Consider the following 49,508-nt stretch of genomic DNA (forward strand, 5'->3'; position numbering starts at 1 on the left):
GAGTGGGGTCCGGGTGGCGAAAACGTAAGAAATACTCGTCGAATTGATTGTTTTTTGATCATTTGGCGAGTTTAAAAGTTGCGCTAGGTGGTATGCCGGGGAAATACATGGCTACTTCAGACCATCCCTAAGGGATACAGGCTGAGCAATGGAACGGAAATCAACTCATCAGGAATTTGTCGACCTTGCAGTGCAGCTCATGGAGGCCTAGTCCATCGGAGCAGAACCACAGATAGTCTGTGGCCACCCCCTATTGTCCTGCCCCCTCCACCAGCCCAATCTCCTTATCGGTGAGCCCATAAAGCGTGTACACCAACTGATCAATCTGCTTGTCGGTGTTGTGTATCTGGCGCTGCAGCTGGGCAGCGTCCTGCGGAAGTTTTGCGGCTACGAATAGCTTTTGCTGAGTAAGCATCTTGTCTACCAATGTTACTAGCTTGTCATGGGTAGTTTGGTCGATTTTGTTAGTTGGCTCGATGACTCGAATAGGGAATCGACGTGCATCTTTAATGAGTATTTTTTGAAACCGCATCTTGAATTCATCGAGAAATTTTTTGCTGTGATAGAAAGTCATTAACTTACTATTAATGATTCCAAGCAGATACTTCAAATTAAATCCCTGCTTTGCTAGAAGATTGAAAGCGTTTTGGGTGTTATAGAGTTCATCTTCAGTGATAGATGCCCAAATACGTTTGCTCGTCCAATCAATGATCTGCTTTACTAAAATCCGTTGTTCCGAGAAAAAGCGCTGCTGTCGAGCGGCACCAAGCCATGGCCCATAATTAATCCATTGCTCTCCATTCCACTTAACCCAATATCGCCCTACATCATTCCCAGCTAGCAGCGGCTTAAACGTACTCCCTTTCTTACTTGCCGCATGAAATACTCGACCTTTGATCTGATCTTCGGTATGCCCCTTGTATTTATCGTATGGAGTAAGACCCAAGCAAAAATCAGCGCACATTTCCAATGGTACTGTTCGGCTCTCAATTTTTTGCAAAACATTGTTTTCATTAAGCCCGGTATTAAGCGACCACATATAGTCATGAGGCATGGACCATTGTTTATGCGGAACTGAAACACAGGCATGTGAGGTCGAAGGATCAATCACAGATACCCGCTCATATCCTGCATAGTTGATTACCTGAATCGGAGGGGGGATTTTATTTTTCTCTTGGAATACAAAAATTGCGGTATCCACTTTCACATCCCCAGCTGCCACGCCAAACGACTCATTGGGCAAGCGCACTACGCTGGAAACTTGATAGTTATCAACAATCATTTTTCTTAGAGTGCGGTAAGACTCTTGAGTTAACAGCGCAGTAGGAACAATCATGGAGTGAGCGAATTTTTTCTGCTTGCAAATGCCCAATGTTTTCTCAATAAAAGCCGCAAACAGGTTAATCCTGCTATTCGAACAGGAATAGTTCTCAAATAAATACCGCACGTAAATTTCTGGGAGGCTTTTTATATCCACATAGGGCGGATTGCCAATTACCGCATCAAATCCACCAGCTTGGAAAACCTGCGGGAACGCGGCCTGCCAATCGAACACGTTGATACGCTGCACCGCCTCATCGTCGAGTTCTAATTGCATATTATTAAAATCGGGTGAAATAAGGGAGTTCCCGCACTGGATATTAAGATCCAAATCAGGTAGCACTCGATCGTGAAAGAGTTTCATCTGGCTGTTCAATGATTCGCCAGATTCGCCTTCCAGTACTTTCAACAATAATGAAAGCTTGGTAACTTCCACTGCCTGCGTATCGATGTCCACACCATAGATGTGTTCTAGAAGTAAGCGTTTTTTTTCCGCAGTGGTAAGCCTCCAGTTTCCACTAGTAGAGGGACGGATGCGCGCAGCCTTACCTTTACTGTGTTTTACCGTGCCTTCCTCAACATAACGCGCCAGATACCAATCGAGCAGGTATTGATACGCGCCGATAAGAAAAGAGCCTGAACCACAAGCGGGGTCCACGATACGGATGCCCTCGGCCTGCTTGCTAGTCTTTCCTTCCAATAATTTACCGACCGTATGTTGGACGATGTATTGAACTATGTAAGCAGGGGTATAAAACACGCCACCGGCTTTTTTGACTTCTGGTTTGTCCTCGACTACAGCACGACTGCCTGCGGTCAAACGGATTATTTTGCCAAGGAATTGTTCGTATACGCTACCCAGGATGTCCGCACCAAGTACGGAAAACTCGTAGGGACAATCCGGGTAGTAGAGGTTTTTAAAAATTTCTTTGAGCGGCTTGTCATCTATGCTCAGATGTGGCGTGAATTTGTCTGGTGCACCGGCACGTCCCTTTTCTTCAGTGAAATGAAACAGTCCCGAGTTGTAGCGATCATCCGCCTCGCGGAATAGCTTTGTGAGCCGAGCGTAAGTATCTTTACCGTTAACGAGTGCTTGCAACCGACCATAGGGCTCGATACCTCGATCCTCACAAATCCGCAGGAAAATAATGCGGTCTATGGTTTGTTGTACAGCAAAGTTTAGTTCGCGCTGATTTAGATTTGTATTGCGCAGTGCGATATTCCGCGCCAGCAGTACACGCCAGCCTTCAATTTCTTCCAGAAACGCACGGTCTACTTCAGTGGTACCACGCTTGCCTTTGGCGGTACCTGCGTACTTATCGAAAGAACCTTTGAGTACAGCATCCTTGGAAAATATTTCAGCGATCTCACCCCATCTTTCCGCATAGTCACGGAAGGTGCAATAGAACAATCGAGATTTGCTAGCTTTGTCGCTTTTGTTAGGCTTCTGGCGGCAATCATATACAGCAAACTCTTCGAAGTTAGTGACGATGGATAGTGGTAGTTTGGCCGACCAGCCATAGCGGCGCAATTGAAATGCTGGTTCAGCAGCTTCTTTGACATTAACCGAAGGTTTTTTTGCTTCGAGGAAAAACTTGCGCGCACCGCCAACGCGAAAGCTGTAATCCGGCGCGCGAGTAGAGAGACCAACCTTAATCGTGTCTTCGTGAATGACATCTCGATAGGCCTCTGCATAGCCCAAGCTGTTATCCATGTCCCAGCCGAGTGCTTTGAAAAGAGGATCAATGAAGTCGCGCCTAACCTGAGTCTCGTTGTACTGCCCATTGATGTATGCGTCGAAGTTGCGTTCGAAATTTTCTATCAAGGTTAGAATAGTCGATGGGGCGAGCATTTTTCATCCTTCTAAATACATTCATGGGGTCACAAGACCACATAAAATCATAGTACAGTACTGGGGTAGGGGCTACATACATAAAGCCGCCGAACACCGCACTCCTTTATTTACCATTTTATTAAAAAATCATGCTTAATAACTTCTAATATGCCCGATAAAACTGGACTCAGAACTAAATCAACCTGAGTTGCATCGCATGCCCCCTTTGACCAGATCCTTCCTTTACTGACAAGGCGGGTAACTTTCATGCCCCTCCCCTGCCTTCCTGGCTACAACGATAATTGTAGCGATATAGTGGCCGTTGGGAAGAGTTATACACCAACGCGCTGTTGACTTGCGTTGATCTGCTTGACACATTTTGGTCTGCCGTAGATTTTTCGCTTACGAATGGTCGTTTTTAGCCGATTAGGCCTTTCCCAAGGACATCAATGGGCCCAGGCTGTGTGAAAACGCATGCGCCGTTTTGAAGTCTGCGTTGCTACGTAAAATCTGCTCGCGATTGGTCAATCAGCAGATCAGGAATTTGCATAGGAGCGCGATTCTCGTTCCAGTCCTGACTGTCAAATCTGCTCAAAAACGTTTTTACACAGCGTGGGTAGGTTGCTGCCCTAAGCGACAGGCTGCAATCGCCAATAAGGGTCATTCGCAGTCTACGAAACCGTAGGCGATAAAAGTGATGGGTTAAGCGGTCTCTCATCGAGTTCCGCTAACCTGACTAGGACCTAGAATTGGTCTGCGCCCATGATACAATCACCATATTTCTCGCGCATCAACAGACCTAAGTCTTCAGTATCACGTAAAGCCTCAATTTCTGCGCGAGTGATTACAATTACTGCTAAACCATCTCGGTCATACACGCTTCGAAGATGGGCATGAGCTGCTGTGCGATCTTGCGCATCGCCGGTTATTCCATTTGCAGCGACCAAAATACCAAAGTCTACGCGGAATTTTCTGAGCTTTCCTGTAAAGACAGTTAACGTTGCAGAGTTTACAGGTGCCTGCCAGTTCTTACACTCAATAATTAGATGGGTTGGAAGAAAAGGCAAACCATCTCGCAGACGATGGTTGTATAAAAGTATATCGATCTCAAGCGAGCCAGCATTATCGAGAATATTTCTCTTTATCACCCCAACTCCTTCAAGTTGACATAGCGTTTCCGCGACAACTTCTTCTAAAGCGGCACCCTTCTCCGCAGTATTTCCCGCGTCGCCAGCCACAAGCTTATCAGCAATATATACATGGTCGATTAAAGCCATTATCGCACTCCATGTACGATACGATTTCGAGTTTTTCTTATATATTCGCCAAGCTGCCCAGAACTAACTAGACGCTCAAAATCTTGAATCGTTAGCCAAAGCACATTTGGTGAAAGTTGCTGTTCGGGTCGGGGCGGAATCGAAGTAGTAACAACCAAGGCTAGCTCTAGGCGTGCTGACTGTATAAAGTCCCATAGTCGCTGATTAAGTAGGAGAGCATTTTCTAAACTAACATCCCCCTTAACTTCAATCACCACCGGATCCAGCAGTTCAGGGTCTAAATTACCAAGCCACGCAAGTAAATCAGGGCGAAATTTCGCGCCTGGAGTTGACTGAGGCTGGGAAATCGCACTTCCACCCGCTGCGATCACAGCATCAAATACTCTCTTTTCAACAAGAGAATCGAAAGGGCGTACTGGCTGGCGTACCTTGGCCAGCCGAGAAGACGTGTCGTTCTTCGAGCGTTTGGTGCCAGTGCTCACTGATGGCACGGGTGGCGATGCCAAAAATAGGTCTAGATGAAATTTTAGAGCTTCATTATTGGATAGGCTGGCCTTAACAATTGTGAATCGACTGTAATCAATTGGGATTGTGCGAGCTTTGGTCTGGATAAGAAAAACTGGTTTGCCAAGTCCGGCAGCCACTCCGGCTTCAAATGCACCCCGATAATCAGCACTAGTACCGTTTAGAATAACCACTACAAAATCGGCTGCCGCAATTCTATCAGTAGCATCTCTGCCCTCATAGGACTCGTCCTTGGCCCACTCCCAAAATACATCTCGCTCTGCAAGCAGCATAGGAAGAACATCAAGTTCAAGCCCGAATGGAGCGGAGATATAGCATCGCTTAGAACTTGATTTCGAGATATCAGACATGACATTACCGTAGGTATATTGAATATGGCTCAGCGCTAGCACCGCCTAGCACAAACCATATCCTTAAGAAAATAGAAAAACAAGAGACCTTTGCCTCCTCCCCCCGACCGATTACTCGTTATTGACTAAAGTTCAGACTGTGATTCAAGTACGCCCTGTACGATCTCACATTGAGATGTGCAACCTTGCGCCTGATCCAGAATATGACTAGATAGAATAGGGCGAGGCGTTTCTTTTTCATCAGCAGCGTTTACCAAGGGCTGATCGAGAGCAGTAATTCATTGACTGTCTGCTCATGGCCGTTTTTCGCCGGTCGCGACGGGCAGAAATCGGCCAAAAGCAGACATTAACGCCGGAGATAACTGGCGGTTAAAATAAGCTGGCAAAATCGACCATTCAGACGTTCATGTCGATCAATCCGCTAGTCCCTCTCATGCTCGGCCAGCCGGCATGAATGTCCCGCAAGTGGGGCTGTCAACGCCATCGCTCGCCATTCGCATAACCCCCTCGCCGCACGTTGGGCAAACCCGCCCCGCCATCTCGCATGGAGATCCGAGAATGAACTCGCCCCCCATAACCGGGAGCCATTTCTCGCAGCAACGCGGCTCGCGATGAAACGGCAACAGCCCCTGTCGCAGCGCATGCTCACAACGAGCGCGCCCTAGCTCGCCCCCCTACAAAATACCTGTACAGAAATAGCGCTACGCATTTCTACAGCACTCACAGGATTCTATCGGCCCAAAGATGGCCTTGGGCTGTATCGCCGCCAACAGTAGTCAGCCCGATAGCCAGGCCTCTATTTCTCGCGCCTGCCAGAAACCGGTGGTTACTGACCGTTCATCGGGATTGAATAATGTCATTACGACATCACCCCAATATAGTTGTACAAGACTTGTACAGGAATAATAATTTGTACAAGTTTAAGCCAGCTAGGAAATAACGCCGCTACTCGTTGCGTCGAACAAAAGAATACCTGCGCAGGATGCGGACCAAGGGCGAATACATACCCTTGCAGGTGCCCCTAATTGCTCCTCCCATTACGCAGGTACATCATGCCATCGCACACTCCCCGGCTCTCGACACGTACCAGTCTCTATGCCGGCTATGCCAGCCTGCTCGCGTTTATGTTGCTGATCGCCGCTATCTCGCTGTACGCCCTGGCTAACAGCAATAAGGACTTTTTTCTCTACGTTAATGGCGTTGATGCACGTACCCGCCTGGCCAACACACTGAACGACGCCGCCGCCCAGCGTGCCATTGCCCTGCGTAACATCGCCTTGAATAGCAATGTCACCGCGAGAGGACAGCAGCGGGGCGCGATTGCCGTCAACGAACAAATGGTGGCCAGCAGCCTCGCCGCGCTACGCCAGGCAATTGATAACCATGGTGATGTGTCGCCCAAAGCACGTGAACTGTTCTCAACCATCGAGCAGGTCGAGAGCCGCTACAAACCGGTAGCGCACACCATTGCCGAGCACCTGTTCAAGGGTGAAAACGACGAGGCCCTGCGCATGGTCAGCGAGCAGTGCACACCATTACTGGCCGAGCTGACCCAGGCAATTGGCGAATACCTGCGCTACACCAACCAGAAGGCAGACCTGCAGGTCAGCGAAAATGACGCAAACTATCTGTCACAACGCAACCTGCTGCTCGCCATTACTGCGCTGGCCGTCTTACTAGCAGCGGTACTGGGCTACGTCATCAGCCGCAACCTGCTGCGCGCGCTGGGTGCCGAACCGAGTGAACTTAACCAGCTTGCCCAACGGGTTGCCCAGGGCGATTTGCGCGCTAGCGAGCACACGTTTGAGCCACCACAAGCCAGCATCATGGCCGCCCTGCTGAGCATGCAGGAGAACCTGCGGGACATGGCCAAGGGCATAAACCGGTCCTCACAGAGCGTGGCCGAATCCAGCCAGGAGCTTAGCCAATCGAGCCTGAGAAACGCCGAAAGCGTGGCCATGGCACAGTGCGAGGTCGAGCAGATCGTCACCGCCGTTCACCAAATGGCCGCCACCGTGCAGGATGTCGCGCGCAATGCCGAATCCGCCGCCAGTGCCGCCAGCGAGGCCGATAGTGCGGCCCTGTACAGCCAGCAGAAGGCCAAAGATGCCGTCAACATGATCGGCGAGCTGGCCGAGACAATCGAACAGTCCAACATGGCCATGGGCCGGCTGAAGAATGAAACCGGCAATATCGGCGGCGTGCTTGAAGTGATCAAGTCGGTGGCCGACCAGACCAACCTGCTGGCCCTCAATGCAGCCATCGAAGCTGCCCGTGCTGGCGAGGCCGGACGCGGCTTCGCGGTGGTAGCCGACGAGGTGCGCAGCCTGGCACAGCGTACCCAGAAGGCCACCTCAGAGATTGAGGGGCTGATCGCCAGTCTGCAGAAAATTGCCGACGAGACCTCGCAGCATATGCAACGCTGCAAGCGCTCCAGCGCGCAGTCGGTGTCCGGCGTTTCCGAGGCTGGTGACGCGGTAAGCACGATCGTAACCATGATCGAGCGGATCAACGGCATGAACCACCAAATCGCCGCTGCCGCCGAGCAGCAGAGTACCGTTGCCGAGCAGATCAGCCGGGGCATCGTGACCGTCAGCGAAAGCGCCGAGCAATCCGCTGCAGCCTTCCGCAGCGCTCAGCAGGAAAGCGAAGGATTGGCACGCACCAGCGTGACATTGCGAGAGAACATCTCGCGCTTTCAGCTCTAGGGGCTGCGTCGAACCAAGCTGTAGACCATTTCAACCGGCAAGCGCTGGCGTGCTTTGCAATAGCCGCCGGCATGCGTGCTGCACGCGTGCGGACCCAGGTTTCACCCTCAGAAGAAGCGCGGTCAAATCAGCTGAACGCGCGCTGGCCGGTTATTAACGCTTCACACACACAAACAACGCATTCCCGGTCACGCCTTCCCAAGGCGTGATCCGCTCATAGTCATGCTCAAACACCTGCACCTCGAAGTACGGTTGTAACAGCGCCTGCAATTCAGTGAAACTCAGCGCCACCATGGTGTGCTCATCCTGCCAGGCCTCAGTCACCCCCGCCGTGGTCTTCTCGATGCTCAGGCGCAGCGCCTGCTGCTGCCCTTCTCCGCTGTAATGCCAGCCGGAGCCGAAGGTGAAGTGGCTGCCTTCAAAGTCGACGCTATGGCGTACGAGCAAGCGGTTGTCGATGTGCAGTTTGTCCACCGCGTTGAAGCAGAACACGCCGTTTTCTGCGAGTGCGCCGTGCACGCTGGCGAGGCAGGCACGCAGTTGGGCCAGATCGGGGTTGTAATGGGTTGAGTACAGGAAGCAGGTGATCAGGTCTTGCGGTTCGTCCACCTGGAAACCGGCCATGTCCTGGCGGCTGAACTGTGCTTCGGGGCAGCGCAGTTGGGCGAGGTCCAGCATCGGTTGGCTGATGTCCAGGCCGGCGCTGTGGTAGCCGAAGTCGAGGAAGTGGCGCACATGGGGCCCGGTGCCGCAGGCAAGGTCGAGGTGGCGGTGCCCGCTGTTACCGAACAGTTGGTGCAGGCGGCGTACGCTGTGGCTCTGCGCGCGGTAGTCGATGTCGGCGCACATCAGGTCGTAGTAGATGGACAGGTCGGTGTACAGCGCGTTGGAGGACATAAGTGGCCAGAGAGTTCGGCGGGAATTTCGCGGCGCCATGGTAACCCAGTCCTGAGCGTAAACCGCTACACTCGCGCCTCAACCATCCGCCAAGGAGGCAACCATGAGCGTTCGCGGTCAAGACCGACAGATCGACAATATCGAGTTCAACGTAGGCGACATCGCCCGCAGCAAAGCCTTTTACGGCGCCGTTTTCGGCTGGGTATTCGTCGATTACGGCCCCACCTACACCGAGTTCAGCGATGGCAGGCTGACCGGCGGGTTCACTACCGGGGAGCCCGTTCGACCGGGTGGCCCGCTGGTGATCCTGTATGCGGATGATCTTGAAGGCACGCAGCAGCGGCTCAAATCCGTCGGCGCCGTGATCAGCCGCGAGACCTTTTCGTTCCCCGGTGGCAGCAGGTTTCACTTCATTGATCCGGACGGTTATGAACTGGCGGTGTGGACGGCGCAACCGTAGGTTGGCCACAACGCCAGGTGTGGAAGCGCAGTTGCGCTCCCACAAGCTGGCGAGCCCCGCTACTGCAACGGCACATAAATATCGGTCTGCCATTGATCCTGCGGGGTCTCAGGAGAAATGCTCAGGTATTCGAAAAACAAGGGCTGGTCTCGAAGCTCCTCGCCGCTGCCAGGCAGCCAGTCGCGGTAGATCGGATAGATCGACTCTGCGATGTGATCCGGTGAACCCACGTGACGCACCACCACACAGCGCCCGCCCGGGATGACGCGTTCAGTGATGCCGAACTTATTCGCTGCCAGCGCCTCTTGAATTTCGCCGCAAATGGCAAACCGAAACGCCTCGGCCGGGGTGGTATCAGGATTGCCGAAAGGAATACCAAAGCTGCGACTTGAAGCCACCGGCGACTGTCCGCTGTGCATGCGCCACGCGATGAATGTCTGCACGCTTTCATTCACGAGCCCTGGGTCGCCGCAGTGCTCGAATGCCGCCACCGTGACTGCGTGAAACTCCACAATTCTTACCTGCATGATGATGCTCCTGGAAAAATGAGGGACGCTGAACACCGCACGCCAGAGCTGCCAGTTCGGTCGCTTGCTGAATGCACTCGGCGCCATGCCGAACGCGCGCCTGAACGCCCTGGAAAAGGCTTCGGGGCTTTCGAAGCCGGCGCCCAACGCCGCCTCCAGCACCGAATAATCAGCGCGGGAAGACAAGCCATGCGCCGCGCGTCGTAGACGCATCAATTGCACATAGCGCGCAACAGGCATGCCCACGAACGCGGTGAATTGCCGATGGAAGTGAAACGCCGAAAAATGCGCCACTTGGCTCAGCGTCTTCACCGACAAGTCACCTTCAAGATTCGCGTCGATATAGGCGAGTACAGCGTCGAAGCGCTTTGTGTAGGCGGCGTTGCCTGGCAAGTCAGACACGGGTTGGAAGCTCCGGGGTATGCGTTGGACGATAGGATCGACTATACCGACATGCCTGCGCCTAGCCGTACTTGCTGAGGTGTATGTGCCTCGTCGCCCCCTTAAGTGATCGCTGGCCCCGGGTCTGGAAGCTTGGCAATCACCTTGATCTCAAACTGGTACCCATACAGCCACGTAACCCCTACGCCAGTCAGCGTCGGGTGTGGCGCCTCGCCCCAGAACTCCGGCACCACCTTCCAGATCGTCTCGAACCTGGACTCGGGATCAACGATAAACACCGTCACGTCAATCACATCGTCGAAGGTGCACCCGGCAGTGCTTAGGATCGCATTCAGGTTGTTGAACGCCAGGCGCACCTGATCCTCCAGATCGGGCTCGGGCGAGCCGTCTTCATGGCTGCCGACCTGTCCTGAGACGAATAAAAAGCCATTGGACTTGATGGCCGGCGAATAGCGATTGCGCTCATACAGCGCCTGGCGGCCAGGCGGAAAAACCACATCACGCGACGTCATGGATGCCTCCAGCAAAGGGTCGAAACTGACCCGCAATTAACGATGGGCAGACTCTAAGGGCTTGTGCCAGGGCGATAAACCAGCAACCTTAGCCAGCACTGTTTGTGAAACCCAAACAATCGATCGCCGAGGCCGTCATGGACCGTTTTGATGCAATGCAGGCATTTGCTCGTGTGGTGGAAGCCGGCAGCTTCACCAAGGCCGCCGAAACCCTGCACATGAGCAAGACCACCGTGACGCAACTGGTGCAGCAGTTGGAGGCACGCCTGCGGGTCAAATTGCTTAACCGCACCACGCGCAAAGTCAACGTCACGGCCGACGGAGCCGTGTATTACGAGCGCGTGCTGCAACTGCTGGCCGACATGGACGACGCCGAGACCAGCCTGTCCGGCGCGGCCACGCTGCCCAGGGGGCGCTTGCGCGTGGATGTGCCAAGCCCGCTGGCGAGCATGATCCTGGTGCCCGCATTGCCTGCGTTTTACGCCCGGTACCCGGACATCCAGATCGACATGGGTGTCAGCGACCGTATCGTCGACATGATCGATGAGAACGTCGATTGCGTGGTGCGCGGCGGCGAACTCATCGACCAGTCGCTGATGGCCCGCCGGGTAGGCGACCTGCCGCTCGGTGTCTTCGCCGCGCCGAGCTACCTGGCACGCGTGGGCACGCCCGCGCATCCGCAGGAACTGGAAGACTCGAATCATCGTATCGTCGGCTTCCTATGGGCCCGCACCGGCAAACCCGTGCCCTATACCATGCGCAAGCAGCTTGAAAGCCTGCAGATCAAGGGCCGCTACGCCTTGGCGGTCGATGACGGCAATGCCTACCTCGCCGCCGGCCTGGCCGGTCTTGGGGTGCTGTGGCTGCCCACCTACATGTCGAAGGCCTTCGAGGCGCGGGGCGAATTAGTGCCGTTGTTCGAGGACTGGGACCTTGATCCGATGCCGCTTTACGTGGCCTTTCCGCCAAACCGGCATATCAGCCTCAAGTTGCGCGTGTTTATCGAGTGGGTGGCGGAGTTGATGGCAGTGCATGCGCCTGTCGGGGAGCCGCGCAGGAGGTAGGCACCCGATTGAGACAGCGCCCGCTTTGGCGAGCGCCACCTTCATTAACTAGCGGCTGATCAGGCCTTGCTGGCCGCCTCCTCCAAAGCCTTTTCAGCGTTGAACCCGTCGAAGTTCTCGAACACGCCCATGAACCCCGGCACAGTCACTTCTCGCGCCCAGTCACGCTGCAATTCGCAATACATCTGCACCCGGCTGATGAGCTTTGCGCCAGCCTGTTCCATTCTGCGCAACGCGGCCTCATGCGCGCAGAGCGATGTACCGCCGACCGCATCGACCGGCACATACACGTCATAGCCTTCCTGGATCGCGTCGAGCACCGGAAATGTCAGGCAGGCTTCGGTCCAGAGTGCGGTCATGATGAGTTTCTTGCGCCCGAGCGCCTTGACCGCCTGCTTGAACTCGGTGTCCTCCCAACTGTTGATCGAGGTACGGTCATAGGTTGGCAAATGGCCGAGCACCTCCTGGAGTGCCTGGATCGGTGGCTTGTTGCGCCCGGTCGCGACGTTGACGGTCGAGTGAATGATTGGAAGGTTATAGTTGAGCGCCGCCTTGGCGACGCTGGTGATGTTGAAGACGAGTTCATCACGCGGCATCGAGCGGATCGACGAAACCTGAACGGGCTGGTAATCAATGATGATCAACGCCGAATTTTCCGGGGTCAGGAGTGAGTCGGTGTGGGGGTTGCGGAGAGTCTCGCTTGCCATGGGCAAATCCTTTTTTATGGGTGACGCACGTTTGTGAAAGGGCCGAAGCCCGTGCGGGTAACGGATTCCAGGACACGCTCGGATGATGCCGTGCCTGGAAAATCCATTGTGCTGTTCCCATGTTCGATGCAGTAGTAGCATTCCGAGGCGAGCTGTGTCGCGCAAAGGGGAACGCAAGCATGGATATCGAAGAACTGCAGACGTTTGTGGAAGTGGCGGATGCCGGGGGGATTTCACAGGCTGCGCTGCGGCTTGGCGTGTCGAAGTCGATCGTCAGTCGCCGACTGGCGCGGCTGGAAACAGAGCTGGGCGTGCAATTGCTGGCACGCTCGACTCGCGGGGCGTCGCTCACCGAGGCTGGCGCGACGTTCCGCGACTACGCCGCCAGAGTCTGCACCGAGATCGACATCGCCAGGGAGACAATCCTGCCCGCCGGCCCCCTTCGCGGACGCTTGCGCGTCGCGGTCCCCCTGTCGTTCGGCCCGACTCACTTCGCGCCGGTACTCGCGGAAATGGCACGCCGTCATCCTCAGTTGCACCTGCAGACCTGCTACAGCGACCGCTTCGTCGACTTGATTACCGAGGGGTACGATTGCGCAATCCGGGTGGGTTACCTTCAGGATTCCAACTTGATCGCCAGGCGTATTGGCCCGGTCTATACCAAGCTCGTCGCGAGCCCGGACTACATCAAGGCGCACGGCGCACCCCAGATGCCGGACGAACTGCAGGCCCATCAGGCGCTCACGCAGGGCACCGAAGCCTGGCAATTCATCGAGGGCGGCAAGATCGTCACGGTTCGCCCGCAAGGACGCTTCAAGGCCGACAACGGCACCGCCCTCGCCGCCGCCGCGATCGCAGGCCTTGGCGTCGCTTACCTGCCCGATTGCCTCACCCATGAACACGTGGCATCCGGCGCACTTGTGCCGATCATGACCAACCATCCACCACCACCGGCCGGTGCTTACATCCTCCGCCCGCCAGGCCCGCACCCCACCCGAAAAATACGTGTCCTCATCGAACTGCTGATCGAGTACTTCGGCGAATCCCCGCACCTTGCGGTACCACCGCGGTCACATCAGGACGAAGCGCTGGCGTAATGCCGACGCACAGCAGGCGCGACAGGCCCGCCCCTCAAGCGAATGGCGAGGAGATGTGATTTGCCTCTACGCGAGCAACACTCAAGGCGTCGAACTGCGTTTCTTGCAGACACCACGGCGCTGATTCTGTTTTTCACGACCACCGGCATCATTAATGAACGTTTCATTGCCGGCATGACGTGGGATCAGGTCCTTCATGCCCGCCTCCTGGGAGCCGCCCTGATGGTTCCAGTCGCCAGACCCTACGGCATCTGGCGGGACTGGGTGATGAAGCGAGCCAGTCAGGGTCGGCTTTCCAGATTGCTCTGGGACAGTATCGCCCTGGTCAGTTTCCAGGTGCCCATCTATGCCGCGATCATTGCCATCAGTGGCGCATCAGGGAGTGGCCTGGTGCGTGGAACTGTGGGCGCGGCGGTGATGATGTTGGTGCTGGGGCGACCTTATGGGGCGTTTCTTAACGGAGTACGCAAGCTGTTTGGCTTGCCTGCGGGGGGTGACAGGCCGATGTCGTTGAACAGTTGAGGGGCTGCTATTGGCCGATTTCTGCCGTTCGTGACGGGCAGAAATCGGCCAGAATCGCACATTCTGGTAAGCAGCGATCACGCAACCCGGCTGATGGACATCACCGGCCAACGCCTACGCGCGCATGTCTCAGAGACTGAGGAAACACCAGCAGCAAGCTGAATCCAACCTGCTCGACGTGCGTTGGCATTTTTTCGATCCGCGAGCGCGCATTGTCCAACCACCCCCACTCCCCTTATCCTCGGCGCTCCCGCCCGTCCAAAATCGGAGCCGCCATGGACCTCGCCACCGTCGCCCTCTTCATCCCCGCCTGCTTCGCCCTGAACATGGCGCCCGGCCCCAACAACCTGCTCTCCGTGAGCAACGCCACCCGCTATGGCTACCGCACCTCCTGCATCGCCGGCATCGGCCGCCTGCTGGCCTTCGCCGGCATGATCGCCCTCGCCTCTGCGGGGTTGGCGGTGGTGTTGCAAACCTCGGAACTGCTGTTCTACGCGATCAAGATCCTGGGCGCGGTGTATCTGGTGTATCTGGCGGTTCAGCTGTGGCGCGCGAATCCCCAGGCGGAGGTGGAATCGGTAACCGCCAAGGTGAGCGTGTGGGCACTGGCGCGGCAGGAGTTTCTGGTGGCGGCGGGCAACCCCAAGGCCATCCTGATCTTCACCGCGTTCCTCCCGCAATTCGTGGTCCCCGGCCAACCCGTCACCCCGCAGTTCGCCCTGCTGGGCGCGATGTTCCTGGTGTTGGAATGGATCGCCATCAGCGCCTATGCCTACATGGGCCTGCACATGCGTCGCTGGTTTGCCGAGCCGCGTGGCAAACGCCTATTCAATCGCTGCTGCGCGGGATTGTTATCGGCGGCGGCGACGGTGTTGTTGACCGCGCGCAGGGCTTGAGGGAAAAAAATGACCCGCAACGAACTTGCCGACCTGTACCTCGGCTACATCGACTGCCTCAACCAACAGGATTGGAACCGATTGGGCGACTTCGTCCACCCGGACGTGAGCTACAACGCCAAGGCGGCTATCGAACAGCAGCTGGCCGTCTAAACTTCACGCACCCATTCTCACGTGGAGAGCCATCATGACCAGCAAAACCACCCTTTGCCTCTGGTACAACGGCACCGCCGAGGAGGCGGCCAACTTCTACGCCAAGACCTTCCCGGACAGCGCCGTGAAAGCCGTGCGCCTGGCACCGGGGGATTACCCGTCGGGTAAAAAGGGCGACGTATTGACCGTCGAGTTCAGCGTCTTGGGCATCCCGTGTATCGGCCTGAATGGCGGTCCGATATTCCCCCACACCGAAGCGTTTTCCTTCCAGGTCGCTACCGATGACCAGGCCGAAACCGATCGCTACTGGAACGCTATTATCGACAACGGCGGCCAGGCCAGCGCCTGCGGTTGGTGCAAGGACAAGTGGGGGGTGTCGTGGCAGATCACGCCTCGGGTGTTGACGGACGCGGTGGCACACGCTGATCCGGCCATCGCCAAGCGCGCATTCGACGCGATGATGACCATGACCAAGATCGACATTGCGGCGATAGAAGCCGCGATAAAGGGCTGACCGGCCTGCACCGGGCCTTGCGCCAGGCGCGGGTACCGGCGCAGCTGCATGTGTTCGAAGCGATGCCCCATGGCGGTTTCATGGGCGCGCCGGAAGATGCAGAGCTTGCCGCAGAAATCCGCGCATTTGTGCGTGAACACCTGCAACGCGCTTGACACATTTACTGACATCCCCTGAAGATGGAGGCCTCATTCAGGGTGTGTCAGTTTATGTCCGCAACCTCAGTCGTTAACCGTTCCGTCATTGGCTTGATTGCCAAGGCGCAAGGTTGCGTTGCGCACGCCCTCAAATCGAAGAAACAGTCGCTCATGTGACCGGGGCGCGCTGTCCCGTCAGATGAGCTGACAGGACATTGAGCGCGGACTCCCTCCCCCTTGCACAATTCCCCATGCCTTTCTGACGGTGACTCAAGCGGTCAATCATCAGGAGAAAGTGCATGTCATCGTTTCAAGGTATCTGGGTTCCCGTGGTCACGCCGTTCCAGGATGGCGCCATCGACTTTGCCGGCCTGCACCGGTTGGTCAGCCACCTGCTGGCCAAGCACGTGGCCGGGATCATGGTGTGCACCACCACCGGCGAAGCCGCATCGCTCAGCCGCCAGGAACAACTGGCCGTGCTGGATGCGGTATTGCGACTGGTGCCCGCCCAGCGCGTGGTGATGGGCCTGGCGAGCAACAACCAGATTGAGCTGCTGCAATTCCAGGCCGAGATCCTCAAGCGCCCGCTGGCGGGTTTGCTGGTACCGGCACCGAGTTACATCCGCCCTTCCCAGGCCGGCCTTGAAGCGTTCTTTCGCACGGTGGCCGATGCGTCCAGCGTGCCGATCATTCTCTACGACATTCCCTACCGTACTGGCGTGACCTTCGAGCAGGCCACCTTGCTGAACATCGTCGCGCACCCGCGGATCGTGGCGATCAAGGACTGCGGCGGCAACCTGGGCAATACCCTGGCGGTGTTGGCCAGCGGTGAGGCGGATGTGTTGTGCGGCGAGGATCTGCAGATCTTCAATGCGCTGTGCCTGGGCGCCAGCGGCGCGATTGCAGCGTCGGCGCATGTGTGCACCGAACAGTTTGTGGCGCTGTGGCAGCAGGTACGGGATAACCAGTTGGCTGAGGCGCGGGCCACTTTCCTTGGGTTGGTGCCGTTGATCAACACGCTGTTCATGCAGCCCAACCCGGCGCCGGTGAAAGCCGCGCTGGCAATGGAGGGCTTGATCGACAGTGAGTTGCGTGCGCCGATGCAGCGGGCCACCGAGGCGGTGCTGGCGCGGCTCAACACCGTCAACTTGTGGCGAGGGAGCTTGCTCCCGTTGGGTTGCGAAACAGCCCCAGCCCAGTCACCGCAAACCTTCAGGTAAAACGTGCTGGCTTGATTTGGGACCACTTCGCGGCCCGACGGGAGCAAGCTCCCTCGCCACAAAGGCCCACCTTAGCTCGGGAGATCGGGCTGCCGGGCCATATGCAACCTGTGCAACGTGATCTCGCGCACCGCCTGCTTGCTGAGTTCGATATGCCGCTTCAGCAGTTGCTGCGCCTGATCACCCTGCCGTTGCACGATGGCCGCGAGTATTTGCCCATGCTCTTCGTACGTCGCCGCAATGCGTGACGCCTGGGTAAAGTCGAGTCGCCGGATGATGCGGATCTGCTCCGTGATCGCGTAGTGCATGCGCGCCATCTCGCGGTTACCGGTGGCTTCCACCAGGGTGCAGTGAAAACGTTCATCCAGCGCCGATACAACCTGGGCGTCCTGCAGGCGCTCGCGCGCTTGCACCTGCCAGGTGGCCTGCAGCGCTTGCAGCATCGGGTTCGGTTCGTCCATCGCACATAAGCGGCTGACAGCGGCCAGTTCCAACACGATGCGCACGTCGTAGAGCTCTTCGAAATAGGCGAAATCAAACGGTTTCACCTGCCAGCCACTGCGAAAATACACCGCCAGGTAACCTTCCTTCTCCAGGCGATACAGCGCCTGGCGCACCGGCGTGCGGCTGGCGCGCATGCGTTCGGCCACCTCGCCCTCGCTGAAGCGATCACCCGGCAGCAGGCGAAACTCGAAAATGTCCGCCTTGAGCTGCGCGTAGATCTGCTCGGCCAGGCTGTCGGGGCGTGTCTTGGCCCGCATGCTTAACCGCGACTCGCAATAAAGGCGCGCCAGCCACCGAACTCGGTGATGTCGAGGGCATCCGCCAGCGCCCAGGGCTCGCAGATGAAGCCTTTGACGCTGCGCCCATCCGCCAGCAGCAGGTTGCCGATCCCCAGCGGCGCGGGGATCTCGGCGACGAACTCGCCGAAGCGTGCGAGGGGCATGTCCCAGAGCTCGACGATGATCGCCCGACCGCTGTCCGCCTTGGCCAGCCCGGGCTTGGGCGGGACCGTGCCGGGCAACGCGTACAGGCGGTACGTGTCGGCGGTCAGGGTTTGCTCCACCAGCACCGCGTTACGGCGGGTGAGCTGCACGTTAAGCGGCATGCCGGTAAGGTGCGCGCCCACCACCGCCACGCGCACGCAGCCGGGCGCTTGGGTGGGTGCGGACGGAGCCGGCAAATAGCGCTGGGTGGCACCCAAAGGCAGGTCCAGGCTGGCTTGCCAGCGCTTGCCCAGGTGCGCCAGCGCCGTGTCATGCCAGGCCGGCGCGAGCAAGGTAATGCCGCTGGGCAAGCCATCGGCGCGCAAACCGGCGGGCAGCGCCAGGGCCGAAAGGTCGGCCAGGTTGGTGAAGTTGGTGTAGTAGCCGAACTGCGAGTTGTAGCGCACCGGTTCTTCCGCCATCTCGGCCATGGTGCGCAGGGTTGGCGAAGTCGGCACCAGCAAGGCATCGAAACCGGCCAGGCTGTCATTGATACGGCGACTCAGTTCGGCCCGCAGGTATTCGGCTTTGTAGGCGTCGCAAGCGCTGTACTGGCGGCCATTTTCGACAATGCCGCGCACCACCGGGTTGATTGCCTCGGGCTGGTTTAACAGCATGCTTTCCAGGGCCACGGTGCGCTCAGCGACCCAAGGGCCGAAGTACAGCTGGTCCGCCAGTTCCTTGAACGCGGTGAAATCCACCGGGGTGATTACCGCGCCCAGCGTCTTGAAGTGCTCCACGGCCTGTTCGAACACGACCTGGTTCTGGGTATCGCCGAAAAACTCCAGGGTCGCCGGGACGGCCAGCTTGATCGCAGCGCCCACCGCCACTGGTGCCGTGTTGGGATTGGCGCGGGAATAGGCATCGCTGGGGTCGTATCCCGCCGCGACGTGCGCCACGGTCTCGGCATCTTCCACGGTCAGCGCAAACACCGAGACGCAATCCACCGTGCGGCAAGCCGGTACCAGGCCGGTATTGGACAAGCGCCCCTTGGTCGGCTTCAAGCCGACGATATTGTTGAACCCCGCCGGTACACGCCCGGAGCCTGCCGTGTCGGTGCCCAGGGAAAACGCCACCAGCCCGCGGGCGACCACCGACGCAGAGCCAGAGCTGGAGCCACCGCTGACGTAATCCCCATTAAAGCTGTTGCCCACCGCGCCATACGGCGAGCGTGTGCCCACCAGGCCGGTGGCGAACTGATCGAGGTTGGTCTTGCCCATCAGGATCGCGCCGGCTGCGCGCAGCTTTTGCAAGACCGAGGCATCCTGTGTCGCGCGGTAGGCAAACTCAGGGCAGGCAGCAGTGGTGTCCCAGCCCGCCGCATCGATATTGTCCTTGATCGCAAACGGCACGCCATACAACGGCAGCTTGGCCATATCGCCGCCCAGCGCTGCCAGTCGTTCGCTCAACTGTGCCAGTTGCTCGGCCAATGACGACGGCTGGGCGCGGGCGATCCAGGCGGTGTCCTCGGTGGGGTATTGCGCGGCCAGGGTCAGCAAAATGTCCGTATTGATCGCGCCGCTGCGGTAAGCGGCCTGCCATTCACCGAGGGTCCAGCCAAAAACGTTGTGCATGGGAAACTCCATCTTGTATCCAAGTTTGGATTTCTCTAAAGCAAAGCCCACGCCAGGTCACTCCGCCAATGATTACGCGGGTATCGCCGCAAAACGTGCGCGTAGATGGCGCACCCGGGCATCGTCCATGCGCCAAAAAAAGACATTCAGTGGCCCCCTCGGTTGCGACCGCCCCGATACCGACCTACTGTTCCAGACCATGCTGTGCCATTTGCTGTCCCCCCACCCTAAGCCCATAGGTGACGACATGCCCACGCTATCCCGCCCTGCTGTACTCGAACTGATCGGCAACACGCCGCTGGTGCGGGTCAGCCGTTTCGATACCGGCCCCTGCACGCTGTTCCTCAAACTTGAATCCCAGAACCCCGGCGGTTCCATCAAGGACCGCATCGGCCTGGCCATGATCGACGCCGCCGAACGCGACGGCCGCCTGCGCCCCGGCGGCACCATCATTGAAGCCACCGCCGGCAACACCGGCCTGGGCCTGGCGCTGGTGGGCCGGGCGAAAGGTTATCGGGTGGTGCTGGTGGTGCCCGACAAGATGTCCACGGAAAAAGTCCTGCACCTCAAGGCCATGGGCGCCGAGGTGCATATCACCCGTTCCGATGTCGGCAAGGGCCACCCCGAGTATTACCAGGACATGGCCGCGCGGCTGGCCAAGGCTATTGACGGTTCGTTCTTCGCCGACCAATTCAACAACCCGGCCAACCCCCTGGCCCACGAAACCAGCACCGCGCCGGAGATCTGGGCGCAGACCCAGCACGATGTGGACGCAATTGTGGTGGGCGTCGGCTCGGCCGGCACCCTCACGGGCCTGACGCGTTTCTTCAAACGGGTGCAACCCGAGCTGGAAATGGTCCTCGCCGACCCGGTGGGTTCGGTGATGGCCGAGTACAGCCGCAGCGGCAAGCTGGAAACACCCGGATCGTGGGCGGTGGAAGGCATCGGCGAAGACTTCATCCCCTCGATTGCCGACCTGTCCAGCGTGCGCCACGCCTACTCCATCAGCGATGAAGACAGCTTCGACCACGCCCGCCAACTGCTCAAGGCCGAGGGCATTCTCGGCGGTTCATCCACCGGCACTCTGCTCGCTGCCGCGCTGCGTTATTGCCGCGAACAGAGCGTGCCCAAGCGCGTGGTCACCTTCGTCTGCGACACCGGCACCCGCTATTTGTCGAAGGTCTACAACGACCAATGGATGACCGATGCGGGCTTGCTGCACTACAAGCACTACGGCGACCTGCGCGACTTGATCGCGCGGCGTTTCGAGGACGGCCGCGTGATCAGCGTGAGCCCCGACGACACCCTGCTCACCGCCTTCCAGCGCATGCGCCTGGCGGACGTGTCGCAACTGCCGGTGCTGGTGGGCGGCCGCGAGCTGGTGGGGGTGATCGATGAGTCCGATATCCTGCTGGGCCTGCACCATGACGCGGCGGAATTTTCGATGATTGTCGCCAGCGCCATGAGCGACAAAGTGCACACTCTGCCCCCCGGCGCCAGCCTGGCCGAATTGCAGGCGGAACTCGACCGTGGCCTGGTCGCCATCATTGCCGACGCGGCAGGCTTTCACGGCCTGATCACCCGCGTCGACCTGCTCAACCACCTACGGAGATCCCTTGCATGAGCCAACCCGATAAAAGCGCGTTTGCTACCCGTGTGATCCACGCCGGGCAGTCACCCGACCCGACCACGGGCGCGCTGATGCCGCCGATCTACGCCAACTCCACCTACCTGCAAGACAGCCCCGGCGTACACAAGGGCTTCGACTACGGCCGCTCCCACAACCCCACGCGGTTTGCCCTCGAGCGCTGCGTGGCCGACCTGGAGGGCGGCAGCCAGGCGTTTGCCTTCGCTTCCGGGCTGGCGGCGATCTCGACGGTCCTGGAATTACTGGATGCCGGCGCCCATATCGTGTCCGGCAACGACCTGTACGGCGGCACCTTCCGCCTGTTCGACAAGGTACGCCAGCGCAGCGCCGGACACCGTTTCAGCTTTGTCGACCTGAGTGATGTGGCGGCGTTCGAAGCATCCTTGCAGGACGACACGCGCATGGTCTGGGTCGAAACCCCAAGCAACCCGCTGCTGAGCCTTACCGACCTCAGCGCCATCGCACGTATCTGCCGCAGCCGCGGCATTCTCTGCGTGGCCGACAATACCTTCGCCAGCCCATGGATCCAGCGCCCGCTGGAGTTGGGTTTCGACATCGTGGTGCACTCCACCACCAAGTACCTCAATGGCCACTCCGATGTGATCGGCGGCATCGCCATCGTCGGCGACAACCCCGAGTTGGCCGAGCGTGTGGGCTTTTTGCAAAACTCGGTCGGCGCCATCGCCGGCCCGTTTGACGCCTTCCTCACCCTGCGCGGCGTGAAAACCCTGGCGCTGCGCATGGAGCGTCATTGCAGCAACGCCCTCGACCTGGCCACCTGGCTGGAACAGCAACCGCAAGTATCACGGGTCTACTACCCAGGCCTGGCGTCCCACCCGCAGCACGAACTGGCACGCCGGCAGATGCGCGGGTTTGGCGGGATGATTTCAGTCGACTTGAACAGCGACCTGGCGGGCGCCACGCGCTTCCTGGAAACCGTAAAACTCTTCGCCCTGGCAGAAAGCCTGGGCGGCGTGGAAAGCCTGATCGAACACCCGGCGATCATGACCCACGCCAGCATCCCGGCAGCGACCCGCGCGCAGCTGGGGATTGGTGATGGGTTGGTGCGGTTGTCGGTGGGGGTCGAGGATGTGGAAGACCTACGAGCGGACCTGGCGCAGGCCTTGGCCCGTATATAAATCCCCCAGAAAACAAAGAGCAAATGTGGGAGGGGGCTTGCTCCCGATAGCGGCGTGTCAGGCACTGAATATTTGTCTGAACCACCGCCATCGGGAGCAAGCCCCCTCCCACATTGAGTATGCGTTACCCCTGGATTACGTTGGCACGCGCCGAATGCAGCTTCTTGTAGCTCTCGATCAAGCGCAAATGCCGGTCCAACCCTTCCAGCTTCATGCTGGTCGGTGTCAGCCCATGGAAGCGCACACTGCCGTTGACCGAGCCGATCACCGCGTCCATCCGCTCATTGCCGAACATGCGGCGGAAGTTGGCTTCGTAGTCCGCCAGTTCCAGGTCGTCGTCCAGTTCCATCTCCAGCACCGCGTTCATCGCCTGGTAGAACAGGCCACGCTCGGCGGTGTTGTCGTTGTACTGCAAGAACATCTCCACGCACTCCTTGGCCTCTTCGTACTGCTGCAAGGCGAGGAAGATCAGCAGCTTCAATTCGAGGATGGTCAGTTGGCCCCAGGCGGTGTTGTCGTCGAACTCGATGCCGATCAGGGTGGTGATGTCGGTGTAGTCGTCCAGCTCGCTTTCGATCAGGCGCTCGACCAATGCCTGCAGCTCAGCTTCGTCCAGGCGGTGCAGGTTAAGGATGTCCTCGCGGAAGAACAGCGCCTTGTTGGTGTTGTCCCAGATCAGGTCGTCCACCGGGTAGATTTCCGAGTAGTCCGGCACCAGGATGCGGCAGGCGGTTGCGCCGAGGTGTTCGTACACCGCCATATAGGACTCTTTGCCCATGCCTTCGAGGATGCCGAACAAGGTCGCAGCCTCTTGGGCGTTGGAGTCTTCACCCTGGCCGGAGAAGTCCCATTCGACAAACTCGTAGTCCGATTGGGCGCTGAAGAAGCGCCACGACACCACACCGCTGGAGTCGATAAAGTGCTCGACGAAGTTGTTCGGCTCGGTCACCGCCTGGGCTTCGAACGTCGGCTGCGGCAGGTCATTCAAGCCTTCGAAGCTGCGGCCTTGCAGCAGTTCGGTGAGGCTGCGCTCCAGCGCCACTTCCAGGCTTGGGTGCGCACCGAACGAGGCGAACACGCCGCCAGTGCGCGGGTTCATCAAGGTCACGCACATCACAGGGAATTCGCCGCCCAGGGACGCGTCCTTGACCAGCACCGGGAAACCCTGGGCTTCCAAGCCTGCAATACCCGCCAGGATGCTCGGGTACTTCGCGAGCACGTCAGCCGGGACGTCCGGCAGGGCAAATTCGCCCTCGATGATTTCGCGCTTCACCGCCCGTTCGAAAATCTCCGACAGGCACTGCACCTGGGCCTCGGCCAAGGTATTGCCGGCACTCATGCCGTTGCTGAGGTAAAGGTTTTCGATCAGGTTGGACGGGAAGTACACCACCTCGCCATCCGACTGGCGCACGAACGGCAGCGCAACGATGCCGCGCGCTTCGTTGCCGGAGTTGGTGTCGAACAGGTGCGAACCGCGCAGCTCGCCGTCGCGGTTGTAGACCTTCAGGCAGTAGGCGTCGAGGATTTCACCGGGCAGCTCGTCATTCGGGCCCGGCTGGAACCAGCGCTCGTCCGGGTAATGCACGAACGGCGCGCTGGCCAGTTCCTCCCCCCAGAACTGGTCGTTGTAGAAGAAGTTGCAGTTGAGCCGCTCGATGAACTCGCCCAACGCCGACGCCAGGGCGCCCTCCTTGGTCGCGCCCTTGCCATTGGTAAAGCACATCGGTGAATGCGCATCGCGGATATGCAGCGACCACACGTTCGGCACGATATTGCGCCACGAGGCGATCTCGATCTTCATGCCCAGCCCGGCGAGGATCCCGGACATGTTGGCGATGGTCTGCTCCAGCGGCAGGTCCTTGCCCGCGATATAAGTGCCCGCCTCGCTGCCGGCGCTCGGCATCAACAAGGCCTGGGCATCGGCGTCGAGGTTGTCCACTTCTTCGATCACGAACTCCGGCCCGGCCTGCACCACTTTCTTCACGGTGCAACGGTCGATGGAACGCAGAATGCCCTGGCGGTCTTTATCGGAAATATCGGCCGGCAACTCCACCTGAATCTTGAAGATCTGGTTATAGCGGTTTTCCGGATCGACAATATTGTTCTGCGACAGGCGAATATTGTCCGTGGGGATGTTGCGCGTATCGCAGTACAACTTGACGAAGTACGCCGCACACAACGCCGACGAAGCCAGGAAGTAATCGAACGGCCCCGGTGCCGAACCATCGCCTTTATAGCGAATAGGCTGGTCGGCAATCACCGTGAAGTCATCGAACTTGGCTTCAAGCCGGAGGTTGTCGAGAAAGTTGACCTTGATTTCCATGGGGGCACACCAGAATAACGGGCTAAACAAAAATGGCCGCCATTATGAGGTTTTTCATCGGGAAGTTTCAGGCTTTTCAATCATGCCAGGTGATGGGAGGCCGTTTTACCTCGGCGAATCCCCATTGAATACGCTGAATAGCAAGTGAATAGTTCATGAATTAACGCCCCTCAAGTGTTATCTCAATAGCATTTGATAAGCCACTGAAATGGTGACAGCATGGCTATGTGCCACTAACCAATTTCAGCGCTTCAGGTGAGGTTCGATATGGAATACCAACTCCCTGTAACGAAGACGATGAGATGGCTGACAAACGCAGACGCGCCGTATGACACGCGCATACGCCGCGAACTTATATCCGGGCCTTTTTCTTCCAGGGGGGTACTGTGGGTCGGCTGGTTTAACAGCCTGGTGATGTGCACGGTCGCGGTCACGCTGCAGCCCAGCCAATTCTTCCTTGCCTGGCTTATCATTGATTCAATGATCTGGGTCTCGCGTTTAGCGCTGCTGTATTGGATCACTAAACACGGCAGCCAAAAACATCCCTGTGCCATTGATTTATCGTTATTACTGGGCCTGGTCTGGGCGGCGGAGTTGGGCGTGGGCACCGCCGGTTGCCTGATCAGCGGTGATACGATTCTTCAAGTGCTCGGGTGCACCTCAATGGTCAGCGTGAATGCTGCAATCGCCATGCGCAACCAGGGTGTACCGCGCTATGCATTTACTCAAATATTGCTGACTGATGTGCCCATGAAGCTCGCCACCTTGTTTCAGCCGGAACCGCTGCTAAAGATATTCCTGCTCCAGGCGCCGCTGTATTTAACAGGCATGTGGCTACTGCTCAACAAGTTGAACGATAACGTGGTGCGCGCTTTACTGGCCGAAGCCAAAAACGAAATCCGCGCGACCCATGACCCCCTCACGGGTCTGTACAACCGTGTGGGGATACTCGAACTGATTGAAAACACCCTGACCCGCAACCGGCATGCCGATAAACACTTTGCGCTGCTCTATATAGACTTGGATGGTTTCAAGAGCATCAACGATAACCACGGACATGCCGAAGGTGACAAGGCGTTAGCCGAGTTTGGCGCAACCCTTAAATCCGTTGTCAGGCTCAATCAGGATTCCGCCGGCCGATTGGGCGGAGACGAGTTTATCCTGCTGATGAATAATTCCGGCGTGACCTCTGCCACCCTGGCAGCGCAACGGATTATAGAAACATTGCAACAGGCCTCTGACCGCTGCGCGCGCCCCTACGCCTTGCAAGCCAGCATCGGCATTGCCCTCTTTGAAGGAGCAAACGGTGCGTCACCCACCTGCGCGCAAACATTGATTGCCCATGCGGATGGTGCGTTATACGAAGCCAAGCGCGCGGGCAAAAACTGTTTTCGTATCGCACAAACACAATTTGCCACCTAGGTGCGCCTGAACACCGTTCGTCACACGCCAGCATCGATCAGACAATCAACCATCAACTTATTCCGTGTAATGCCGATGACCTAAGGCAATTCAGGGAGTAGTCGGAATGCGTAACAACCAGCCTGTAACACAGCGCGAGATTTCACTCGCGCCGTCGCAAAAACTCATCTCCGCCACCGATGCTCAGGGTGTGATCACTTACTGCAACGACGCCTTCGTCGATATCAGCGGCTTTGAACGGGCCGACCTGATAGGCGCCCCCCAAAACATCGTGCGTCACCCCGACGTTCCAACCGCCGTTTTTGCGCACATGTGGCGTGCGCTCAAGCAAGGCCTGCCATGGATGGGCATCGTCAAGAACCGCTCGAAAAATGGCGACCATTATTGGGTCAATGCCTACGTCACGCCGATCTTCGACGGCAGCCGGGTGGTTGGTTTTGAGTCGGTGCGGGTCAAGCCCACGGCCGATGAAATCCGCCGCGCCCAGGCCCTCTACCGGCGTATCAGCCAAGGCAAGCCGGGCGTGCCGCGCCAGGATGCGTGGCTGCCGGCGGCATTGAGCTGCGTGCCGTACATCGCCACCGGTGTGGCCGGCAGTGTTGCCGGACTGTTCCTCAGTGCGCCGGTGGCCGTCGCAGTGGCCGTGGCAGTCGCAGTGCCGGTGGGCCTGCTGTGCTCACACTGGCGCCAGAGCAGCACCTTGCGTCTGTTGGAAGGGGTTGAGCCTTCGACGTCAGATGCCTTGATCGCGCAGATGTACAGTGACGCACGCGGCCCACAGTCGCGTTTGGAAACCGCGTTTCTCAGCCAGACCGCGCGCCTTAAAACCTGCCTCACCCGCCTGCAGGACAGCGCCGAACAACTGAGTACCCTGGCCGCGCAATCCGATCAGTTGGCCGCCGCCAGCGCCAAAGGCCTGAACCGTCAGCGCGTGGAAACCGAACAGGTCTCGGCGGCCGTCAACCAGATGGCCGCGACCACCCAGGACGTCGCCAGCCATGTGCAGCGCACCGCCGACGCCACCCAACAGGCCTATGTACTGACCGGGCGCGGCCGCGAAGTGGCGCGCGATACCCGTGAAGCCATCGAGCGGTTGTCCGCCATGGTCAGCGAGACCGGTACTACCGTGGCGCAACTGGCCCGGGACAGCGACGAAATCGGCAGCGTGGTGGACGTGATCAAAGGCATCGCCGACCAAACCAACCTGCTCGCACTCAATGCGGCCATCGAGGCAGCCCGCGCGGGCGAGCAAGGCCGAGGCTTTGCGGTTGTCGCCGACGAAGTACGCCAACTGGCCCAGCGCACCTCGCAATCCACCACCCAGATCCATGCCTTGATCACCCAGTTGCAGACGTCATCCAACAACGCCGTGCAAAGCATGGAAAACGGCCAGCGCCAGGCCCAGGAAGGCGTCGCGTGGGTGCTGGAAGCGGACCAGGCCCTGGTGGGGATCAGCGAAGCGGTGTCGCATATCACCGACATGACCACCCAGATCGCCGCCGCCACCGAAGAACAAAGCGCGGTCGCCGAGGAGATCAGCCGCAACATCACCACCATCGCCGAACTGGCCGACCAGACCTCGATACAAGCCCATCAATCCACGGACCTGAGCAAGGAACTGACGAATACCGCGTCCACCCAATACGCGTTGGTTGAGCGCTTCAATCGCTAAAGGCTAGGGTGTCCCGAGCCCGCGTACTGTGGCGAGCGGGCTCGCCACACGATAACCACTCAAACGAAATACCTCCTTGCCCCTTCGACACAAACACGCTACAAATCCCACCTGCAAGTTGTACGACAACCTAAAAACAAATCGCCATCCCCGACGATGGTGTCAACTGCCCGAGTCCCTTCATGTCTGCCCCTGCCGCCCTGCAAAGCACCCCCGCCCTGTTCTCCCGCCCCATTGCCGTGTTGATTCTGCTCTGCATGGGCTGTGCCTTCGCCGGTAACCACATCGCCGCTCGCGTGGCTTTCGATGATGGCGCCGGTGTGCTGTTGGCCATTTTGATGCGCTCGGGCGGCACCTTGCTGGTACTGGCCGTGCTGGTGCTGTGGCAACGCCAAAACCTGCGCCTGCCGGCAGGTGCATGGCGCTGGCAAGTGCTGCTGGGCCTGCTTATCGCCACCCAGAGCCTGTGTCTCTACTCCGCCGTCGCCCGCGTGCCGGTGGCGCTGGCGTTACTGGTAGGCAACGTGTTCCCGATCTTGCTCGCCCTGCTCACCTGGGCATTAGGCGGCCCGCGCCCGACGGCGCGCACCGCCTTGCTGATGGGCTTGATCCTGGTGGGCCTGGTGTTTGTGCTGGACGTACCCGGGCGCCTCTCAAGCAGTGCCGATATCGGTCCGCAATGGCTGCTCGGTGTCAGCCTGGCCTTTTGCGCCGCCTTCGTCTTCGCCTGCGCGCTATGGATCACCGACCACAAGTTGTCCCAGGTCCGCGGTTCAGTGCGCAGCCTGCTGACGATCTTCATCGTGTTCAGCAGCGTCAACCTTGCTGGCCTCAGCGGCGCCCTTCCGGGCGGCCTGAACCTGCCGGCCACCAGTAGCGGCTGGCTGGCGCTGGCGACGTTGGTGGTGCTGTATGGCACCGGTTTTATCGTGCTGTTTATTTCGGTCCCGCGCCTGGACATGCCGCGCAATGCATCGGTCATGAACATTGAACCGCTGGCGACGTTGCTGATGGGCTGGATCGTGCTCGATCAAATGCTCAGCGCCGGGCAGATGCTCGGTGGCGTCATCGTAGTGACCGGGATTGTGCTGCTGACGTATCGCAAGTCTGCCCGGTAACGATAGATCCCCGCCTGACCTGGCCCAATTCCTGCCTCTTCCACTCCCTGCCAGTCGCTACTGACTATGCGGACGACTCTTTTGAGCCCGGTCGCCCACCCTCCTTCCCCGGATAATCCAGCATCCCCGACCCCTTCCGAGGCCTTCCCCATGACCAGCCCCTCCACCGAACAGGTAAGCCCCCAAACCCTGCGCAAGGTCATCATCGCCGCCGGCATCGGTAACTTCGTCGAGTGGTTTGACTTCGCCGTCTACGGTTTCCTCGCCACCACCATCGCCCAACAATTCTTCCCCAGTGGCGACGCCAGCGCTGCGTTGCTCAAAACCTTCGCGGTGTTCGCCGTCGCCTTCGCCTTCCGGCCCTTGGGCGGGATTTTCTTCGGCATGCTCGGCGACCGCATCGGGCGCAAACGCACCCTGGCCATGACCATCTTGCTGATGGCCGGCGCCACCACCTTGATCGGCCTGCTGCCCACCTACGCCGCCATCGGCGTCGCGGCGCCGATTCTGTTGTCGCTGATCCGCTGCGCCCAGGGCTTCTCCGCCGGCGGCGAATACGCCGGTGCCTGTGCCTATCTGATGGAGCACGCGCCCCGCGACAAACGCGCCTGGTACGGCAGCTTCGTGCCGGTGTCGACGTTCTCCGCCTTCGCTGCGGCCGCCGTGGTGGCCTACGCCCTTGAAGCGTCGTTATCCGCCGAGGCGATGGGCAGCTGGGGCTGGCGCCTGCCGTTCCTGATCGCCGCGCCGCTGGGCCTGGTGGGCCTTTACCTGCGCTGGAAGCTGGATGAGACCCCTGCGTTCCAGGCCGTGAAGCAGGAGCACGCCGTCGCCCACTCCCCGCTCAAGGAAACCTTGCGCAACCATGGTGCGGCGATCTGCTGCCTGGGCGCTTTTGTGTCACTGACGGCGCTGTCGTTTTATATGTTCACCACCTACTTCGCGACGTACCTGCAAGTGGCCGGTGGGCTGAGCCGGGCGATGGCGTTGCTGGTGTCGCTGATTGCATTGATCTTCGCCGCAGCGATTTGCCCGCTGGCGGGGCTGTATTCGGATCGCGTGGGGCGTCGGGTCACGGTGATGACGGCGTGTGTATTGTTGATGGTGGTGGTATATCCGTCGTTCCTGATGGCCAGTTCCGGTTCGTTCGCGGCATCTATTGTCGGGGTGATGTTGCTCGCGGTGGGCGCGGTGTTGTGTGGGGTGGTCACGGCGGCATTGCTGTCGGAAACCTTTCCGACCCGCACGCGCTATACCGCCTCGGCGATCACCTACAACATGGCATATACGATCTTCGGCGGCACCGCGCCGCTGATGGCGACGTGGTTGATCAGCACCACCGGCAGCAACCTGTCACCGGCGTTCTACCTGATTGCCGTGGCGTTGCTGGCGTTGGCGGGCGGGTTGGCGTTGCCGGAGACGTCGAGGATTTCCCTGCACGACGTGGGCGCTGAGGATCAGGGCGCGGCGCCGCTGCTCTCGCGTTAAGCCCCCTGATGCCGTCTTACCCAACACCGTCCAAACCCGTAGCAGCTGCCGAGCGCAAGCGAGGCGGCGTCGGTCGCGACTCGAGCTTGAATCGGCAGCGCGCCTGACGCAGCCTCGCTTGCGCTCGGCAGCTGCTACGGCGGGTGAGGCCAGGATCGACACTCAGGCAGCATTGCTCCCGAGCCTCAGGGCTGCTTACGATAAAACCCGGTCAGATAGTCCTGGCTGTCCGGCGCCGAGTTGTGCTCGATCACGGCAAAGCCCTTCACCAGTTGGATGTGATACGGCCCGGCCCGAGGCGGCGCCTGGGGTGCGCGCACGATGATCAGGTTTTCGGTTTCCATCGGCACGCTTTGGTGCGTAGTGATGATGATCTTGTCGGTGCCCGTGTCTTTGAGCGTCACGGTGAGTTCCGCCACTTCCCTGCCCTGAGCGTCGCGTTCGGGAAGGATTTTCAGGTCCAGGTCACCGTCGCGGTCGAGGAAGTCGTCGCGCATCTGGTAATGGCCATCGCGCTGGTCGCGGGCCACGTCGCCGAGTTTGTCGTACTCAGGCTCGCGGTCCTGCCTGTGCAGTTGAATCTGCAGTTCAGGCTGGTCGCCCTTGGCGCCACTGACCCAGGTGCCCGCGTAGGCATAAGGTTCGACGGTTTCCCGCGTGATGCGCCAGATGCCGGTTTGACGGCCGTCATCGGCATATTCGTGCAGGTAGATAAACGACTGGTCGCCGTATTCACCCTGGTCGCCCACCAGCTTGATCGGCTTGCCGCTGCCGCTTTTGATGTAGCGCAACTCACCGATCAGCACCGCGCCCTGTTGCTGGTACCAGAGTTGCACGGGGATCTTGCCGTTGAGGGTGCCGGCCAGGAACTCGGGGTCTTCGTTTACCGGCCCTTCCAGCCTTGGCGTTTCCAGCCATTGGCCGTCCTTCCACTCGCCGGTGGTGCGCAGCATGTAGCCGCTGGGCATGCTGTTGTTGGCATCATCGTCGGTCGCGGGCACTTCTGCCTGGGTGTACGAGCTGAGTTTTACCAGTTTGCCGTCGCGCATCTGATAGCGGCTGGCGCGGGTCCAGCAGCAACCCCGGTCGGTCTGCGAATGGATAATGCCGTCCTTGGGATCGACCGAAAACATCCCGCCGAAGGTCTCGTTGGCCAGCGCGGTCAAGGGACCATTGAGCACCCAGTGGGGCTTCTTCGGGTCTTGCAGGTAGACGTCGTAACTCGATTGGAAGTCTTTATCCGCGCCGTTGCCATTGCGGATCGCCAGGTCCTGGCGGCCATCCTGGTTAATATCGGCGAAGTACACCACCCCGTTCTCCCCCATCAGGCGCCAGTCCAGGGTTTTGCCTTGGGCGTCCAGCGGCACCTGGGCGTCCGGGGTCTGCAGTTGCTGAAGGATTTCGAGGGAGCCTTTGTCACGCAGGGTGATGAGCGCTGGCGCCAGGTACTGCAAGTCCTGCGGCACCTCGGGGAACAACACTTCGACCAGGTATTGACCGCTGGGGTCATTGACCGAGAACGAACGGGGCTCGGCCATGACGGGAGCGGCCAGGGTCAGGGAGAGGAGTACACCGCTGAGTCGCGTACGCATCCAACGCATCCTTGCTGAAATTCGAGGGCGGCAGTGTAAAGGCAAATGGAGAAGGCTTCGAACAAATCGCTGTTTAGGCGCACTCAATGGCTGCTATGTTTTGTGCCTCACGAGCCAGAGGATGTGCCATGGAACCGTTAGCCACCAATGCTGCACTGGTGATCATCGACATGCAGCAGGGCATGAATGATCCGAAGCTCGGGCGCCGCAATAATCCGCAGGCCGAGCAGCAGTTGCAGCAGTTGCTCGGCGCCTGGCGGCAGTCGGGGCGGCCGGTGGTGCACGTCAGGCACATCTCCCGTACCTCCGGCTCGGTATTCTGGCCGGGCCAGCCGGGCTGCGAATTTCAGCCTGCGCTGCAACCGCTGGGCCACGAACACGTGGTGGAAAAGAACGTACCCTGTGCCTTCACCGCCACCGGGCTGGAACGCTGGCTGCATGCGCGTTCGATCAAGCAACTGGTGATCGCCGGGGTAATCACCAACAACTCCGTCGAAGCAACGACGCGCACAGGCGGCAACCTGGGCTTTGACGTACTCGTCGCCGCGGACGCCTGCTACACCTTCGATCAAACCGATTTGTCCGGGCGCCTGTGGCCGGCCGAGGACGTGCACGCGCTGTCGCTGAGCAACCTGGCAATGGACTACGCCAGGGTGGTCGAGACGGCCGGGATTCTCAGCGCTCTGCGCTGAACACGCCGGCCTGCGCCAACATTTCAACCAGCGCTTCGGGCCACACCGTTTCCTCGGTGGCGCGCAGCGCCTGGGCGGACCACCAATGATGGTCCGCCATCATTAGTTTTCCAGTAATTGCGCAATGTTCTTGCGCAGCTCCCCATGCACGTCTTCCGCGTACGGCAGCGCGTTATTCCAGTCATAAAACCACGCCGGCATTTTGCGTTTGTCATCCGGCTCCGAGGCGTAGCGCGGAAAGATATGGCAATGCAACTCCGGCTCCGAATTACCCAGGATCTCGTAGTTCATCCGCAATGCACCGGTGGCTTGCAGCACCGCGTCGCCGATGCGCGCCATGTCGAGCAAATAGGTCGCACGGGCGTCGGCATCCAGGTCGTTCAGGCTGGCGACCACCGGGTCGGGCAATAGCAAGCAGTAGCCAGGCAGGAATTGCACATCGCCCATCACTGCCCAGCCTGAGGGCATGCGACAGATGACCTTGTCGTTGGTGCCGTTGCGGGCCTGTTCTACGCGTTCCATGATCAGCGGCATACCCTGTCCTTGCGTTAGGTGAGTGAGGGCTGCATCTTAACCATCGTCGACATTTTCAGCACTGGAAACAGCCCATGCGCATCGCCTGCCTTCATACCGCAGCCAGCAACATCAGCGTATTTGATACGGCCGCGAAAGCACTGGGTATCGGCCCTGGTGTGCTGCGCCATGAAGTGCGCGCCGACCTGTTGGCTGCGGCAGAAAACGCCGGGCATCTGAGCGCAGACATCTGCGTATCCACCGCATCAGCCCTACTTGCACTGGCTGAACAGGCCGACGCCGTGGTGCTCACCTGCTCGACCCTGGGCCCGGTCGTTGAAGGTATCTCCAGCAGTGTCCCGATCCTGAGAACAGACGAAGCGCTGGCTGCTTCGGCGGTGCAGGCTGGCGGAAAAGTCGCGGTGTTGTGCGCGGTGGAAACCACCCTCGAACCCACCTCGCGGCTGTTTCACAAGGCGGCGCTGCAATCGAACGCGGTCGTCGAAGTGCGGCTGGTTCCAGGGGCATGGGGCCTGTTCAAGGCGGGCGATATCGAGGACTACCTGGCGGCCGTTGCCATCGCCGCCGATCAGGCCTACCGGGAGGGCGCATCAATAGTCGCGTTGGCTCAGGCCTCCATGAGCGGTGCTGCCGCCCATGTCACATCCGGCCCACTGCCCCTCACCAGTGCCCTCGCCGGCCTGGAAGCAGCGTTGCGCTCACTTCAAGACCCGCTGACGGCGCTGTTGGCCCAACAACACTGCTTGGACAGCTTGTGCTGAATCCACACACGCCTCTTCTCCGCACAAGCTACGTATCTATTTGAAATAAAAGCAGTTATTCCTCTGGCATGGCGCGTGCAATCGCCTTCGCATACTGACGAAGGATACCCCCATGCCCCAGACACTGCCCCAGGCGCTGTTGCGCCAAGCCCACACCCGAGGGTCGGCGATTGCCTTGCGCTACAAGCGCCTGGGCATCTGGCATGAGCGCAGCTGGAGCGAGGTGGCACACGAGGTCAGCCAACTTGCCGCTGCCTTGCATCAGCGCAGTTTCGGGCCTGACGATAACCTGTTGATCCTCAGCCAGGCGCGTCCCGAAGCGTTGCTGCTGGCGCTGGCCGCGCAATGGTTGGGCGCCAGCGTCACGCTGCTCGACCCGGACCACGACAACCGCGCGCTGCTGGCCGAGCTGCGACCGCGCTTCGTGCTCGTGCAAGACCTGCAAGCGCTGCAACAACTCGGTGAGCGCGGGGTGGTGGTGTTCCTCGACGGGCGTGGCCTGAGCCAGTCCCCAGACACCGGCTTGATCAACTATGCCGAGTTAGGCGCCGACACGCCGGCACCCGCCCCACGGCCCGGCGACACCGCCTTCGTCTTTCATGCCGACACGCCTCAGCACTTGAGCCATGCGCAACTGCTTGCGGGCGCCCGGACGCTGGTCGACCGCGAACACCTCGGCGCCGACGACGAAGCCCTCGCCGCACGGGTGTTTGCCGCCAGCGGGCAGGCGCGCTACCTGCTTGCGCCCTGGCTGCACGCGGGCTTTCGGCTGAACTTCCCCGAGGCCCTCGCCACCCGCGACAACGACCGCCGCGAGCTGGGCCCGACCCTGGTGCTGGGCACCCGCGAATCCTATGCGCGCCTGGAGCAATGGGTGCGTGAACGCCTGCCACTGCCGGGCAGCTTCAGCCATCGTTTATACGCCTGGGCCATGCAGCCGACCCTATCCCCGGTGCGCCGCTGGCTGGGCCATTGGCTGGTGCGTCGCCCGTTGCTGGATGTGCTGGGCATGAGCCGCCTGCGCGTGCCCTTGCTGGTCGGGCCGCCGCTGCATCCGGAAAGTGCCGCCTTCTTCGCTGCCCTGGGTATTCGTCCCGGCCACTGGCAAGAGCCGTCCACCCGCCACGCACCCAGCGACCACTTGCTGCCTCAATCTGCCTGACGAGCCTTCCATGCACACACCCACTGAAGCGGTATTACTGCGGCTCGATGACATCTCCCTGTCGTTCAAGGGCATCAAGGCCATCACCTCGATCAGTTTCGAGGTCAAGGCCGGTGACATCTGCGGCCTGATCGGCCCCAACGGCGCGGGCAAAAGTTCGCTGCTCAACGTGATCAACGGCGTCTACCACCCCCAGAGCGGCAGCATCCGCTACGCCGGCCAGACCCGGCGGCGCATGCGCGCACACCAGGCGGCCGAGGGCGGAATAGCGCGGACCTTCCAGAATATCGCGCTGTTCAAGGGCATGAGCGTGCTCGACAACGTGCTCACCGGGCGCAACCTCAAACGCCGCAGCAGTTGGCTCGAACAGATGCTGCGCCTGGGCCGCGCGCCACGCGAGGACGACGCCCACCGCCTGCACGCGGAAAAGGTGATTGCCTTCCTGCAGATCCATCCCTGGCGCCACGTGCTGGTCGGCACCCTGCCCTACGGCCTGCAAAAACGTGTGGAACTGGCCCGCGCCCTGGCCGCCGAACCTACCCTGCTGTTGCTGGATGAACCCATGGCCGGCATGAACGCCGAGGAGAAAGCGCAGATGAGCCAGTTCATCCGCGACATCAACCGCGAGTTCGGTACCACCGTGGTGTTGATCGAACACGACATCGGCGTGGTCATGGGCTTATGCGACCACGTGGTGGTCCTCGACTACGGTCGCAAGATTGGCGACGGCACCCCGCAACAGGTGCGCGCCAACCCCGATGTCATCGCCGCCTACCTGGGGACCTGAGCATGGAATTTTTCTTCGAAGTGCTGATCGGCGGTCTGCTGGCGGGCGTGATGTATGCCCTGGTGGCGATTGGTTTTGTGCTGATCTACAAGGCCTCCGGCGTGTTCAATTTTGCCCAGGGCGCCATGGTGCTGTTCGCCGCGCTGACGTTTGTCAGCCTGTTGGAGCGCGGCTTCCCGTTTGCCTGGGCGTTCCTGATCACCCTGGCGAGCATGGTGGTGCTGGCGCTGCTGATCGAAAAAGTGGTGCTGCGGCCCTTGGTCAATCGCCCACCGATCATCCTCTTTATGGCGACCCTCGGGCTGTCCTACATGATCGAAGGCTTTGCGCAGTTCCTGTGGGGTGCGCAGGTGCACGGGCTGGACCTCGGCATCGCCGACGAACCGCTGGAAATCCGCGGCATGCTGCTTTCGCAATTCGACCTGTTTGCCGCCGGCACCGCCGCCGCGCTGGTGATCGTGCTGTCGCTGCTGTTCAACAAGACGCGGGTGGGCCTGTCGTTGCGCGCGGTGGCCGATGACCCGCTGGCGTCCATGGCCATCGGTATTCGCCTGCCACGGATATGGGCGTTGGTGTGGGCCGTGGCAGGGTTCGTCGGCCTGGTGGCCGGGTTGCTCTGGGGCGCGCGCCTGGGTGTGCAGTTCTCGCTCTCGCTGGTGGTGCTCAAGGCGCTGCCGGTGCTGATCATCGGCGGGTTCTCGTCCATCGGCGGGGCGATTGTCGGCGGCCTGATCATCGGTGCGGCGGAGAAAGTCGCCGAGATCTACCTCGGCCCGATCATCGGCAGCGGCATTGAAAACTGGGTGCCGTACGTCCTGGCCTTGCTGTTCCTGCTGGTGCGGCCTGCCGGGTTGTTCGGCGAGCGCGCCATCGAACGGGTTTGATTGTCCTTGGGGAAATGCCTGCATGCTGTATCAAGAAGTCGGTCAAATCAGTACCTCCTACGCGGCCGAGCGCCGCACCTTTCGCCTGCGCCAGGACCGGGTCGCGCTGTGGCTGCTGCTGGGCGTGGCATTTTTTGCGGTGCCTTGGCTGGGCAATGACTACTGGTTCAGCGCGATCCTGGTGCCGCTGCTGGTGCTGTCACTGGCCGGGCTTGGGCTCAACCTGCTGACGGGCTACGCCGGGCAACTTTCACTCGGCTCGGCGGCGTTCATGGCGGTGGGCGCGTTTGCCGCCTACAACCTGCAACTGCGCGTGCCCGGTTTGCCGCTGCTGCTGAGCTTTGCCCTGGGCGGCGTGATTGCCGCCGGGGTCGCGGTGTTCTTTGGCTTGCCGAGCCTGCGCATCAAGGGCTTTTACCTGCTGGTGGCGACCCTGGCCGCGCAGTTCGTGGTCGAGTGGGTGCTCACCCGCTTCAGTTGGTTTACCAACGACAACGCCTCGGGCGTCATCACCTCGCCGCCGCTGCTGATTGCCGGGTTGGATTTCAGCTCACCGCGCGGCCGCTATGTGCTGACGTTGACCGTGGTGGTGGCGCTGTTCTGGTTGGGCAAAAACCTGGTGCGCAGCGAACTGGGCCGTCACTGGATGGCCGTGCGCGACATGGACACCGCCGCTGCCGTCATCGGTATTCGCCTGTTGAAGGCCAAGCTGCTGGCATTTGCGATCAGCGGCTTCTACCTCGGCGTGGCCGGCTCACTGTGGGCGTTCGCCTACCTGGGCACGGTCGAGCCCCACGGCTTTGACCTGAGCCGCTCGTTCCAGGTGCTGTTCATCATCATTATCGGCGGCCTGGGCAGCGTGCTCGGCAACGTCCTCGGCGCCGCGTTCATCGTGCTGTTCCCCATTCTGCTGGGCAACCTCTTCGGCCTTTTGCCCGCCGGGCTGATGGATGCGGGCCAGTTGGAAAACATCCAGAAGATGCTGTTTGGCGCGCTGATCATCGCTTTTCTGATCAAGGAGCCGGAGGGGCTGGCCCGTCTGTGGCAGCGCTTTCGTCAACGGGCCAGGGTTTGGCCGCTGCGTTACTGAACTCAATAACCCCCCAGGAATGACCTCCATGACACACCGCTTATCGCTGCGCCGCCTGGCCTTGGGCCTGGCCCTGATCACCGCCGGGCTCACGGCCGGCGCCCAGGCTGCCAACGAACAATACTTCCCCTTGCAAAGCTACCGGGTCGGCCCGTACGCCGCCGGTGGCACCGGTTTCTTCGGTGGCTTCATCGACTACCTGCAATACATCAATTCCAAGGGCGGGGTGAACGGCGTCAAGCTGACCTGGAGCGAATGCGAAACCGAGTACGTGGTGGAAAAAGGCGTCGAATGCTACGAGCGCCTCAAGGGTGGGCTCAACGGTGCACCGGCCGCCGCCACCAACCCGCTGTCAGTCGGCATCGCCTATGCCACGCTGGAACGCTCGACCGCCGACAAGTTGCCGCTGATCACCATCAACCATGGCCGCACCGACTCCACCGACGGCAGCGTGTTCCCCTACGTGTTCCCGCTGCAGCTCAACCCGTATTCGGAAGTCTCGGCGATCATCAACTACATCGGCCAACGCGAAGGCGGCGCCGACAAGCTCAAAGGCAAGAAAATCGCCGTGCTCTACCACGGCTCGCCATACGGCAAGGAAACCAATGGCGTGCTCGAAACCCTGGCGAAAAACGCCGGCTTCGAACTGACCCTGCTGGAAGTGCCGCACCCCGGCAACGAGCAGCAATCGCAGTGGCTGAACATCCGTCGCCTCAAGCCCGACTGGGTGATCCTGCGCGGCTGGGGCGTGATGAACCCGGTGGCGCTTAAATCCGCGCAGAAAGTCGGCTACCCGGCCGATCACATCATCGGCAATATCTGGAGCAACTCCGAAGAAGACGTGGTACCGGCCGGAGCCGCCGCCAAAGGCTTTATCTCGATCACCACGCACCCCTCGGGCACCGACTTCCCGGTACTGCAAGGCATCAAGCAAAGCGTGGTAGACGCCGGCAAGGGCAACCTGGCCGACCCCAAGCGTTTCGGCACCGTGTATTACAACCTGGGCGTGGTCAACGGCATTCTCAACGTCGAAGCGCTGCGCCTGGCCCAGGAAAAATACGGCCACCAACCGCTCACGGGCGAGCAAGTACGCTGGGGCTTCGAACACCTGAACCTCGACGATGCACGCCTGCAAGCCCTGGGCGCCAAGGGCCTGGTGCAACCGCTGAAACTGTCCTGCGCCGACCACGAAGGCGGCGGCGCCGTACGCTTCCAGCAATGGGACGGCCAGCGCTGGAACCTGATCAGCGACTGGGTACAAGCCGACCGCGCCTTGTTGCGGCCGATCATCGAAGCCTCTGCGGCGCAGTACGCCAAGGAGAAAGGCATCACGCCACGAGATTGCAGCAAAGAGCAGTAAAACGACTCAACTGTGGGAGGGGGCTTGCTCCCGATAGCGGAGTGTCAGTCAACTGATTCATTAGCTGATCCACCGTCATCGGGAGCAAGCCCCCTCCCACATTTAGACCGAGGTGTGTCAGCCCACGGCCAATTCCACCACGCCGCCGTTCAACCGCACCGGCCATACCCGCAAACGCTGGTGCGGTGCCTCCAGGCATTGGCCGTCGTGCAAACGGTAATGCTGCTTGTAGATCGGCGCGGCCACCACCAGGTCGCCCTTGATACTGCCGACCAGCCCGCGACCGATCACATTCGCGCCGGATTCCGGGTCGTGGTTGTCGATGGCGTACAGCGTCTGGTCCTGGGCGTCGGGCAGGTAGAACAGTGCGACTTGGGCACCGTCCAGCCACACCACTACGCCGGAATTACTCACCAGGTCGGTCTCGTTGCACACACTTTTCCAGGTGGCAAGGTTGCGCTGCGTGTTGGACTGGCTCATCAGGCAAGCTCCTCGGTGACGGCAATCAGGTTGAGTTCGGCGGCCATGATCGGCCGACGCTGGCCGCGTTCCTGGACAAAGTGGATGTCCGGGTCGGGGCGTTTGTCGTTGACGAAGGTGCGGAAGCGCTTGAGCTTTTCGGGGTCCTTGAGAGCGTTGGCCCACTCGCATTCGTAGCGGTCGACCACCAGTTGCATCTGCGCTTCGAGCTCGGCGCCCAGGCCCAGGCTGTCGTGCAGGATCACGTCCTTGAGGAAATCCAGGCCGCCTTCCAGGCTTTCGCGCCAGACCGAGGTGCGTTGCAACTTGTCGGCGGTGCGGATGTAGAACATCAGGAAGCGGTCGATGTACTGGATCAGCGTGGCGTCATCCAGGTCGGTGGCGAACAGTTCGGCATGGCGTGGACGCATGCCGCCGTTGCCGGCGATGTAGAGGTTCCAGCCCTTCTCGGTGGCGATCACGCCCACGTCCTTGCTCTGCGCCTCGGCGCATTCGCGTGTGCAGCCGGACACCGCGAACTTGAGTTTGTGCGGCGAGCGCAGGCCCTTGTAGCGGTCCTCGATCAACAGCGCCATTTTCACGCTGTCCTGCACACCGTAGCGGCACCAGGTGCTGCCCACGCAGGACTTCACCGTGCGCGTGGACTTGCCATAGGCGTGCCCGGTTTCAAACCCGGCCGCGATCAGCTCGGCCCAGATGTCCGGCAGCTCGTGCAACTGCGCACCAAACAGGTCGATGCGCTGGCCGCCGGTGATCTTGGTATAGAGATCGTATTTCTTCGCCACTTCGCCAATCACGATCAACTTGTCGGCCGTGATCTCGCCGCCCGGAATACGCGGCACCACCGAGTAGGTGCCGTTCTTCTGCATGTTGGCCATGAAGGTATCGTTGGTGTCCTGCAACGGCACCAGGGACGCGTCCATGATCGGCTGGTTCCAGCACGAGGCCAGGATCGACCCCACCGCCGGTTTGCACACATCGCAGCCGGTGTGGCCACGGCCGTGCTTGGCCAGCAGTTCTTCAAACGTGAGCACCCCTTCCACGCGCACCAGGGCATACAACTCCTGGCGGGTATAGGCGAAGTGTTCGCACAGGCTTTTGTCGACGCTGACGCCGCGAGCGATCAGCTCATGCTCGAACACCTGCTTGAGCAACCCGGCGCACCCGCCGCAACCGGTGCAGGCCTTGGTCTGCGACTTGAGCAGGCCGAGGTCGCTGCAACCGGCGTCGATGGCCGAGCAGATCGCGCCCTTGTTGACGTTGTGGCACGAGCACACCGTGGCCGACTCCGGCAATGCGCCTGGGCCGAGGGTCGGTGCGCCGCTGGACGATGGCAGGATCAGGCTGGCCGGTTCGGCCGGCAGCGCGATGCTGTTCTGCATGTACTGCAGCAAGGTGTCGTAGTAGCTGTTGTCGCCGACCAGCACCGCGCCGATCACGTGTTTGCCGCTCGCATCCACCACCAGGCGTCGATAGCTGGCGCTCGCCTCGTCGATGAACTGGTAGCTGCGCGCACCCGGTGTGTGGGCGTGCGCGTCGCCGATGGAGCCCACGTCCACGCCCAGCAGCTTGAGCTTGGTGGACATGTCGGCGCCGACAAAGGGCTCAGCGGTGTGCTCGCACAACAGCGCGGCGACACCACGGGCCATTTGGTAACCCGGCGCAACCAGGCCGAACAGGCTGCCGTTCCAGGAGGCGCATTCGCCAATCGCGTAGATATTGGGATCGCAGCTCAAGCACTCGTCGTTGATCACCACGCCGCCGCGCGGGCCAATCTCCAGGCCGGCCTGGCGAGCCAGGGCATCCTGGGCGCGGATCCCGGCGGAGAACACGATCAGGTCGGTCTCCAGGAACTCGTCATTGGCAAAGTTCATGCGGTAGCGGTACTGCTCGCCTGCACTGATCGATTGGGTGGCGCGGGACAGATGCACACCGACGCCCAGCCGCTCGATCTGGGCCTTGAGCGCAAGGCCGCCGAAATCATCCAGTTGCACTGGCATCAGGCGCGGCGCGAATTCCACCACATGGGCTTCCAGGCCCAGGCTTTTGAGGGCGTTGGCGGCTTCCAGGCCGAGCAGGCCACCGCCTACCACCACACCACGGCGCGCATTGGCGGCCGCGGCGCGAATGGCGTCAAGGTCTTCGAGCGTGCGATACACCAGCCGCGAGTCGCCTTCGGCGCCCTCGATCGGCGGCACGAACGGATAGGACCCGGTGGCCAGCACCAGCTTGTCATACGCCACGCAGCCCTGGGCGGTGATCACCTCACGGCGCTCGCGGTCGATCTCCAGCACCGGCACCCCCAGGTGCAAGGTAACGCCCGGCACCTGGTACAGCGAGGCGTCGGACAATGCCAACGACTCGGCATCGCGGCCGGTGAAATACTCGGACAGATGCACGCGGTCATAGGCACGCATCGGCTCTTCGCTGAACACGTGCAGCCGGTAGTGATCCAACGCGCCGCGTTCGATCAGTTGCTCCACGCAATGGTGGCCGACCATGCCATTGCCGACGACGATCAGGGTTTTCATCTGTTTGTTCATATCAAGCACCCGACAACGTTCATCACGATTTAAAAAGCAAAAAAAAACGCCTGAAACCTTACGGTTCCAGGCGTCTTTGCCTGTTCTTATGCGGGATTGGATCGGCGACTGCGCCGGATCTACCGCTGTATGCCCCTGTTGTCGATCGTCGTTGACCGAAGTGGGTTGAAGGGGAGCTTGCAGGTGGCGTGCCAATTGGCCGCAAGCGAGTACTCACGGCGGCGACAGGCAATCAACTGCACAAAGCGCAGCCAATTTCGCCTCCAACTGGTGCGCCTTGCTTCAAAAAAGCGCACGTTCAAAGGCTCACAAATGCTTCTATGGTGAGCGGGACTGTTGTGGCGAGCGGGCTTGCCCCGCGTTGGGTGGCGAAGCCGCCCCATTACTGCCACTGCTTGCTTCCTGTAAGGACTGAGGTGCCTGGGTTTGGGGCTGCTGCGCAGCCCAACGCGGGGCAAGCCCGCTCGCCACAATTAACCTGTGCTTAAGAAATTGGCGCGTGACTTGCTAGGAGTACACACAGAGCAGTCAACGCTGATTGCCCATTCACGACAAAGGCGCCGTGCAATCCCCGTTTCCAACGGAGGGTTGCAGGGCGCTTTTTTGTTGGCGGGCAGAAAAAGTTTCGAGGGTTACCGATGGCAAACCAAAGCGTACGCAGTGTGTGTCCCTATTGTGGTGTGGGCTGTGGCATCGTCATGCAGGTGGAGAACAATAAGGTGGTCAAGGTGATCGGCGACAAGGCCCACCCCACCAACTTCGGCCGCCTGTGCACCAAAGGCACCACCTGCGCGCAGGCTATCGCCGAGTCCGGGCGGATGGAGAACGCCTACCTGCGCGAGAAGCGTGACCACGACCCGGTGCGCATCGCCATGGACACCGCCATCAGCGAAACCGCCGGGCGCCTGCGCGACATCCTCGACAGCCACGGGCCGGATGCCCTGTCCTTTTATGTGTCCGGGCAAATGTCCCTGGAAGCCCAGTACCTGATCAACAAATTGGCCAAGGGCTTTGTACGCACCAATAACGTCGAGTCCAACTCACGCCTGTGCATGGCCAGCGCCGGCAGCGGCTACAAGCTGTCCCTCGGCTCCGACGGGCCGCCGGGCTCCTATGAAGACTTCGACCGCGCCGACCTGTTCTTCGTGATCGGCGCCAATATGGCTGACTGTCACCCGATCCTGTTCCTGCGCATGATGGACCGGGTCAAGGCCGGCGCGAAGCTGATCTTGGTCGACCCACGGCGCAGCGCCACCGCCGACAAGGCCGGCCTGTACCTGCCGATCAAACCGGGCACCGACCTCGCCCTGCTCAATGGCCTGTTGCACCTGCTGGTCAAGAACGGCCACACCGACCCGGCCTTTATTGCCGCGTTCACCGAGGGCTGGGAGGCCATGCCCGGCTTCCTCGAAGACTACCCACCGCACACGGTCGCCGACATCACCGGCCTGGCCGAAGCGGACATCCGCCAGGCCGCCGACTGGATCGGCGCAGCCGCCGAATGGATGAGCTGCTGGACCATGGGCCTCAACCAAAGCACCCACGGCACCTGGAACACCAACGCCCTGTGCAACCTGCACCTGGCCACCGGCGCCATCTGCCGCCCCGGCAGCGGGCCGTTTTCCCTCACCGGCCAACCCAATGCCATGGGCGGCCGTGAGATGGGCTACATGGGCCCTGGCCTGCCGGGGCAACGCTCGGTGCTGGTGGAGGCAGACCGCACATTTATCGAAGACCTCTGGCAGATCCCCGCCGACAGCCTGCCGCGCCAGGTCGGCGGCGGCACCGTGGCGATGTTCGAGCAGATGAGCGCCGGGCAGATCAAGGCCTGCTGGATCATCTGCACCAACCCGGTGGCCAGCGCGCCCAATCGCCGCAAGGTCATCGAAGGCCTGCAAGCCGCCGAACTGGTGATCACCCAGGATGCCTTCCTCGACACCGAGACCAACCGCTACGCCGACATCCTGCTGCCCGGCGCGCTGTGGGCCGAGGCCGAAGGGGTGATGATCAACTCCGAGCGCAACCTGACCTTGATGCAAAAAGCCGTCGAACCTCCGGGCCAGACCTTGCCCGACTGGCAAATCATCGCCAGGGTCGCGTGCGAGATGGGCTTTGCCGACGCCTTCACCTATGCCAGCGCCGCTGAGGTCTTCGACGAGATCAAGCGCGCCTGGAACCCCAAGACCGGCTACGACATTCGCGGCGCCAGCCATGCACGGCTGCGCGAACAACCGCTGCAATGGCCCTGCTCTTCGGAGGCTGGCGCGGACCGCAACCCGATCCGTTACCTGAATACAGGCACGCTCAGATTCGCCACCGAAACCGGCAAGGGCCAGTTCCTTGCGCGCCCGCATATGCCGCCGGCGGAGATGCCCGACGCAGCCTTCCCCTTCGTGCTCAACACCGGCCGTTTGCAGCACCAGTGGCACACCCTGACCAAGACCGGCAAGGTCGCCACGCTGAACAAACTCAACCCCGGCCCCTTCGTCGAACTGCACCCCGAAGACGCCGCAAGCCTGGGCATCAAGGACAACGACCGCGTGGAGGTGCGCTCCCAGCGCGGGCGTGCCGTACTGCCTGCGGTGGTCACCGACCGCGTGCGCCCGGGCAACTGTTTTGCGCCCTTCCACTGGAACGATGTGTTTGGCGAAAACCTCGCGATCAACGCGGTGACCAACGACGCGGTCGATCCGATTTCCCTGCAACCCGAGTTCAAGTTCTGTGCCGTTGCCCTGGCCCGGGTCGAGTTGATCGATCACCAGTTTCTCGATAGACCGGCCACGAATGATTTTTCCCCCTTAGCAGAGGACCTCGCCATGTCGCGCCTTGACGCCTTCGCCGATATTGCCGGCATCCGCAACGTGCCGGCCCCGTCATTGAGCGACAGCGAACGCACTTACCTCGCGGGTTTCCTCAGCGGCCTGCGCTCCGACGCCGGGCGCCAGGCAGCCGGTGTACCGGTGATGCCAATCGATGCGCCGCTGGCCAAGGATTCCCGCCTGTGGCTGGACGGTTTGCTCGGCGGGCTGTTCAGCCGCACCGACACCAGCACCTCAGCGTTACCGCCCGCCCCGGCCGTCACCCTGTTATGGGCCTCGCAGACCGGTAACGCCGAAGCCCTCGCCGAACGGTTCGCCAAGCGCCTGCGCGACGCCGGCATCAGCGTCGAGCTCAGTGCGATGGCGGATTTTCCCGCCAGCAAGCTGGCAAGCACGCAAAACCTGGCGCTGATCAGCAGCACCTTCGGCGACGGCGACCCACCGGACAACGGCGAACGCTTCTGGCACAGCCTGAGTACCGCCGAGATCCGCCTGGAGTCGCTGCGCTTTGCGGTACTGGCCCTGGGCGATCCGAATTACGACCAGTTCTGCAAGCACGGCAAACGCCTTGACCAGCGCCTGCTGGAGTTGGGCGCAACCCGCCTGCTGGAGCGCGTGGACTGCGACACCGAATTCGAAGAACGCGCCTACGCCTGGCTGGCCCAGCTGCAACACACCCTCAACCCGGCCAAGCCCGCAACGCTCGCCCCACCCGCCACCCCGGCGGGCAAAACCAAGCTGCATGGCTCACGGCTGCTGCTCAACCGGCACCTGAATCCGCAGAGCCCCCACAAGGAAACCCGCCAGTTCGCCCTGGACCTGACCGACTCCGGGCTGAGCTATGAAGCCGGTGATGCCCTGGGGGTCATGCCGCGCAACTGCCCGGAACTGGTCAGCGAACTGCTCGACCTGACGCGCCTGGATGCCACGGCCTGCGTAAACATCGACACCTTCGGCGATGTACCGCTGCACCAGGCACTGACCCAGCGTTTCGAAATCGCCCGCCCCAGCAGCGACACCCTGGCCTTTATTGCCGAGCGCACCGCCAACCCAGGCCTTAAACACCTGCTGGGCCCTGAGCACAAGGCCGAACTGCAAGACTGGCTGTGGGGCCGGCAACTGGTGGACGTGCTGCACGAGTACCCCATCGATTGTTCGGCGGACGAACTGCTCGGCACCCTCAAGCGCCTGCAACCACGCTTGTACTCAATCGCCTCAAGCGCCAAAGCCTACCCGCAGCAAGTGCACCTCACCGTGGCCGCCGTGCGTTATGGCAAGCGCAAGGGCGTGTCGTCGACCTTCCTCGCCGACCGCGCCGCAGACAGCGAGGTGCCGTTGTTCGTGCAGCCGTCCAAGCACTTCCGCACACCTGCCGACGGCGACGTGCCGATGATCATGATCGGCCCCGGCACCGGTGTGGCGCCGTTCCGCGCGTTTTTGCAGGAACGTCGGGCCCAGGGGCATCAGGGCCGCAACTGGCTGTTCTTTGGCGAGCAACACGCGGCCAGCGACTTTTACTACCAGGACGAACTGCAAGGCATGCAGCACGACGGCTTGCTCACTCACCTGAGCCTGGCGTTCTCCCGCGACCAGGCGCAGAAGGTCTACGTGCAGGACCGCATCCACGAACACGGCGCCGAGCTGTGGCGCTGGTTGCAGGACGGCGCGCAGTTGTACATCTGCGGGGATGCCAGCCATATGGCCAAGGACGTCGACCAGGCCCTGCGCCAAGTCGCGCAAACCCACGGCGGGCTTGGCGTTGAGGGCGCCGTGGAGTACTGGCGCCAATTGAGCGAACAGAAGCGCTATCTGCGTGATGTCTACTGATTGGATACAGAACAATAAGCACTTTGTATTGTGTACAAAAAACCCTAAAGTTTCACCGGCGCTGGGCCGAAACAGCGGTGATAGCAAATCGCCGCGCTCTTTTTCCGGAACGAGACGATTTGACCGCCCCCTACGCTGATGGTCGTCTCGATGAAAATAAAAAATAAGCTGGTGCTGGCTTTTGTCTCGGTCGCGTTTATCCCGGTAAGCCTGGTGGCGGTCATCTCCGTGATGAACACACGGACCCAGGCCGTTGACCAGTTTATCGATGGCAGCACCCGGGAAATCCGCCAGATCGATGGCAATATCCGCCAGTTCTTCGACGGCACGCTGCAGAACGTCGATCAAATGGCCACGGATCCTGTATACACCTCCGTGGAAACGCTGAAGAACTACCAGCCCGCCGACGCGGCCAGCCAGCCAATGCCGGCGGCGGCACAGGCGGTCATCGAGCGCTTTGCGCGCTTTGGCGCCACGCACCCGGCAGCGGCCATCCTGTCCATCGGCCTGGAAGACGGCACCTACGTCAAATGGCCGGATGACCCGCAACTGGCCAAGTACGACCCACGCGCGCGCCCGTGGTACAAGGCCGCCATGGCCAGCCCCGGCAAGACCGTGCGCACGCCGGCTTACTATTACGACAAAGACGACGTGGCGCTGGTGGGAACCGCGCGCGCCTTGCTGGATAACGCCGGCAAAGCCAAGGGCGTGTTCGTGGTCAGCGTGTCGCTGAAGAACCTCACCGAACTGGTCAAGAGCATCAAGCTCGGCGAAAGCGGCTACGTGATGCTGATCGAAGACGGCGTGGTGCTGGTCGACCCACGCGATGCCGCCCACAGCTTCAAGCCGCTCAAGGACTTGGGTGCCGCCTATGCACACTTGGCCGAAACCTCCCAAGGTTCTACCGAGGTGGAAATCAACGGCGTGCGCTACATGGCTAACGTGTGGACCTCCCCCGGCCTGGGCTGGCGCTATATCGGCCTGATCGAACACCGCGAAGTCATGGCCGAAGCCATGCGTATGACCTACCTCACCGCTGTCATCGTCGGCGTGCTGGTGCTGATCTTCGGCGTGCTCGCGGCGGCGTTTTCCAAAGTGATCGTCAAGCCCATCGGCCAGGTCAGCAGCGGTTTGCAGTCGATTGCCGAAGGTGAAGGCGACCTGCGCCACGCCCTGCAGGTGCAGGGCAAGGATGAAACAGCTGAACTGGCCGGCTGGTTCAACAAATTCCTCGCCGCCATTCGCCAACTGATCCAGCACATCGGCGCGGCTTCGGCCAATTTGCATAACGCCTCCAAGGTCAACAGCGAAGTGGCGCACAACATGAACGAAGCCGCCGGGCGCCAGCGCGAGGCGGTGGAACTGGTGTCCACCGCCTTCAACGAAATGGTCGCCACCGCCAACGAGGTCGCGCGCTCCTGCAGCAGTGCGGCAGAGTCGGCGGAGAACGGCCATCGCCGTGTGGCCGAGGGCAAGCAACAGATCGAAGTCACCACCGATAACGTCAACCGCCTGGGCCGCCGCTTGACCGAGTCGTCCGACGCCATGGTCGAACTCGAAGCCGGCAGCCGCAGCATCAACCAGATCATCGGCACCATCCGCGCGATTGCCGAACAGACCAACCTGCTGGCGCTCAACGCCGCCATCGAGGCCGCCCGTGCCGGTGACCAGGGCCGTGGTTTTGCCGTGGTCGCCGACGAGGTGCGCGCGCTGGCCAAGCGCACCTCCGACTCCACCGGCGAGATCGAGCACCTGCTCGGCACCCTGGAAAACAAGACCCAGGAAGTCACGCAAAAGATGGGCAGTTGCCTGGACCTGTCACGGGCCAGTGTGTCGTCCATCGAAAGCGCGCGCGACAGCTTTGAAGGCATCCAGCTGTCGGTCAACGAAATCCGCGACCAGAACCTGCAAATCTCTGCTGCCGCCGAGGAACAACACAGCGTGGCCGAAGAGATCAACCGGCATATCCAGCAGATCTACGACGAAGCGCGACTGGTGGAAAGCCTGGCCAACTCGGCGCAGGACGACTCGGGGCGCTTGTCGAATCTGTCGGATGAGTTGAATGGCCTGGTGGGGCGTTTCAAGTCCTGATGATTGTCGCCATCTGATCATCCGCCTCCTCCCGTAGCAGCTGCCGAGCGCAAGCGAGGCTGCGTCAGGCGCGCTACCGACTCAAGCCCGAGTCGCGGCCAACGCAGCCTCGCCGGGGCTCGACAGCTGCTACGAATGCCAACCCCATCAAGGCCTCCCCCCGTAGCAGCTGCCGAGCGCAAGCGAGGCTGCGTCAGACGCGCTGCCGATTCAAGCTCGAGCCGCGGCCGACGCAGCCTCGCCGGGGCTCGGCAGCTGCTACGAATGCCAACCCCATCAAGGCCTCCCCCCGTAGCAGCTGCCGAGCGCAAGCGAGGCTGCGTCAGACGCGCTGCCGATTCAAGCTCGAGTCGCGGCCGACGCAGCCTCGCCGGGGCTCGGCAGCTGCTACGAA

At 60.6% G+C, this 49,508-nt stretch carries 39 protein-coding genes and 1 pseudogene; 26 read left to right on the plus strand and 14 right to left on the minus strand.

Features of this window, described 5'->3' with window-relative positions:
- Nucleotides 1–250: 250 nt before the first annotated feature.
- From FIV39_RS31240 to FIV39_RS31250, 3 genes are all read right to left on the minus strand, one after another.
- The gene (locus FIV39_RS31240) at nt 251–3,172 is read right to left on the minus strand and encodes an Eco57I restriction-modification methylase domain-containing protein (RefSeq protein ID WP_146371690.1); all 2,922 of its coding nucleotides are present in this window, start codon (nt 3,170–3,172) and stop codon (nt 251–253) included.
- A 725-nt stretch (nt 3,173–3,897) separates the two neighbouring features.
- A complete protein-coding gene (locus FIV39_RS31245; protein ID WP_090403670.1) occupies nt 3,898–4,431 on the minus strand; it encodes a restriction endonuclease in 534 nt (177 codons plus the stop codon).
- Complete coding sequence (locus FIV39_RS31250) at nt 4,431–5,306, minus strand: nucleoside 2-deoxyribosyltransferase (RefSeq protein WP_143513865.1); 876 nt, start codon at nt 5,304–5,306, stop codon at nt 4,431–4,433. Before FIV39_RS31250 ends, FIV39_RS31245 begins: the two co-directional genes overlap by 1 nt.
- A gap of 1,052 nt (nt 5,307–6,358) precedes the next feature.
- On the opposite strand from FIV39_RS31250, the gene FIV39_RS31255 reads away from it, so the two are divergent.
- The gene (locus FIV39_RS31255; protein ID WP_090403668.1) at nt 6,359–8,014 is read left to right on the plus strand and encodes a methyl-accepting chemotaxis protein; all 1,656 of its coding nucleotides are present in this window, start codon (nt 6,359–6,361) and stop codon (nt 8,012–8,014) included.
- Nucleotides 8,015–8,167: 153 nt separating this feature from the next.
- Here FIV39_RS31255 and FIV39_RS31260 read toward each other — a convergent pair whose 3' ends face one another.
- Nucleotides 8,168–8,911, minus strand: coding sequence for a class I SAM-dependent DNA methyltransferase (locus FIV39_RS31260; RefSeq protein WP_167361110.1), 744 nt, complete (start codon nt 8,909–8,911; stop codon nt 8,168–8,170).
- 103 nt (nt 8,912–9,014) lie between these two features.
- Between FIV39_RS31260 and FIV39_RS31265 the strand changes: the two genes are divergently transcribed.
- A complete protein-coding gene (locus FIV39_RS31265) occupies nt 9,015–9,371 on the plus strand; it encodes a VOC family protein (protein ID WP_090403663.1) in 357 nt (118 codons plus the stop codon).
- Between the two features lie 59 nt (nt 9,372–9,430).
- Here the strand turns inward: FIV39_RS31265 and FIV39_RS31270 are convergent, their stop codons facing one another.
- Nucleotides 9,431–10,300: an AraC family transcriptional regulator gene (locus FIV39_RS31270; RefSeq protein ID WP_090403661.1), complete on the minus strand. Its 870-nt coding sequence runs from the start codon at nt 10,298–10,300 to the stop codon at nt 9,431–9,433.
- Nucleotides 10,301–10,401: 101 nt separating this feature from the next.
- Nucleotides 10,402–10,812, minus strand: a complete 411-nt coding sequence (locus tag FIV39_RS31275; protein ID WP_090403658.1) for a RidA family protein — start codon at nt 10,810–10,812, stop codon at nt 10,402–10,404.
- Between the two features lie 137 nt (nt 10,813–10,949).
- Here FIV39_RS31275 and FIV39_RS31280 point away from each other — a divergent pair, with 137 nt between their 5' ends.
- Entirely contained in the window at nt 10,950–11,876 is a 927-nt protein-coding gene (locus FIV39_RS31280) for a LysR family transcriptional regulator (protein WP_090409941.1), read from the plus strand.
- A gap of 59 nt (nt 11,877–11,935) precedes the next feature.
- On the opposite strand, the gene FIV39_RS31285 is transcribed toward FIV39_RS31280, so the two are convergent.
- Nucleotides 11,936–12,583, minus strand: a complete 648-nt coding sequence (locus FIV39_RS31285; RefSeq protein ID WP_090403656.1) for a hydrolase — start codon at nt 12,581–12,583, stop codon at nt 11,936–11,938.
- 179 nt (nt 12,584–12,762) lie between these two features.
- Here FIV39_RS31285 and FIV39_RS31290 point away from each other — a divergent pair, with 179 nt between their 5' ends.
- The 7 genes from FIV39_RS31290 (at nt 12,763) to dapA (ending at nt 17,122) form a co-directional block, all read left to right on the plus strand.
- On the plus strand, nt 12,763–13,680 hold the full coding sequence (locus tag FIV39_RS31290; RefSeq protein ID WP_090403653.1) for a LysR family transcriptional regulator: 918 nt from the start codon (nt 12,763–12,765) through the stop codon (nt 13,678–13,680).
- A 147-nt stretch (nt 13,681–13,827) separates the two neighbouring features.
- Nucleotides 13,828–14,202, plus strand: a complete 375-nt coding sequence (alaE, locus tag FIV39_RS31295) for an L-alanine exporter AlaE (protein WP_244176482.1) — start codon at nt 13,828–13,830, stop codon at nt 14,200–14,202.
- A gap of 275 nt (nt 14,203–14,477) precedes the next feature.
- On the plus strand, nt 14,478–15,098 hold the full coding sequence (locus FIV39_RS31300; protein ID WP_090403649.1) for a LysE family translocator: 621 nt from the start codon (nt 14,478–14,480) through the stop codon (nt 15,096–15,098).
- 9 nt (nt 15,099–15,107) lie between these two features.
- Nucleotides 15,108–15,251: a nuclear transport factor 2 family protein gene (locus FIV39_RS31305; RefSeq protein WP_390620726.1), complete on the plus strand. Its 144-nt coding sequence runs from the start codon at nt 15,108–15,110 to the stop codon at nt 15,249–15,251.
- Nucleotides 15,252–15,285: 34 nt separating this feature from the next.
- Nucleotides 15,286–15,765 (plus strand): VOC family protein, encoded by a 480-nt coding sequence (locus tag FIV39_RS31310; protein ID WP_090403647.1) that lies wholly within the window; start codon nt 15,286–15,288, stop codon nt 15,763–15,765.
- A 17-nt stretch (nt 15,766–15,782) separates the two neighbouring features.
- The gene (locus tag FIV39_RS31315) at nt 15,783–15,920 is read left to right on the plus strand and encodes an alpha/beta hydrolase family protein (protein WP_244176300.1); all 138 of its coding nucleotides are present in this window, start codon (nt 15,783–15,785) and stop codon (nt 15,918–15,920) included.
- 281 nt (nt 15,921–16,201) lie between these two features.
- Nucleotides 16,202–17,122 (plus strand): 4-hydroxy-tetrahydrodipicolinate synthase, encoded by a 921-nt coding sequence (gene dapA, locus FIV39_RS31320; RefSeq protein WP_146371692.1) that lies wholly within the window; start codon nt 16,202–16,204, stop codon nt 17,120–17,122.
- Nucleotides 17,123–17,193: 71 nt separating this feature from the next.
- Here dapA and FIV39_RS31325 read toward each other — a convergent pair whose 3' ends face one another.
- Nucleotides 17,194–17,883 carry a GntR family transcriptional regulator gene (locus tag FIV39_RS31325; protein ID WP_090403643.1) on the minus strand — a complete coding sequence of 230 codons (690 nt, stop codon included), beginning with the start codon at nt 17,881–17,883 and terminating at the stop codon, nt 17,194–17,196.
- Between the two features lie 2 nt (nt 17,884–17,885).
- Nucleotides 17,886–19,682 (minus strand): allophanate hydrolase, encoded by a 1,797-nt coding sequence (gene atzF / locus FIV39_RS31330; RefSeq protein WP_090403641.1) that lies wholly within the window; start codon nt 19,680–19,682, stop codon nt 17,886–17,888.
- A gap of 247 nt (nt 19,683–19,929) precedes the next feature.
- On the opposite strand from atzF, the gene FIV39_RS31335 reads away from it, so the two are divergent.
- Together FIV39_RS31335 and FIV39_RS31340 are read left to right on the plus strand one after the other, a co-directional pair.
- On the plus strand, nt 19,930–21,306 hold the full coding sequence (locus tag FIV39_RS31335; protein WP_090409939.1) for a pyridoxal-phosphate dependent enzyme: 1,377 nt from the start codon (nt 19,930–19,932) through the stop codon (nt 21,304–21,306).
- Complete coding sequence (locus tag FIV39_RS31340) at nt 21,303–22,469, plus strand: cystathionine gamma-synthase (protein WP_090403639.1); 1,167 nt, start codon at nt 21,303–21,305, stop codon at nt 22,467–22,469. Before FIV39_RS31335 ends, FIV39_RS31340 begins: the two co-directional genes overlap by 4 nt.
- Nucleotides 22,470–22,593: 124 nt before the next feature.
- On the opposite strand, the gene FIV39_RS31345 is transcribed toward FIV39_RS31340, so the two are convergent.
- Nucleotides 22,594–24,792, minus strand: a complete 2,199-nt coding sequence (locus FIV39_RS31345; protein ID WP_090403637.1) for an OsmC domain/YcaO domain-containing protein — start codon at nt 24,790–24,792, stop codon at nt 22,594–22,596.
- Nucleotides 24,793–25,059: 267 nt separating this feature from the next.
- Between FIV39_RS31345 and FIV39_RS31350 the strand changes: the two genes are divergently transcribed.
- From FIV39_RS31350 to FIV39_RS31365, 4 genes are all read left to right on the plus strand, one after another.
- Complete coding sequence (locus tag FIV39_RS31350; RefSeq protein ID WP_090403635.1) at nt 25,060–26,214, plus strand: GGDEF domain-containing protein; 1,155 nt, start codon at nt 25,060–25,062, stop codon at nt 26,212–26,214.
- A gap of 106 nt (nt 26,215–26,320) precedes the next feature.
- The gene (locus FIV39_RS31355; protein WP_090403633.1) at nt 26,321–27,886 is read left to right on the plus strand and encodes a methyl-accepting chemotaxis protein; all 1,566 of its coding nucleotides are present in this window, start codon (nt 26,321–26,323) and stop codon (nt 27,884–27,886) included.
- A 182-nt stretch (nt 27,887–28,068) separates the two neighbouring features.
- Complete coding sequence (locus FIV39_RS31360; protein WP_090403632.1) at nt 28,069–29,004, plus strand: EamA family transporter; 936 nt, start codon at nt 28,069–28,071, stop codon at nt 29,002–29,004.
- Between the two features lie 150 nt (nt 29,005–29,154).
- Nucleotides 29,155–30,492: an MFS transporter gene (locus FIV39_RS31365; protein ID WP_090403630.1), complete on the plus strand. Its 1,338-nt coding sequence runs from the start codon at nt 29,155–29,157 to the stop codon at nt 30,490–30,492.
- Nucleotides 30,493–30,677: 185 nt separating this feature from the next.
- Here the strand turns inward: FIV39_RS31365 and FIV39_RS31370 are convergent, their stop codons facing one another.
- Nucleotides 30,678–32,084 (minus strand): XAC2610-related protein, encoded by a 1,407-nt coding sequence (locus tag FIV39_RS31370; RefSeq protein ID WP_090403628.1) that lies wholly within the window; start codon nt 32,082–32,084, stop codon nt 30,678–30,680.
- A 128-nt stretch (nt 32,085–32,212) separates the two neighbouring features.
- On the opposite strand from FIV39_RS31370, the gene FIV39_RS31375 reads away from it, so the two are divergent.
- The gene (locus tag FIV39_RS31375) at nt 32,213–32,776 is read left to right on the plus strand and encodes a cysteine hydrolase family protein (protein WP_090403626.1); all 564 of its coding nucleotides are present in this window, start codon (nt 32,213–32,215) and stop codon (nt 32,774–32,776) included.
- A gap of 102 nt (nt 32,777–32,878) precedes the next feature.
- Here the strand turns inward: FIV39_RS31375 and FIV39_RS31385 are convergent, their stop codons facing one another.
- The gene (locus tag FIV39_RS31385) at nt 32,879–33,310 is read right to left on the minus strand and encodes an HIT family protein (protein WP_090403624.1); all 432 of its coding nucleotides are present in this window, start codon (nt 33,308–33,310) and stop codon (nt 32,879–32,881) included.
- A 74-nt stretch (nt 33,311–33,384) separates the two neighbouring features.
- Between FIV39_RS31385 and FIV39_RS31390 the strand changes: the two genes are divergently transcribed.
- From FIV39_RS31390 to FIV39_RS31415, 6 genes are all read left to right on the plus strand, one after another.
- Nucleotides 33,385–34,071 carry an aspartate/glutamate racemase family protein gene (locus FIV39_RS31390; protein WP_090403622.1) on the plus strand — a complete coding sequence of 229 codons (687 nt, stop codon included), beginning with the start codon at nt 33,385–33,387 and terminating at the stop codon, nt 34,069–34,071.
- Nucleotides 34,072–34,183: 112 nt separating this feature from the next.
- Nucleotides 34,184–35,233: an AMP-binding protein gene (locus FIV39_RS31395; protein ID WP_090403620.1), complete on the plus strand. Its 1,050-nt coding sequence runs from the start codon at nt 34,184–34,186 to the stop codon at nt 35,231–35,233.
- Between the two features lie 10 nt (nt 35,234–35,243).
- Nucleotides 35,244–36,020 carry an ABC transporter ATP-binding protein gene (locus FIV39_RS31400; RefSeq protein WP_090403617.1) on the plus strand — a complete coding sequence of 259 codons (777 nt, stop codon included), beginning with the start codon at nt 35,244–35,246 and terminating at the stop codon, nt 36,018–36,020.
- A gap of 2 nt (nt 36,021–36,022) precedes the next feature.
- The gene (locus tag FIV39_RS31405; RefSeq protein WP_090403615.1) at nt 36,023–36,904 is read left to right on the plus strand and encodes a branched-chain amino acid ABC transporter permease; all 882 of its coding nucleotides are present in this window, start codon (nt 36,023–36,025) and stop codon (nt 36,902–36,904) included.
- Between the two features lie 22 nt (nt 36,905–36,926).
- Nucleotides 36,927–37,994: a branched-chain amino acid ABC transporter permease gene (locus FIV39_RS31410; RefSeq protein ID WP_090403613.1), complete on the plus strand. Its 1,068-nt coding sequence runs from the start codon at nt 36,927–36,929 to the stop codon at nt 37,992–37,994.
- Nucleotides 37,995–38,022: 28 nt separating this feature from the next.
- Nucleotides 38,023–39,354, plus strand: a complete 1,332-nt coding sequence (locus FIV39_RS31415; RefSeq protein ID WP_090403611.1) for an ABC transporter substrate-binding protein — start codon at nt 38,023–38,025, stop codon at nt 39,352–39,354.
- Nucleotides 39,355–39,471: 117 nt separating this feature from the next.
- Here the strand turns inward: FIV39_RS31415 and nirD are convergent, their stop codons facing one another.
- Entirely contained in the window at nt 39,472–39,834 is a 363-nt protein-coding gene (nirD, locus tag FIV39_RS31420) for a nitrite reductase small subunit NirD (protein ID WP_090403609.1), read from the minus strand.
- Nucleotides 39,834–42,377, minus strand: a complete 2,544-nt coding sequence (nirB, locus tag FIV39_RS31425) for a nitrite reductase large subunit NirB (RefSeq protein WP_090403607.1) — start codon at nt 42,375–42,377, stop codon at nt 39,834–39,836. Before nirB ends, nirD begins: the two co-directional genes overlap by 1 nt.
- 638 nt (nt 42,378–43,015) lie before the next feature.
- Between nirB and FIV39_RS31430 the strand changes: the two genes are divergently transcribed.
- The 3 genes and pseudogenes from FIV39_RS31430 (at nt 43,016) to FIV39_RS34090 (ending at nt 49,114) form a co-directional block, all read left to right on the plus strand.
- A complete protein-coding gene (locus tag FIV39_RS31430; protein ID WP_090403605.1) occupies nt 43,016–47,023 on the plus strand; it encodes a bifunctional nitrate reductase/sulfite reductase flavoprotein subunit alpha in 4,008 nt (1,335 codons plus the stop codon).
- Between the two features lie 231 nt (nt 47,024–47,254).
- Nucleotides 47,255–48,259: pseudogene (locus FIV39_RS34085) on the plus strand (cache domain-containing protein); the annotation flags it as partial.
- An 87-nt stretch (nt 48,260–48,346) separates the two neighbouring features.
- Nucleotides 48,347–49,114, plus strand: a complete 768-nt coding sequence (locus tag FIV39_RS34090) for a methyl-accepting chemotaxis protein (protein WP_370737674.1) — start codon at nt 48,347–48,349, stop codon at nt 49,112–49,114.
- Nucleotides 49,115–49,508 lie beyond the last annotated feature (394 nt).

Source organism: Pseudomonas grimontii, from assembly GCF_007858185.1.
Taxonomy (GTDB): Bacteria; Pseudomonadota; Gammaproteobacteria; order Pseudomonadales; family Pseudomonadaceae; genus Aquipseudomonas; species Aquipseudomonas grimontii.

Bases quoted from the DNA above. Each gene is read 5' to 3' on its own strand.
- FIV39_RS31405 (WP_090403615.1), top strand. From the start codon at position 36,023: ATGGAATTTTTCTTCGAAGTGCTGATCGGCGGTCTGCTGGCGGGCGTG.
- FIV39_RS31255 (WP_090403668.1), top strand. From the start codon at position 6,359: ATGCCATCGCACACTCCCCGGCTCTCGACACGTACCAGTCTCTATGCC.
- FIV39_RS31325 (WP_090403643.1), bottom strand. From the start codon at position 17,883: ATGCGGGCCAAGACACGCCCCGACAGCCTGGCCGAGCAGATCTACGCG.
- FIV39_RS31335 (WP_090409939.1), top strand. From the start codon at position 19,930: ATGCCCACGCTATCCCGCCCTGCTGTACTCGAACTGATCGGCAACACG.
- FIV39_RS31245 (WP_090403670.1), bottom strand. From the start codon at position 4,431: ATGGCTTTAATCGACCATGTATATATTGCTGATAAGCTTGTGGCTGGC.
- FIV39_RS31300 (WP_090403649.1), top strand. From the start codon at position 14,478: ATGGACCTCGCCACCGTCGCCCTCTTCATCCCCGCCTGCTTCGCCCTG.
- FIV39_RS31275 (WP_090403658.1), bottom strand. From the start codon at position 10,812: ATGACGTCGCGTGATGTGGTTTTTCCGCCTGGCCGCCAGGCGCTGTAT.
- FIV39_RS31280 (WP_090409941.1), top strand. From the start codon at position 10,950: ATGGACCGTTTTGATGCAATGCAGGCATTTGCTCGTGTGGTGGAAGCC.
- FIV39_RS31265 (WP_090403663.1), top strand. From the start codon at position 9,015: ATGAGCGTTCGCGGTCAAGACCGACAGATCGACAATATCGAGTTCAAC.
- FIV39_RS31310 (WP_090403647.1), top strand. From the start codon at position 15,286: ATGACCAGCAAAACCACCCTTTGCCTCTGGTACAACGGCACCGCCGAG.
- dapA (WP_146371692.1), top strand. From the start codon at position 16,202: ATGTCATCGTTTCAAGGTATCTGGGTTCCCGTGGTCACGCCGTTCCAG.
- FIV39_RS31250 (WP_143513865.1), bottom strand. From the start codon at position 5,306: ATGTCTGATATCTCGAAATCAAGTTCTAAGCGATGCTATATCTCCGCT.
- nirD (WP_090403609.1), bottom strand. From the start codon at position 39,834: ATGAGCCAGTCCAACACGCAGCGCAACCTTGCCACCTGGAAAAGTGTG.
- FIV39_RS31415 (WP_090403611.1), top strand. From the start codon at position 38,023: ATGACACACCGCTTATCGCTGCGCCGCCTGGCCTTGGGCCTGGCCCTG.
- FIV39_RS31355 (WP_090403633.1), top strand. From the start codon at position 26,321: ATGCGTAACAACCAGCCTGTAACACAGCGCGAGATTTCACTCGCGCCG.
- FIV39_RS31360 (WP_090403632.1), top strand. From the start codon at position 28,069: ATGTCTGCCCCTGCCGCCCTGCAAAGCACCCCCGCCCTGTTCTCCCGC.
- FIV39_RS31290 (WP_090403653.1), top strand. From the start codon at position 12,763: ATGGATATCGAAGAACTGCAGACGTTTGTGGAAGTGGCGGATGCCGGG.
- FIV39_RS31345 (WP_090403637.1), bottom strand. From the start codon at position 24,792: ATGGAAATCAAGGTCAACTTTCTCGACAACCTCCGGCTTGAAGCCAAG.
- atzF (WP_090403641.1), bottom strand. From the start codon at position 19,682: ATGCACAACGTTTTTGGCTGGACCCTCGGTGAATGGCAGGCCGCTTAC.
- FIV39_RS31375 (WP_090403626.1), top strand. From the start codon at position 32,213: ATGGAACCGTTAGCCACCAATGCTGCACTGGTGATCATCGACATGCAG.
- FIV39_RS31395 (WP_090403620.1), top strand. From the start codon at position 34,184: ATGCCCCAGACACTGCCCCAGGCGCTGTTGCGCCAAGCCCACACCCGA.
- FIV39_RS31350 (WP_090403635.1), top strand. From the start codon at position 25,060: ATGGAATACCAACTCCCTGTAACGAAGACGATGAGATGGCTGACAAAC.
- FIV39_RS31400 (WP_090403617.1), top strand. From the start codon at position 35,244: ATGCACACACCCACTGAAGCGGTATTACTGCGGCTCGATGACATCTCC.
- FIV39_RS31430 (WP_090403605.1), top strand. From the start codon at position 43,016: ATGGCAAACCAAAGCGTACGCAGTGTGTGTCCCTATTGTGGTGTGGGC.
- FIV39_RS31385 (WP_090403624.1), bottom strand. From the start codon at position 33,310: ATGCCGCTGATCATGGAACGCGTAGAACAGGCCCGCAACGGCACCAAC.
- FIV39_RS31390 (WP_090403622.1), top strand. From the start codon at position 33,385: ATGCGCATCGCCTGCCTTCATACCGCAGCCAGCAACATCAGCGTATTT.
- FIV39_RS31240 (WP_146371690.1), bottom strand. From the start codon at position 3,172: ATGCTCGCCCCATCGACTATTCTAACCTTGATAGAAAATTTCGAACGC.
- FIV39_RS31285 (WP_090403656.1), bottom strand. From the start codon at position 12,583: ATGGCAAGCGAGACTCTCCGCAACCCCCACACCGACTCACTCCTGACC.
- FIV39_RS31365 (WP_090403630.1), top strand. From the start codon at position 29,155: ATGACCAGCCCCTCCACCGAACAGGTAAGCCCCCAAACCCTGCGCAAG.
- FIV39_RS31370 (WP_090403628.1), bottom strand. From the start codon at position 32,084: ATGCGTACGCGACTCAGCGGTGTACTCCTCTCCCTGACCCTGGCCGCT.
- FIV39_RS31410 (WP_090403613.1), top strand. From the start codon at position 36,927: ATGCTGTATCAAGAAGTCGGTCAAATCAGTACCTCCTACGCGGCCGAG.
- FIV39_RS31260 (WP_167361110.1), bottom strand. From the start codon at position 8,911: ATGTCCTCCAACGCGCTGTACACCGACCTGTCCATCTACTACGACCTG.
- FIV39_RS31340 (WP_090403639.1), top strand. From the start codon at position 21,303: ATGAGCCAACCCGATAAAAGCGCGTTTGCTACCCGTGTGATCCACGCC.
- nirB (WP_090403607.1), bottom strand. From the start codon at position 42,377: ATGAACAAACAGATGAAAACCCTGATCGTCGTCGGCAATGGCATGGTC.
- FIV39_RS34090 (WP_370737674.1), top strand. From the start codon at position 48,347: ATGAACGAAGCCGCCGGGCGCCAGCGCGAGGCGGTGGAACTGGTGTCC.
- FIV39_RS31305 (WP_390620726.1), top strand. From the start codon at position 15,108: ATGACCCGCAACGAACTTGCCGACCTGTACCTCGGCTACATCGACTGC.